The sequence below is a fragment of the Nitrospirota bacterium genome (assembly GCA_015233895.1).
Classification (GTDB): Bacteria; Nitrospirota; Thermodesulfovibrionia; order Thermodesulfovibrionales; family Magnetobacteriaceae; genus Magnetomonas.
Window position 1 is genome coordinate 1 of the sequence record JADFXG010000019.1, and the last position, 53,782, is coordinate 53,782.

Sequence of the window (53,782 nt, forward strand, 5' to 3'; positions counted from 1 at the left end):
AAAAATGGAGCCAGCCTTTAAGAAACTGGAGCCAAACTATTTCTCAACTTGCTTTATTTTTCGAGGGCAGGCTAATATTGGATATCACTGTGTGACGGAGTTTCAGACTTGACACAGTTTAATGAATATATCCTGTTTATCTGTGGTTTATTCGTTTTTTGTTAATCTACTTTTTTGACAGCTAATTGGTATAAGTGAATTCCATGATTTATAATGACGTGCCGTTAGCCTAATATGATTGTATCTTAATAACCTCATCAATCTAATTTTCTCAAAATTGCTCTTACTGGGGAGCCGTCGCTGTTAGCTATTTTTAGCGGAAGGCATACGAGGTCGTAGTTGCCCTCTGAGGCTTCTGATAAATCAAGGCTTTCGATTATCCATATATTTGCGCTAAGCAGCGTCTTGTGTACAATCTCGGATTTACCAAACTGTGCGATTGAATAATAATCAATTCCGACTAAAGTGATTTTGCGTGAAACGAGATAATCGGCTCCTTCTTCTGTCAGATAAACATAGTTTTCATAAAATTGCGGTCTCTTTAAATGTTCTGTCGAGTTAATCGTTTTAAACAGGATCCTTTGTCCCTCTTTTATATCTTGTTTTTTAAGCTCATCTGCCTTTATAGATTCTCTGTCCTTTATGCAGATTACTCTTGAGGGGCCTACTGTGGTTGTTATCGGCACCAGGTCTATTGACAGGCCGTCTTTGATGAAATGCAGCGGGCTGTCCATATGAGTGCCAACATGGACGCTCATGGTAACTTCTGAAAGATTCATATTGTCTTTTTCCATACTCATTTTTTTTCTAATGTAAAAAGGCGGATCCCCCCTCCACACCACCATATCAGTACTAAGGGTTAATGTTACATCAATCCATTGGTTTATCGGCACAGGTTACCTCCCTATTCTTTAAAACATTATTAAAATTAGGCAAAGACATCTAATGGCTTTTATATACGTCTCAACCATTTTCCAACTGCTACAAACTGGCTTTTTCCTCTTCATATATGCATCTTCTATTACATAGATAACAAAAAGCCATTTTATCACTAAAAATGTAAAACAGTAAATACATCCTTTTTATATAGTTTTTTGATGAGGTATTTCGATTTCTTGATTTATTTTCTGGTTCATGTTAGCATAACTAAACTATTATCAAAATTATTAAATACACATTTTGAATGTTAGGAGGATAATTATTATACAGCTGCAATCAGCAGACATATACAAATGTCCGATAACAGAGATGGAGTTTGTGCTTGTAAAAGGTGGGTGTTATAAGATGGGAGATACATCCGGCGATAAATATGAGGATGAAACACCAGTACACGAGGTTTGTGTTGATGATTTTTATATAGGGAAATATGAAGTAACTCAAGGGCAATGGACTAAAATAATGGAGTGCAATCCATCATACTTTAAAAGTGGAGATAACTATCCTATAGAGACTGTGAGTTGGACTGATGTAAAGGAATTTATTAATAAACTAAACGAAAGAACAGGTAAGAAATATCGTTTACCAACCGAGGCTAAGTGGGAGTATGCAGCCAGGAGTGGCGGCAAAAAAGAGAAATGGGCAGGGACTAATGATGATACTAAGTTATGTAATTATGCCTGGTATAATGGAAATTCAAACGGTGAAACACATCCTGTAGGGCAGAAATTGCCTAATGCGTTAGGGCTTTTTGATATGAGTGGCAATGTATGGGAGTGGTTGGAGGATGTATATGATGAAGATGCGTACACCAAACATTCTCTTGATAACCCTATATATACGGGAGGTAGCAGTAACCGTGTGATACGAGGCGGTAGTTGGAACCGCAACCCGCAATACGCACGTTGTTACAGCCGTCGTTTCAACAGCACCGACTACAGGAGCTATAACATAGGGTTCCGACTTGAGTATGTATGGCAAACTGAAATTAAGTAAACATTCAAAGGAGTGTCAGATATTTAACACATTAATGTAGTATAAGTGGATTGTTAATAAGTGCGTTACTTTTGGCAGACCTAACCGTGTTTTCAAGAAGTGTGGCGATGGTTACCGGGCCCACACCACCAGGAACAGGCGTTATCAAAGAGGCTTTTTTTGCAACAGAGTTAAAATCTATGTCTCCAATTATTTTTCCATTCTGCTGTACATTTATCCCGATGTCCACTACAATTGCGCCCTCTTTTATCATATCACCCGTAATTAGGCCTGGCATTCCGGTAGCAGAGCACACAATGTCAGCGTTTATTAAGTAATCTTTTAAATTTGCCGTACTTTTATGGCACACCGATACGGTTGCTTCTTTTGCTAAAAGCATCATAGAAAGTGGCTTTCCCACTGCTAAACTCTTCCCTATTACTACAGCGTTTTTACCGACAAGGTCAACTCCGTAGTACTCCAGCAGCCTGATTACTCCAAAAGGTGTGCAAGGCAAAAAACTCTGAGACGTACATATGCTAAAATCGGCAGTCTTTTGTACTATATGCTGGCTGCCAGAGAATTCCTTGCCAAAAAGCTGAAACATGGACTCCTCAGCACTTAAACGCCCTACAGAAACTGAACCTAAACCGTCCACATCCTTATCTGGCACTATTGCGTTGACCACCCTTCTGGGGTTTATTCTTTTAGGAAGTGGAAATAACACAAGAAGCCCGTTTATACGCTCATCTGCATTTATACTACTAACAATGTTTAAGATTTCATTCAGAGATACATTGGTTGGCAGCTTATACTCAAAAACATTTATGCCCACACTTTTAGATATCTTCACTGTAGCATTGAAATAAGAACAGGAGGCGCTATTATCTCCTGCAAGTAAAAGTGCTAGTCCTACCTCTATGCCTGTTTTAGCAAGATTTTGGACGTCACGGCGTACGTTTTCCCTGATTTCTACTGCAAGCTTTGTGCCGTCCATTAATTTAACCATCTTTTGTATCATACCTTTTTAATACTAACAAATGTGAATGGTATTAGAAAATAGGTTACCATCTATGGCCTTTATCCGTAAAAATATTTATTTTATCGTTACATGATACATACTTTAGCCTAAATGTGCTAAAGTATTATTAATAGTGTTTTACTGTTGCCACTTAGATGTCAGATATCGCTGTTATTAAAAAACCAGTATAAAAAATAAGGAGGAGATTATGAAAGTCAGACTTTACAGATTAATATTATTGCTTTTGCTTGCTATAGCGCTTATCCCTGCGGAAACGTTTGGAGAAAGCAAAGAGGATGCGTCCGGATTTTCGGATAATAAGAAAATCTACATCAAACTTGTCGAAAAAATTAACGGCAGCGTTGACACTGTTTCGTCTAAAGTATCTGAAGCATTGGCCCAAAATGGCTGGAAAGTGGTAGCGGCATTTTATCCGGCACTCCCTGACAACTGTAAATATAAAAGCAAAGTGCTGGTAATACATAACGAAAAGTACTGGAAAACAATATTCGCAGCCTCTCCCAATGCCAAGTTTGTTTATCCTTTAAGAGTAAATATATATAGTGACGAAAAAGGTACAAACATATCGTTGGTCAATCCGGTTGCTTTAAACCGTCTTATTTCACAGGAGCTTGATAATATGTCTTTAGAGGCACTAAAGTCCCTGACTACGGCTGTGCAGGGCGCAGGGGGCGGCCAAAACGTTTCGAAAGAAGAGGGAACCCTGCTTGATGGCAACAGAACTCACGGAATAGGCGGTGGTCTTTTAGAAGACAATATTGTAAAAATTCACACGGTAAGAAATAAAACTGAAAATGTAATAAACTCTATAATAAAAGACTTACAGTCCACTATAAAACGAAATAAAAACGGTTACTATCTTGTTTACTCAATCGATATGAGAGAAAATGGAATAATGCTGTTTGGTATTTCAAAAAAGGAGGTTGAAAAGGCCGCATTTACCATAACCGGTGAAAAAAGGGTAACAAAACTCAATGCCTGTCCAGGTATCGACCATGCCCCTGCATTCCCGTTGGAGATAACGGTTGACTCTACCGGCAAGAGTATAAAAGTGGAGACTCTCAGAGAGATGTACAGAATGAATGCTTATTTCGGGGATACCGGCGAAATGGCTTTCATGAAACATTATTTTATGCCGGGAAAAATAGAGGATGAGATAATCACCTCGACATATATGGAAGTGTTGCAATAATGACGTAAAACAGAGTAATACACAAGAGACTGAAATCAGCGCCAGAGGTTTAGAGGGAGTGTAGCGGATGAGGTGAGAACAATAATTCCTAATAATTTTCTGTAAACCCACTAAACCTTTAGCACATTCTTAGTGTCTAACCTGTTAACTAATGGTAAATAAAAACAGGAGTATGTTTGATGAAAAAAATGCAATTAATTAAATTGAAAATGAGCGGGCTTAATGTCGGTGTTATTTTGTTTCTGATGTTATTTTTCCCATTGTCCGGTTTTTCTGAGACAACACGTGAACTATCGCAATCTAATCAGGCAACCTCCTCAATTTCACAACCATTAATACGTGAGGGAAATCTTGCGGTTAAAATTGTACAGGAATTTTCTTTAAGTACAACCGCTAATGAAATCGAATCCGAAACAATCCTGGGGGAAATTGGGATTACTCCAAGAAACGGATGGGTTGCAGACTATCCGATAACGCCGGACATAGTTGGTGAGATACAAAAAACTATAATAAATTCCGTTGATATGAGAAAACTTAAAATGAGCAAAGACGAGGCAATAACCAAATACCAAAAAGTTATCTCTAACCTTGGCATGTATATTCAGGCATCTACAGAGCAGGACAAATACAAAGCTTCATCCACCTCAGCATTGTCGTCAGACAATAAGACCGTGATAAACAATTATTATATAAAAGAAGGACCTCCGGTAATCACCTATTATGCGCCACCCCCTGCATACACCTATATGTATGCCTGGGTGGATTATCCCTTCTGGTACTATGGTGGATGGTTTCCAGGCTACTATATTTTATATGATTTCCATAAAGTTGTAATTATTGGCGGGACAAGTGTGTTTATAACCAACCATTTCAGAGATACAGTTAGCCATCGGGTGCTGCGTATAGACCCTGTCGATAGATTCAGAGGACGAACTTTCGCGGGGATTGGTGCTCCCCATAACAGGATTGGTTTTCTTCAAAGTGGACATCCTGGAGGTGGAAGGAGAATTTTTAACAGACCTCATGAAGGCCACAACGAGAGGGGTCCGAGATAGTACATGTAAATGGTGTAAACTATTCGGTCACTTCTATTAGAACTCACCTCACTCATGTTATTTTTACAACTGTCTCAACCTGGTATTAGCTAATATCCGCCGCAAGTAACACAGGTATGGTCTTTGTGAGTCTTAAATGTCCTGAACTCGCAAGCACCTCCATCCCACACCAGTAGTTTTCCCTTTAGCAGTTTTCCCACTCCTGTCAGATATTTGACAGCTTCAAGTGCCTGAAGCGAACCGATAACTCCCGGCGTTGTGCCTAAAACAGGAAATGTCTCTTGTGGCGGAGGGTCAGGAAATAGACACATCAGACACGGTGTCTCAGGATAGTGTATAAAGGAAAGTCTGCCGTCCATGCCCCATATGCTGCCATAGACCAGTGGAATTTGTTTTCTTATCGCGCACTCATTTAGTATGTACCTCGTATCAAAATTATCCATACAGTCAACAATTATCGCTGAGTTTCCAACGAGTTCATCAACGTTATTATCGCTTATTCTGTCAGTAAAGGCAGTTACCTCTATGTCAGGATTTAGTTTATTAAGGGTAATTTTGGCCGACTCGGCTTTGTTTATGCCAATTCTTGTGTGGTCATGAAGAATCTGTCTGTTTAGGTTAGACCAATCGGGGGAGTCAAAGTCACAGATTCTGATGTGGCCAATCCCTGCCACAGCAAGATATATGGCAACCGGAGAGCCAAGCCCTCCCGCTCCTGCTACAAACACTACGGAGTTTTTAAGCTTTTCCTGAGTCTTTTCACCCCAGCCATCCATCATCATCTGTCTTTTATAACGGGCTAACTCTTGCTCTGAAAATCCCATTTTTAAACTCCCCACTTTTTAGTTGATATTATATAACTCAATTTGCAATTAAATCTACTTTTGAGTAATGCCTCACACTCAGTAATAATACTTAAACATGTTATAATTAAGTTAAGAAGAAATGTAATAAATTAAGAGGAGATAAAATGATACCTACATCTGTCACCTTACCTGAGAACCTGATAAACGAGTCAAAACAATATTCAGATAATTTTAGTCAATTTGTATCAAATGCCTTAGTTGAATATTTAAAAAAACAGAAAATAGAAAAAGCACTGGAGTCATTTGGGAAATGGCAAGACAGAGGTGTTGATAGCAGCGATATTGTAAACGAACTTAGAAAAGACAGGGATTTAAGACATTATCCGGATGGTAATGTCATTGTACCCTTTTAGGATGACTTTAGAACTATTGTAGTAATAATGGTGTTTTTTCACATTTTGAGGTTCTATCACTATAGGCTGTTTATTTAGCGATGCCTAAGAGCTTAGAAATAAGGTCTAATGCCCGTGGGTTAGACAGAATTATAAGCAAGGCAAGAATGACAATATAGAGCTTCATTTCAGACTTTGTTACCATATCTGTCCGGATGGCTTTGAGGTCGTCTTTATAATCAACTTTAGACTCTTTGGCAACATCCTCCATAGTCTCAACAAGGAATTTTGCCTCAGCATCACCAAGTTTATCTTTAAGCATCGTATATAGTTCAATTGTCTTTGCCATATATCTATCATACCACAAATATGAGTGAAAAATCAACATTGCGAACAGCCACGAAATCTAATAACAAAAATCGTGGTACCCAATAAGAGAGGTTATGTCTTTCTTTCAATAGATAAACCACTTTATTTTTTCACGTTAAAATCATCAACGACAAACTGATTAAAATATTTTTCTTGTGTTTCAGATATTTTTCCTAAAGAAATCCAATGTTTAATAGTGTCCATATTAAAACGTGGTTCTGATAGTTGAATCTGTCTAATCGTTTCTTTGATTAAATTCTGAGCAAAAGTATCATTTCTTGCAATGTACTCAATTATCTCAATATTCATAGAAGCACTGTGAACTTCCTTATATTTTTTTAAAATAAATTGAATTCCACCTGTAAGATTATTTACATTCTCATATATAATCCATGCCTCAGATCTATTGTAACTCTTTAGCTTTTTATATTCTCGTCCTTGATAAATTGCGTATATCAAACCCGCCAAACCTATTGTGTAACCAACTATGCTCTGTACGTCCATAAGTTCCTCCTCCTATACCTATGACACACTGTATACACTTTACAGTCTGCCATGTAATGGGAATCATTTTCCACAGGTTTTATATTACTGATTTTCTAATTATTTTGGAAGATTTTTTTAGTTGGGAATAATACCAGATTATGCGTAAAGCTATAATATTTATAAATCTCTTAATCTGCTCGTCTGTTCTGAGGGCGGAGCTCTCATTGAGACTTTTTAAGCGGCGGAACGCCGGTTAAAAAATTCTTTAATCTGGGCAGCCACAGGGGGCAGCCCCTACACATAATGAAAAATCGCTATCAAAAAACCGGGGGTCAAGGGGAATCATTCCCCTTGCGGATAGGGTCTAAGGGAAAGGCAGCGCCTTTCCCTTATTTATTCTCCCTTATACGGTATTAATCAGAACTTCGGCTATTTGAACGGCGTTTAGGGCGGCACCTTTTCTGAGGTTATCGGAGACTACCCACATGTTTATGCCGTTTTGAATGGACTCATCTTCTCGCACTCTGCCCACATACACGGCATCTTTTCCGACGCAGTCTATGGCCAGAGGATAAACGTTTTTAGACGGTGCGTCAAAGAGAATCACTCCCGGGGCATCAGATAGCAGTGCCCGTGCTTCATTAGCAGAGAGTTTCCGTTCCGTCTCTATGTTTATGCTTTCTGAGTGCCCTCTAAAAACCGGAACTCTAACCGTTGTTGCCGTTACTGCTATGGTGTCATCACCCATAATTTTTTTGGTTTCAAGTACCATCTTCATCTCTTCTTTTGTGTAACCATTGTCCAGAAATACGTCTATATGAGGAAGACAGTTAAACGCTATCTGGTGCGGATAGACGGAGATTTTTACATCCTTAAATTTAAGTAGATCGCTGGTTTGCTCAAGGAGCTCATCCATAGCCTTTTTGCCGGTGCCAGAGACTGCCTGATAGGTTGAGACCACGATTCTTTTAATTCTTACGGCATCGTGAATGGGTTTCAGTGCTACTACCATCTGAATGGTGGAGCAGTTGGGATTAGCGATGATTCCCTTGTGTTTTTTTAAATCATGGGGGTTTACCTCCGGTACTACAAGGGGCACCTCAGGGTCCATCCGCCATTGACTTGAATTATCAACGACAACACAGCCGGCAGCAGCCGCATCCGGAGCAAACTCCTTACTCCTTTCCGCTCCTGCCGAAAACAAGGCTATGTCTATTCCTTTAAAAACACCTGCCTTAAGACGTTCCACTGTTATGTCTTTGTCTTTAAACTTAAGTGTTCCGCCCTCAGAGCGTTCCGAGGCAAAGAGCCTTAGCGTGTCCACCGGAAAATTTCTCATCTGAAGCGTTTCTATCATTTCATTCCCAACAGCGCCTGTTGCACCTACTACTGCCACTACGTATTTGTCTTTTTTCCTGAGCATTTTTAAATCCACCTCTTATGTGATCATTTTATGATAAATCATATGTTAAATACGGTCAAATTCGCTTACAAAACATTGTAGAGTTTCAGCGTCATATATACAAAACTCCACAGAGTTAACACTGCCCCCTGCGTTATCATTAAGAAAGTTAAGACTCTCCGTTACAAGGATTTTTGCACACCGGTCTTTTGGAAAACCAAAAATGCCTGAGCTTATTGCAGGCATTGATACGCTGTGAAACCCTTTTTGAGAGGCCAGTTTTAAAGAGTTAAGGACGGCATTTTTGAGTTTATTGTCCTCATCACCCTCTCCCATTCTGGGCCCTACGGCATGAATAACGGCTTTACAGGGCAGCGCTCCGCCTGAAGTCATAGCTGCCCCTCCAACCGGCACATATCCAATAGCGTCACTTTCTGCTTGAATCACAACCCCGCCTTTTCGCACAATGGCCGCCGCCACCCCGCCTCCGTGTTGAAGATAGGAGTTAGCAGCGTTTACTATAGCGTCGGTGTCCCTTTGAGTTATATCACCCTTAATTAGCCTGAGCGTTCCGCCGGTTACAGCTTTTTCTATGATAATCTCTATTGGCTTAAACACCCTCACCCCTAAAAGTGTCGTACTCGGTATATTTATCGGCTTTGCCTTTGACAATATGTGCCGGATATTTTCTGCGGTTAAGTTGCAGTTTATCCTCTGCCTCTTTGATTAAATCAATTGAAAACTTATCAGAGAGGTTAATCAGATAAATAAACACATCGGCTATTTCCTGCCGCAGGTTGTTAAGTTTGCTATCAGAGAGTCTCCGGCTTTCATCCTCCGTAAGCCACTGAAAAATCTCAACAATCTCCGCCGCCTCGGCACTAAGTGCCATGCTTAGGTTTTTTGGGCTGTGAAACTTCTCCCAATCCCTCTCACGGACAAATTCCCGTAACGATTCCTTAAGATTTTCGAGTCTTTCCACTCTTAACTATCATTGCTCCCTCACACGTATTATGCCGTTTATGGTACTATATGGGAGCGGATATGTCAACAGAGGCAAAGACAAAAGACTCCGGGCAGCTTCAGGGTCAGGTGGAGCGGCTGACGTTTTACAGTGATGACAACGCCTATGCCATATTAAAGCTCAAGGTGTTAGGAGTACGGGAGTTGATAACAGTTTGCGGCACGATGCCGGGGGTTCTCCCAGGTGAGAGTATTCACGTAAACGGCTCATGGCAAACCCACCCAAAGTACGGACGGCAATTTAACGCAGCTTCATTTAAATCAATAATGCCTGCCACCGTGGATGGTATTGAAAAATATCTGGGCTCGGGCATGATTAAGGGTATTGGTCCCTCGTATGCCAAACGTTTGGTTGAAGCATTTGGTAAACATACGCTGGATATAATAGAAAACGATATAGAGAGTCTGCGGCGTATTGAAGGGATAGGGGATAAGCGGCTTGAGCAGATAAAAACCGCGTGGGATGAACAACGTGAAATACGGAGCGTGATGTTGTTCCTTCAAAGCTACGGAGTAAGCACAGCGTATGCCGCTAAAATTTACAAGCGCTACGGAAACGACTCTGTTCAGATTGTGTCTGAAAACCCATACCGTCTTGCAATGGAGATATGGGGTATAGGGTTTGTAATAGCTGACAAAATTGCCGCTAAACTGGGCGTGGAGAAAAACTCTCCAATACGGGCAGAAGCTGGAGTTTTGTTTGTTTTAAAGGAGTTGACTGATGCAGGCAATGTCTGCTTTCCTTTTGACTCCTTTATAGATGAATGTGTCAAGGTGCTTGAAATACCAAAAGAAAACGTGGCTCTTGCAGTGTCGGTTCAGGCAGACACCGATAGTCTGGTTGTAGAGGATTCCATTGAGGGTAAAACCGGGGTTAACTCATCTGTGGTGTATCTTAACAAATATTACACGGCTGAGCTTGGCATAACAAAAATGATAGCAAAACTAAAATCTGCTCCTGTGACACTGAATGATTTTGATGGAGTTGAGGCAATAGACTGGGTACAAAAGGAGCTTCACATAAAGCTGGCAAAGGCACAACAAGAGGCGGTTAAAAGCTCATTTGCCGAAAAGGTGTTGATAATAACCGGAGGCCCCGGCACCGGTAAAACCACAATAATCAATTCAATACTACGGGTGTATAAACGTCTTGGGCTTAAGATATCACTGTGTGCACCAACCGGACGCGCATCAAAACGGATGTCTGAGGTGACACGCTCAGAGGCTAAGACAATTCACAGAATGCTTGACTTTAGCCCTAAGGAGGGCGCTTTTAAGAGAAACGAGAAGAACCCGCTTATTGCCGATTTACTTGTTGTTGATGAGGCCTCTATGGTGGACACAATGCTGATGTATCAGCTTTTGCGGGCATTACCTGTGGGGATAACGCTCATTCTTGTAGGGGATGTGGATCAGTTGCCATCGGTAGGGGCAGGCACAGTGCTAAAGGATATTATAGAGTCCAAAATTGTACACACAGTGATGCTTAACGAAATATTCCGGCAGTCTCAGACAAGCCTCATAGTGACAAACGCCCATAAGATAAACAAAGGTGAGGGACCAATTCTGGTCAGAGACCTCGACAAAGCTGGCGGTTTCTATTTCCTTGAGGAAAAGGATCCGGAAAAAATACTTGCAATCATACTGCACCTGAATAAGACGATTTTACCAGAGCGTTTTGATCTCGATACTCACAATGATATACAGATACTGACGGCAATGAACAAAGGACTTCTGGGAACCACAAACCTTAATGCCGAACTTCAAAACGCACTAAATCCTGAGGCCGCTGAACTACAGCGCATGGGCAAGACCCTTAGAGTGGGTGATAAGGTGATGCAAATAGTGAATAACTACGACAAAGAGGTATTTAACGGAGACATTGGCAGAATTAACGATATAAACGAAGAGCTTCAGGAGTTGAAAATCAATTTCTATGGCCGCCTCGTTACGTATGACTATAAGGAACTGGATGAGGTGTATTTAGCTTATGCTATTTCAATTCATAAATCACAAGGGAGCGAGTATCCTGCAGTTATAATTCCCATACACACGCAGCATTACATAATGCTTCAGCGAAATCTGATATACACGGCAGTAACCAGAGGCAAGCGCGTGGTGGTTTTAGTGGGTACAAAACAGGCTCTTTATATGGCAGTAAATAACGACAAAGAAAGAAAGCGATATAGCCGCCTTAAACAACGCCTTGTACAAGTCTCATCGTTGGATATTCCGGAGGCGATGTTTTCATATAAGAAGCAGTAAGAGCCAAGCAAAAAGTTACAATGATTATTGCAAAAGTAAACAAAATATTGTTAGCATAATTAGTGTAGTGGCAGAATAACCGTTTAAGGTTATTTAAAAACATTTATTTACAGGGTAAGCATTTAGGAGGTAGATGTGATTGATGCAAGGGATGGAGAACTTAGCCTAAAAGAGGCTGGAATGTATGTAAACAGTGGTTATGCTTATGCAAGAAGATTCCAACATGATAAAGCACTCACAGAGTTTGCCAAAGCTCTGGAAATAGACCCTGAAAACATTGATGCACATTACAACACAGGAACCTCGCTCTCTGCAAAGGGAAATTATGATAAGGCACTCGCATATCTTAATAAAACCTTAGAGATGAACCCTGAGGATGCCGATGCGTACTTTAACCGTGGAGTTACGTATGGTAAAAAGGGAGATTATTTCCATGCTGCCGCAGATTTTACAAAAGCTATTGAGATAGACCCTAATGACGCCGATGCGTATTATGTGCGCGGATATTGCCACTTCAACATGGGAGACCGTCAAGGGGCTAAGGCAGACCAGGTAAAGGCAGCACAGCTTGGACTTAAACTTGCTCAGGATTATTTAAAAAGTATTGGAATGAAGTGGTAAAAACAGTACAGAGGAGGGATACAAAGACAGATGTCTGAGGAACAGGATATTCAAAACGTTGAGAGAGAGGTCGACAGCTATAAGTCTAATGTGTCAACAGTGTTTAAGGCCACGCTTAACTGGGACAGAGATTTCATATTTGTAGGACGCACTCAGCGCGGCTACGAAATAGAGTTTGATGCTAACGTTCAGTGGGGCGCTCAGCCATCTGAGCCGTTTATGATGAGCCTTGGAGCGTGTACTGCCACTGATTGCGTGATGTTTCTGCAGAAAATGAAGGTTGAAATTGTAGCATTTAAAGTTGACATAACAGGCGTTAAGGCTGAAACCCCGCCTCAGTATTTTAAAGGATTTGATATTATGTTAAACATTACGGCTAAAAACATATCTGAAAAGAAGGTGCAGCGAGCCATTAACCTCTCTGTTGATAAGTACTGTGGAATATATCATTCCCTTAGAAAAGATGTTAAGCTTGATATAAAGTATCAGATTAATAACGTGGAATAAGCTTCTTTTCAATAAGCTTCTTTTCAAGTCAGCTAATTTTATATGGGAGGGTGCTGCAATATTTAGACATATATACGAAAAAAACAAACAAAAACCAGCCGGATTTCTACGAAAGAAGCCCCGGCGTATTGATGTAAACCTTCCTCTGGGAATACGAATAAATGGTATGGTTCGATTCGATGAGTCAAAATTTGTAATAAACTCTGACGTTTTAAAAGCACAATCCCCCGGCGGTGGAATTCACACTGTGGCCGCAGGAGAGAAGTTTATGATTGGCAGTCTGAAAATATACCGTTTCTATCTTGAGGAAAATGAAACTAAACAGCAGTCTGTCTTGCAAATCCCCGTATCAAATGATGAGATGGAGGGAATGGTGCTCTTTAGAATCATAGAGGAAATATACCCGCAGGATGAGGAGGAATGGGATTTCTGGCTAAATGAGGAAACAGGTTGCATTGGCAACAAGGATTTTAGAATCAGGGAGGAGGATGGCTCTGACACGTTGTACTATAGAATATGGGGAGATGACGAGAGATACGTTAAACCGATATTTTTCAGAAGTGTTATATCAACCGATTCGTATGGGCTAACCGGTATGAAAACAGAAAACATTGGGATGATCTATGGCAGAGAAATAACTGAAACACTGCAGGAATATCTGTTTATAGTTTATGAAAAACTGCTCGATGATGACGGACACACCGAGGAGGCAAAAATCATTCTCATGGCAGGCATTGACATAGGGCTTGCTGAAATAGACGTGTTGGTATAATAATCGCTACATTCACACACTGTATTACGTAAAAATTGCGGTGTTATGGGTTAACATCTATACGGATTTCAGACTTTGGAATGAGTATTTTAACTGTAGTACCCGCTCCCTCCGCACTTTCAAACTTTAATTCCCAGTCGTGTGCACGGACAATGTGTTTGACTATGGCAAGGCCAAGCCCGGTTCCCCCAAGCTCTCTTGACCGTGAAGGATCAACGCGGTAAAACCTTTCCCCAATACGGGTAAGACTCTTTTTAGGGATTCCCACCCCAGTGTCTTTAACGTAAAGGCAAAACCTGAAGGTATCCTCGTTAACGCCTATTTCTATAGTGCCGCTTTGAGTAAACTTTATAGCGTTGTCTATGAGATTAATCAGAACCTGCACCACTTTGTCTCTGTCTGCCACAAGCGATATGTTGCTGCTGGTAAATGCTGTTTTTATATTCAGGGATTTCTCTAACCCCTTCGCCCTGAGAGTTTCCACCACGGTGTCAACAACCTCTATAAGGTTTATGGCTTGCTTGTTTATTCGTATAACGCCTAACTCTATACTTGAGATGGTAAGCAGGTCCTCAACCAGCCTGTTTAGGCGTTCACTGTGAAAAACAATCGAGTTTAAAAACCTGACGGCATTCTTTTTATCCGTTAATGCGCCCTCGATAAGTGTTTCGGCAAATCCCTTTATGGCAGTAACAGGAGTCCTTATCTCGTGGGATACGTTTGCCACAAAGTCTTTTCTCATTGTCTCAAGTTTCTTTAGCTCAGTAATATCATGGAAAAGAACAACCACACCGGAGAGATCATTTTTTTTGTAGAATGGCGACATCCTGACCATAAGGTATTTTTCCCCGGGATGCTCAAGGAATATTTCCCCTGATTCACTTTTGTCAAACCTCTTAACATTCTCAAGCATGACATTTAAGTTAAAACTTCTTATTATCTCTATAAGTGTGCGGGAAACCGGAGTGCTCTTGTAGTCAAACATCTCTCGTGCCCTGTCATTTAAATAAACTACACCGTCACGATTGTCTATAATCAACAGAGCATCCGGAATGCTTTCCAGGATAGCATCCAGTTGGGAGCGCTCCTCCTCGGTCTGTTCTGATTTTCTCTTCAGGTTTTTTGTTATATTGTTTATAAACTGATACACCTCCGCCAGATCAGGGTAGTCCTCAAAATAGACTCTGTCCTCAAAACTCCCATGATAGACAATTTCAGAAAATAACTTGATCTCTTCAAGAAAACGTTTCTTTTTCCGGTAGTCCCTGTAAATAAAAATTACCGTTATACATGCCCCTATAAGCGTAAAAGCTATAAATGCGTAAGTTAGAATATACACTTTGAAATTGCTGTCATAAAGAGGGTTTTTTATGACAAACGTGGCAATCAGGTCAAACAGGCCTGAGGATACAGCCATAATGGTACAGATGGTTAAAATGCGCAGAGAAAGCCTTTTACCGGCTGTCATTATACGCTCTCCTTCAAATAAGAGCTAACACCTGTGCGGGTTTTTACACCGGAAAAGTTGCTGGTGTTGTCCATTACGGCTATCATTCTTTTCAACGCATATCCCCCCCTCTTTGCTCTATTAATGTAACATATTTAATGTGACATTTGTGTTATTTTTTCATTTCAATACTCCTTGACTTTTTTGCCATATTCTTTCTATACTTTGTCACAGCTTAAGAAAAATAAAAGCACAGGAACTATAGAGAAAGATAAAAATCAAATACTAAGGAGAACTGGAAAATGAGGAGACCTTTTATATCGGCCAACTGGAAGATGTATAAGACATCGGATGAGACGAGGGATTTTATAAGTGCATTTTTACCTGCTGTTAAATCGGTATCGGATGTTGACATAGTGCTGGCGCCGGCTTTTACCTCGCTGGCTGCTGCCGGTGAGCTTCTTAAGGGCACAAACGTGGACCTTTCGGCCCAGAATATGTATTTTGAGGCAGAGGGCGCTTATACGGGAGAAATTTCTGCTAAGATGATTCTCGATCTCGGCTGTAAGTATGTAATCCTTGGCCATTCGGAAAGACGCCAGTATTTTGGCGAAACAGATGAGTTCTTAAATAAGAAAGTTAAGGCAGCAAGGGCGGCAGGGCTCAGCGTTATATTTTGTATCGGTGAGACACTTGATGAAAGAAATGGCGGTAAGATGTTTGACGTTATAAAACGGCAGGTTGTGGATGGTCTTAAAGACGTTAATACAGACGGCCTTGTTATAGCGTACGAGCCGATATGGGCAATTGGCACAGGGGTAACAGCCACTCCGGATCAGGCTCAGGAGGCTCACAAGTTTGTGCGTGACCAGTTGAGGAATGTTTATGGCGGAAAGGCTGATGAGCTTAGAATACTCTATGGCGGCAGCGTTAAACCTGATAACGTAAAGGAGCTTATGGCAAAGCCCGACGTTGACGGCGCACTTGTGGGAGGCGCCAGCCTTAAGCCGGATAGCTTTGAAAAAATAGTGAAGTTCAGGTAACATACAGATGCATATACTCTTATTGATAGTTCATGTACTGGTTTGTGTGTTTTTGATTTTCGTTGTGCTGGTTCAGAGCTCAAAGGGTTCCCAGATGGGTGCGGCCTTTGGCGGCTCAAGCCAGACTATTTTTGGAGCAAGGGGTGCTGCCACTTTTCTTGCTAAGGCTACAACGACTACTGCCGTAATCTTTATGGTAACTGCGCTGTTGCTTGCAGTGTATGAAACAAGGAAAACATCCATTGTCACCGTGCCGCAGGCTGCCACAAAAAGTGCTCCGGCAAACTCCAATTTGCCGTTAAGCGGCGCTGGGGTTGCACCTAAGGATGAGCAAAATAAAAACCAGAGTAAGCCACCTCAGGCAGCACCATCAGGCAATACCTCTAAGCCTTAACTCACTGCTGCTTTGTCTAAATGCTAACACAGGAGGGCTTCAAAGCCCTCCTTATAAATAGGTAATCTCAATTGTGGTCTTACTTGTTGACAAAGATAACGAACGGCTTGCAGCCACAAACATCACGCTTTCCAGCGCAGGATATACCGTTGTAACCGCATCTGATGTTGTTTCCGCTCTGAGCCGGGTTCAACAAGCATATCCTTCTGTGATTTTATTTGATGAGGCGCTCTTAGATTCCGGAGGGTTAGAGTTTATCGGTATCTTAAAGAAGCACTACGGAGGCCATGTGGCTTTTATAGTTTTAACCTCTGGCACTAATGATGCCGGTTTGAGTAAACTATCTGATTTTGGTATAAACTCTTTTCTTACTAAACCTATCTCATCACTTCAGTTACTTGGCCTTGTGAGGCTTAACTTAGACCTGATACAAAAAGACCGCCTCATACTTGCACTTGAGTCATCTGACACGGTACAAATCAAAGAGACGAAAGACTCGTTAAATGTTATACAAAAGGCTATAGATATAATTCAGGTGGGTGTTATGATTATAGATACCGACATGAGAATAAAGTATGTAAACCATACGCAATCCGCCATGTTGAGCACCAGCCCTGAGATGATGAAAGGCAAGTATTTGTATGATTTTATGCCTCTGCAGTACTGCGCATACACAGACGAAAAAGTACACAGAAGCGAACAGATAATCTTCAATAATGAGGGCGGCTTCATTCACATTCAACTTGTGTCAGATATGGTTTTGGATGACAGAGATAAACCTATCGCCTATGTCTATTGCTGTATGGATATTACTGAAATCAAGGAATTGGAAAAAGAACTGTTTGATTATAGCGAACAGCTACAAATTATGGTAAATGAGCGAACAGCAGAACTTCTGGCATCAAACAAAGCACTTAAGGCATCATTAGAGGAAAAAGAGATCCTCTTAAAAGAAGTTCATCACAGAGTCAGAAATAACCTTCAAATCATATCAAGCATGATAAATCTAAGCGTATCAAATGTAACCGACCCTCAATCCCTCTCTGTACTAAAGAGCAGCTACTCAAGAGTCAAGGCAATGACCCTTTTGCACGACAGACTCTCCGAGTCAGCAGACATGGCCTCAGTAGATGTTGCAAGCTACATCGATTCCCTAAGCGGTGAGCTTATTTCAACCTACGGAGTTTCTCAACCTGATTTGATAGTAAACACAGACATCGGCTCACTCAACATTAACATCATGATGCAGTGCGCACTGATTCTAAATGAGCTTATCTCTAACTCACTACGGCATGCTTTTTCTAAAGGCGACCGCGGCGAGATTGTAATTACCTTTAACAAACAAGAGGATGACAGTTATATCCTAATCGTAAGCGATAACGGCTGTGGTTTTAAAGCCACTCCATCAGAGAGTGATTCCTACTCAGGCCTTCAACTTGTTGGTGACATTGTAAAGATGAAACTAAAGGGTTTGATTACTGCTAACACATCACTGGGAACTAATTTTACAATAACGTTTAGAGATGTCGGGGGACGGTACCACAATAAGGTGTAATTAATAATTTTATTCAACGGTTACACTTTTTGCAAGGTTTCTCGGCTGATCCACATCGCAGCCCCTGATTACCGCTATATGATATGCAAGGAGCTGTAAGGGAGCTGTCATAAGCACCGGGTTTAAGTAGATGTTTGAAAACGGCACAGATATGAAATGATTAGCCATAGCTTTAACATAAACGTCATCGTGGTTAGAGACAACAATTGTTGTTCCGCCCCGGGATTTAACCTCCTCGATATTGCTTAGGACTTTTTCATATAGCACATCCTTTGACAAAAGGATAACCACAGGCAATCCGTCATCAATAAGAGCAATCGGCCCGTGTTTCATCTCACCTGCCGGGTAGCCCTCGGCATGAATGTAGGAAATCTCTTTGAGTTTTAGTGCGCCCTCAAGAGCAATTGGATACAGAATGCCCCGTCCAAGGAAAAGAAAGTCATTTGCCTTATGAAGTGTGCGGGCAAGTTTCTCTATTTCGCTATCCATCAGAAGAATGTGTTCAAACAGAGCGGGAAGGTGCAGCAAATCCTTTATAAGGTTTGGTGTTTCGCTGTGCTCTGAGGCAAGAGCAAGAGCAAAAAGGTACAATGAAACCAACTGCGTTACAAAAGCCTTAGTTGAGGCAACCCCAATTTCAGGGCCCGAATGAGTATAAAACACGTGAGCAGACTCACGGGATGCTGTACTGCCAACCACGTTACAAATAGTTAGAGTAGCTGCCCCGCACTTTTTAGCCTCTCTGAGAGCAGCAAGCGTATCTGCTGTTTCTCCAGACTGAGTTATGGAAATAAACAAATCCCCCTTACCTATTATCGGCTTTCGATACCTGAACTCCGAGGATATATCAACCTCTACAGGAACTCTGGCAAGGGATTCAATCATATACTTGCCGCAAAGGCCGGCATGCCACGATGTGCCGCAAGCGCTTATAAACACCTTCTTTATGTGTTTCAACTCCGAGGCAGTAAGCCCAAACTCGTACAGATTAACCTCGGCGCGTTCTGAGTTAACTCTGCCTGTGATGGTATCGGCTATGGCACGGGGCTGCTCAAATATCTCCTTAAGCATAAAATGTTTGTAGCCGCCTTTTTCAGCCATTGCCGAGCTCCATGTGATTTTTATCGGATCTCTGTGGATGGGGATGCCGTCAAAGCTTAAGATCTCAGCTCCGTCTTTGGTTAAAATAGCCAACTCGCCGTCCTCCATAAATACGACATCGCGAGTACTGGTTAAAAAAGCCGGCACATCAGAAGCTGAAAAGTACTCACCCTCACCCAGCCCTATAACAAGTGGGCTGTCTTTGCGGGCACAGACAATTTTTCCCGGCTCTCGTTCACTGAGCACATTTAGCGCATATGAGCCGTTTAACCGTTTCACGGACTGTCTTACGGCATCCTCAAGTGGCACACCCTCTTTGTAGTAATCGTTTATTATGTGGCAGATCACCTCTGTATCGGTGTCGGATTTAAACTCTTTCCCCTTTGAAAGGAGTTCCTGCTTAAGCTCTATGAAGTTTTCTATGATTCCGTTATGCACTATTGCAATAGGGCCAACTCTGTGGGGATGAGCATTGTGCTCGGTAGGGGAGCCATGTGTTGCCCATCTGGTATGCCCAATACCCGTAAAACTTTTAGGTTTTGACTGATTTACCTTATTAAGAAGCTCGTTTATTTTCCCCTTACACCGCACTATGTCCATCTTGTTATCGTTATTTATAAAGGCAATTCCGGCTGAGTCATATCCCCTGTATTCTAGCTTTTTAAGGCCATCCAGAATCAAACTGACAGCGTTATTTTTTCCAACATATCCTATTATTCCACACATTAGGTGTTACTCCTTTTTAGCCGGTTGTTTTCTTAAAGTCCAGTTGTCAATGTGTTGTTGTTTAGCACGAGCTACGGCAAGTGCATCCTCAGGGACATCCTTTGTAATAGTGGATCCAGCGGCAATAACGGCGTTTTTGTTTATTGTCACGGGGGCTACAAGCTGAGTGCCGCTCCCTACAAAAACCCCGTCTTTTATCACTGTCTTGTGCTTTTTTATGCCGTCGTAGTTGCAAGTTATCGTGCCTGCCCCTACGTTTATATCTTTGCCAAGCTCGGAATCCCCTATGTATGTCAGATGAGATGCTTTGGAGTTATAGCCAATAGTGGAGTTTTTAACCTCTACAAAATTTCCGATTTTACCCTTTGGGCCTATCGTTGAGCCAGGCCTTATATGGGCAAACGGCCCTATTGCAGAACCAGTCAGAATTTTTGAGTCTTCAATTAAAGTTGAATCTTTAATCACAACATCGTCTTCTAACACAACATCTATTAGTCTTGTACCGGGATAAATCGTGCAATTTGACCCTATATTGGTATTTCCCTCAAGCACCACGTTTGGGTAGATAAACGTGTCTTTACCTATGGTAACATCAGGCGATATAAACACAGAATCTGGATCCATAATGGTAACACCGTTGTTTAGCAAATACTCGGCAATATCTTTCTGAAGCACCCTCTGAGCGGCTAAAAGTTCCTGCCGTGAGTTGATTCCCCAAAATTCCTTTTCGTCTGCGGCCTTAAGGGCTTCTGTCTTAAACCCCTCCTTTATGGATAGCTCCACTATGTCAGTTAAATAGAATTCGCCGTTTTTTTCATTTCTCCTGATGTTTTCAATAAGCGGCAACACACTGGCACTTATCACGTAAAAACCGCTGTTTACCTCAGTGATTTTCTTAACCTCATTGGATGTATCGCTTAGCTCAACAATCCGGCTGATTTCATTATTAATCCGTAGTATTCGGCCATAAGCGCCCGGAACAGACGCATTAAATGTAACAACGGTAAGAGCGTTTTCGTTTTGTAAATGGAAATCAACAACATTTTCCAAAGTTTTACTTTTAATAAGAGGCGTATCTCCGGTAACTACTAAGATGAGATCATATGAGTCTTTTATCACGCTGAGAGCCGATTTCAGAGCATCTGCCGTACCAAGTGGTTTTTCCTGATAAGCGAACTCCACAGAATCTTTTTTTATAAAATCTTTCACTGTTTCTGTGAGGCGAGAAATGACAATCACTGTTTTTTCAATATCAGATATTTCAGAAAGACAATCCGCCGTATAACAAATCATGGGTTTACCCAAAATTCTGTGAAGAACTTTTGGCAGTGAGGAATGCATCCTCTTTCCAAGGCCAGCAGCCAAAATTACGCTGCATATTTTCTTATTTTCCATTACTTTCCTTAAAAGTGTATGTTTATTGTCTTGTTCTTGTCAGATTTCATTACGTTTTGCTTGACTCAGAATTATTTAGCGTAAGTTCAGATGATTTCAACTGCCGGAAAGCCTCGCTTGCATACTCCGTCTGCTGTGGGGAAATGCCTCGGCATCAAGTTCGGCCTTTGCCCACTGAGCGACGTCTGGTGTTAATTCAACTTTCACAACGACACATCCTTTCAAATGAGAATATACTATTTTATCATAAATAGTATAGCGAAACCAACACGTCGAATTGCCTCAATGCTTTTGGTATAAACCCTGCAGTTTCCAACGCCATTGTATTACTGTTTTAAGTTAAGACAGTAAAGTGTTTAAGCTCATTAATCACGTTCATCTGTGGTTTAATCCCTCTTATGGTGGAATATTTTTACCATCAACATCCAAAGTATTCACTTAACCACCACGGCTACTGCTTTGAAAGAATGTCCAACAATTCCTCAAAAGATTTCTTGTCTGAATAGTTCGCCCTTTTTATATCATATAGCAATTCAGGAATATCCTTCTCATCGCAATCCTCCAGCATTAAGATGAAAACTTTTTTGCCTGTTGGATTTTTAATATTTTTGCGTAGAGTTGCCCCATATTCTGCCTGAACCCAATTTGACTTTACAGAACTTTTACTCATACAAACCAGCATGTGTTTACTATTGCGCAAGCCATACTCTATATTATTTATTGTACGTTCACCATATATTATTTGCTCATGGTCAATCCAATAGGATATTCCTCTTTTTTTGAGATGATGCAGTAACTTCTTGCTAATAGAACTCTTATCTACTGATGAGTAACTTATAAAAACGTCATAACTAATATCTCTTATTTGTTCAAAAAGATTTTTTATTAGTACAGTTGTGACTGATTTTCTACATTCAACTATAGTTTTACCTTTATTCTCTGCCTTAATAAGGTAACTATAATCATAGGTCTCGGTACAGTTTTTCTCACAGTTACACGGTATTATTAATTTAGGATTTATCCCCTTTGTCTTTTCATGGATGCGATCAAAATGTTCCCTGATGACGCCGATAAGCTCGCGCTTGTTATCGCCGCTGACTGTTATTTCTACTTTTTGTGCAACTGGGTCGGCTTTTATATAAGCATTTGTTTTAAGGCCGTCAGAAATTTTCTCTAATATAGTTCCGTTACGCCAGCACAAATAATTGTTTTCATTATCTCGTTTAATTAATTTGTGTGCTCTTACAATGAACCTTGGGATGACGCTTTTTGGCAAAAACTCGTATTCATAAATAATTTTCGTGCCAATACTTAAATCATAGTCGGCATCAACGCTTTCCTTTGTTAAAGCGCTTGCTATTACATGATTTTTAGTATCATCCATCTGAAATGACAGTTCAAAATTTTTCATTAAACTAAGAAGCGTTGCATATTTTGACTGAGGATAAACATTTAAATCTTTCCATATTTCAGGCAAATCTTTTTCTTGTAAAATACCTTTTCGTTCCAGCACTGCTCTTGACGAGACAATCTTATACACCGCATTAGTTCCCCATGAAGGTTTAATAATTATCGTATTACGCAACGTTAAATCATCCTTGAAATGTAAAAATACGCCTAAATCATGAAGATATTCATCAAGCACCTTTTCGCCTCTTTCTTCAATCCCGTTATTTTTACAAACCGTTTGAAATTCCAAATAATCTATTTGTTTTCTTGAATCATTTTCAAATTGCTTTCTGATTTTTATCCAGGGCTCTGGCCACGGCGTACCCATGTGTGATAAATCGGCGGCTATTTCAGCTATATTGGCTTTTAGTTTATCGAAGCTATCGTAGCCCTTATCAGGCTCCTTACAACTTACACGATAAAATCCCTGAATTATATCAGGGAATTTATCTTTTAAATCTTTTAAATTAATATCACCTGCGTATTCATCGTATTTATTAAGAACCAAAATAACCGGACTACCCTCACCAAATACCTTAATGGTATTAAGCCAGTGTTCAATCCTGCCGAATTCGTCTTCTTGCCTTGCATCCCACACAAGCATATAAACAGAGCGCTTTGTCAGGAAAAACTGATGGGTTGCGTGATATATCTCCTGCCCGCCGAAATCCCATACGTTTAGCTTTATAACTATGTTATTTTGAGTTTTCAGAGTTAAAGGTTTTATTTCTATTCCTTCTGTGGATTCCTGGGTTTCCGAAAAAGTATCGTCAATTAATCGTTTTAAAATACTTGTCTTTCCAACGCCACCTTGACCGACAATTAATAGCTTTGCCTCGTATAGTTCTGTTATTTCTGGTTTTTGTTCTTTTGATTTTGTTTTTTTTGTTTCTTGTTCTTTTAATAAAGCAAAATACTCCTTTATCGCATCAATGCCCTTTGTTGCTATTTCTATAGGCGGGATTAGAAGGGGGTTTTTTTGGACATCAAAATATGTTACCTTTGTAAGGTTTGCTATTTCAGGCGGAAGGTGCGTTAGTTGGTTGTCACTAATAGCAAGTTCTTTCAACTTAGTGAGTTTTCCAATCTCAGATGGAAGCTGATTTAGTTGGTTGTTATGAATATGAAGTTTTTGTAAGTTAGTGAGTTTTTTTATCTCAGGTGGAAGGTGCGTTAGTTGGTTTATACGAATAAAAAGTGTTTGCAGTTTAGTAAGTTTTCCAATCTCAGGCGGGAGCTGAATTAGTTGGTTATTATGTATAAAAAGTGTTTGCAGTTTGGTAAGGTTTCCAATCTCAGGCGGGAGCAGCGTTAGTTGGTTATTATTTATAGCAAGCGATTGTAAGTTAGTGAGTTTTCCAATCTCAGGCGGGAGACTTTCAAGTCGGTTTCTACTAATAGCAAGTTCTTTCAACCCGGTGAGTTTTCCAATCTCAGATGGAAGGTGCGTTAGTTGGTTGTTAGAAATATCAAGTTTTTGTAAGTTAGTTAGTTTTCCAATCTCAGGCGGGAGGGTTGTGATTTCTTTGTATGGTAAGAGTAACGAGCTTAAATTGCATTGATGCGCTTTATTGATTTCTTTTAATAATTCTTCTTCATCCATTTTAAGCAAGCTCCTCGTGTATTGTTCTAATTAGTCCTGTTAATGTGCAGTCATAGCAAAACCAACACAGTCTGCCATGCTATGATTAATGTTTTCCACTGGTTTATTGTACAAAATATATGATTTTTTTACAATGATTCAAATTGAGAACAAATGCTTCTCCAACGGGAAGAACCTATTGTCTTAACTCGACACGCATCTTCACCTCTATGATTTTGTTGTCTCTGAGGAGCTTTATAGAAACGTAGTCGTTAGTTTTTTTCGCAGAAAGTATTTTCATTACGTCTTGCATGTAGGCTACCTTTACGCCATTAACCTCAAGTATGACATCGCCTCCAAGATAAATATCAGTACCGCTTACGCTTACAGGATTATTGCCGCCTCTGATACCAGCTTTAAACGCAGGGCTTCCGGTAACAACCTCAGAAACCAGTATTCCCCTGTTTACAGGTAATCCTATGGCTTTGGCAAGGTTTTCCCAAAGCGGCAGCCCAACTATACCCATCCACGGCTTTCGTGTCCTGCCGTACTTTATAAGGTCTGGGATAACGCTCTTGGCCGTGTTAATAGGGATTGCAAACCCTATGCCAATATTTCCCCCTGAGGGAGTAAATATAGCCGAGTTTATACCTATCATTTTCCCCTCTGTATCAAGAAGAGGGCCGCCGGAGTTTCCGGGATTTATTGGAGCATCTGTTTGAATAACATCCTCGATAACTCTGCCATGCTCTGTGGTCAGCGGCCTGCCTGTTGCGCTTATAATGCCTGCAGTCAGAGTGGAATTTAACCCAAATGGATTCCCTATAGCAAAGACCTTTTGTCCCACCTGAAGTCCTTCTGAGTTTCCAAATTCAAGAGCCTTAAAGGAACCGTGTTTTTCAGCTATAATTTTTATTATGGCAATGTCACTGTCTGGGTCAGCGCCGATAAACTTAGCCCTGAACTTCTTGCCGTCATTCATTACTATAGTTATTTCCGATGTATCCTCAACAACGTGGAAATTGGTAACTACGTAACCGTCCTGAGTTATTATTGAACCGGAACCGGAGCCCTTTTGTGGATAAACTGAAAAGAAATCCCTCATCAGTGTGGTTGTGGTTATGTTTACAACAGAGGGACTGGCATTTTTAAAGACAGAGATATTTATCTCCTCTTCAGGGGTCAGCTTTGCCCCTAAGGCAGCAGCAGAGGATAAAAGAACTAAAATAATAATCGGAATAATAAGCCTTTTCATTATTGAGCGTTAGTTACAGAGTTGCCTCATTTCAGGACGCATCCGTAAGAACAAAATCCTCCGGCACGTCAAAATTAGCGTAAACATTTTGTACGTCCTCAAGCTCATCGAGAGCATCCATTAGATTTAGCAGTTTCCCGGCTGTTGCGTTATCCACAGAAATATTGTTATCCGGAATCATGGTAATTTCAGACGATGAGACGGCAATACCGGAATTTATGAGAGCTGTTCTCACTGTCTCTAAGACGTCAGGGGCAGTTATTATTTCATAGTGTTCATCCTCGGGGTCATTTTTCAAATCCTCAGCCCCGGCATCAAGCACCACGGCCATGAGCTGATCCTCGGAGGCTGCCTTTTTATCAACCACTATGGTACCTTTTTTTGAAAACATCCAGGCCACACACCCTGACTCTCCCAGATTGCCGCCGCTTTTCGTAAGAAGTCTTCTGATTTCGGCTACCGTTCTGTTTCTGTTATCTGTCATAACCTCAATTAGGATAGCAACACCAGCAATTCCATATCCCTCATACATAATCTCCTCGTACATGGCTCCAGGCAGCTCTCCGGTTCCTTTTTGTATTGCTCTTTTTACGTTTTCGTAAGGCATATTGTATTCTTTTGCCTTTTCAATAGCAGTGCGCAGTCGGGCATTACCTTCAAGGTCGCCGCCTGCAGTCCTTGCCGCTACGGTTATCTCCTTTACGACTTTAGAAAAAACCTTTCCTCTTTTAGAATCAGTTGTTGCCTTTTTTCTTTTTATCTGAGACCATTTTGAATGACCTGACATGATACCCCCGATTTTAAAATATCAACGCATACAATATAATTATAATATATATTAAACGAATAATTCATTAATTTTTTATTGCGTTATAGTAATTCAGAACTTTTAAGCAGAAATTCAAGCAAGTGTTTAATGTCATTCTTAATTTCTGGTAATTCCTCTTTAACAGCAAGCCAGACCATATCCAGTTTGACGCCGAAGTACAGATGAACAACCTTATCCCTCATACCTGACATGTCCTTCCATGGGATAGTTCTAAATTTATTTCTTATCGGTTTTGGAATATGTTTTGCTGCCTCGCCAATAATTTCAATGCACTTTATAACAGCATAAATTGTGCGGTCATCCTCAACGAAACTCTCATAACTCATACTGCGAACAAACTCTTCGGCTTTCTCTATAGACTCCAGTATATCCTTTGCAAACAAAGATATATCACGATTCAAATATAAACTACCTCATTTATTATTCTTTCTTTAAGCTCAGCTCTGATACCTTCTTTCGATACAAGGTCAACTTTTACCTGTAAGAGGTCAGACAGCAGGTTTTCTATGTGTACAAATCTCAAGAGCCCCATTGGCTCCCCTATTTCAACAAGAATGTCCACATCGCTTCTTATCTTTTGCTCTCCTCGAACATAAGAGCCAAATATGCCTATCTTTGTTATTTTGTATTTTCCCCGTAACTCTTCTCTGTGACTGTTAAGAATTTCTTTTATTTCATCAAGCGATTTGTTCAACGTTTGAAGTCCCTCTTCAAGAACATATCATGGTTTGTTTGTATTCAGCAATACACACGGAATAAACATTTTCCTTATTAAAAGTTCGCCTTCAATTCTTGCTGCTACTTTTAAAATATCAACGCACACACGTAAATAAAGGAACAGGGGTGAAGCTCCCCAAGCGTAACGGAGCGCCCCTAACCCCCTAAGACATTCCCTTACTGTCTTATCACAAGCCTATTTAAGACCTAACTCAGCAGCCGCAGCCTTTAAGTCAGCTTCATTTGCCTTAGCAGCATTCATCATAGGACTTTTGGAATCCTTAGCAGCCTTAACAAAAGCATCAGCAGTTTTCAATTTCTCCACCAATTTTGCCTTATCAGGGGCTACTTTGCCATTGTGACAGCCCTGGCACTTCTCAAAACCTGCCATTGCAACTGTTGAAAATGCAAACACCAATACTACTACAAATACCACAACTTTCTTCATCAAACTATCCTCCACTTAAGTTTTTTAAAAACAATTCCTGCTCACTACATAGCTAAGCAAGAAAATCAAGCAACAATTCTGCCAAGCCTCTCTATGGCTCTATCACATACGTATAATTTTCAATAACGGTGTTAACCAACAGCCGTTCACACATATCCTTAACCTGTTCATGAGCGGCCTCAACTGAGGCACAATCCAAAGCAATCTCAACATACTTGCCGACACGAACATCGGTCAATCCTTTGAATCCCAGATTATTAAGACCCTGAAGCACGGCCTTACCCTGTGGGTCGAGAATCTCCTGTCTATGCTTTATGTAAACTTTTGCTTTCATCTGTTGCTTTTACCTTTTCCTTGTGGCGTTTCACCGGAGAAGTGTCATTTTCGAGCAATTTGTCTATTTCATCGGTTTCAATTTCAATTTTACTAAACAACGACCTTAACTTATAAAGCTCATCTGTTATACTTATTGATGCAAGGATTGATGCTTTAAGTGACTGAGTGCCGGGAGCCGCTGCCATTACCTCGCTAATTTTGGTATCAACGTAGGTGGCCAGACTTTTCATATACTCCTCAGACTCCTCACCCTTCAGTATATAGTTTTGGCCAAGTATCGTTACCTCTGCGCTGCCCATTCCCTTATATCTCTAAGTGGTCTAACTCACCAAGGATTGCCTCTATCTGTTCTGCAACAGAGGACTGTTCATTTGACATTTTCTCTACCTCGCCGCTCTTTGCTGCAAGCTGCGCCCTGAGTTTATCAGCCTCATCGTGTGTCTCTTTAAGCTCGGTCTCAAGAGTGCCGCATTTTGCTAACAGATTCTCTTTTTCTCTTAGCAGAGTATCATTTTCTGCCTTTAGTCCCTTAGCCTTTTCTATTACCGCCGATATCTTATCTTCCAGATTTTTAAGTTTATCCAAAACAAAACCCCCCCATACTTTATGTATTAAATGTCCGTACACATTGCCAGATAAATACGAACCCTCAATAGGATAACAAATACACTTAACTAATGTAAACTGCAATCAGCAACAAATTTTAAAGACTCCGCTGTTGGCTCTAACCGTCTTGCATACTGATAGTAAGTCTTGAGGACGCGCTTTACATAATTTCTTGTTTCATTATACGGGATATCCTCGATAAACTCATCAATTGATTTATAATCTCCGCTTGCAAGCCACCTCTTAACCACATCCTCACCTGCATTATAGGAGGCCAGCACAACAGGTACACAAGATGCCTCCCTGTATAGTGAACCAATATAGCAAGCGCCTATGGTTATATTCTTCTTTATATTAAAAATATCTTTTTCGTTGTCAATCTCCTCCTCTGCCAGCTTACCGTACCGGGAGGCAGTCTGAGGCATTAGCTGCATGAGCCCTATTGCCCCTGCCGGAGAGAAAGCATCATCCTGAAAACGGCTTTCCTCTCTCATTACAGAAAGAACCAGCAGCGGATTCGCTGTAAACCTTCCGGCAGCGCCAGCCACTATGTCCTGATAAGCATAAGGATATAAGAGACTGTGAAGATGGCTACTGTCTTTGAGTTTGCCTGCAATGTTTAGCGAGTGGTAGTAGGCTTGTGCCGCATTAAGCATCAGAGCGGCTCTTAGAGCGGCATCCCCTGTGAATTTCTTTGTGTTTTTTATTATGTAGAGGCTTTCCATTCTTATTGCATCGTCTATTTTAAGTTCAAGCAATATAGAGAGTCGCTTAAGCTGGGTGTCGCCGCCAAAGTCAGCGCTTTCCTCTGAGTGTTCATAATCGCTTGCTGAGCTTACTGAAAGAGGAGCTCTGCCCAGTCTGTAGAGGGCAAGAAGTGAATAGAAATCCCCAAGAGAGGTCAATCTGGCGTATAGCGCACGAGCAGGTTTTCCCATGTTTTCAGCAGAGCGTGCCATCCAGTAAAGGTACTGGCGGTTGCCAAAGGATTTGTGGAGTGATTCAAAGGTATCATATGCCCTTTGATAGTTGCCGATTAGGTAGTAAGTCCAGCCGATATGCCATCTGGCCTCCTCCTTATTAAAACGGTTTTCCTTAAGAGTGTTAAAAATAGAAAGTGCTTTCTCAATGTTTCCGGCTCTTCTGAAATAGAGCCCGCTGATAAGTATAAGCTCGGCGGCACGTTCACTTTTATCGGCATTCATGTGCTGCACTTTTTCGTGAAATTCGTCAAACTTACCGGCTCTGTAAAGTGCCCTTGCGCTGGTATAAATGTCTCCGGTACGTTCCAAATAGATGGCAGCCTCGTCGTATTTTTTTTGTCTGAAAAGAGCAGTGGCAAGGTTTGATGTAATAGTGCCATAAAGCGAGGGTGGGGCTTTTTCCCGGGCTTCTCTTAGCTCAGTTTCCGCCTCCTCATACTTATGCCGCTTCATCAGATTCCTTGCACGCTCCACTTTGGTTTCACTGCTTAGTTTATGAATGTCTATAAAAGCAGCAGCCTCTTTTGATACACTGCCGCCGTTTATGTATATTTTTGTAAATTCCTTGTACGCGTCCCATTCATAGGCTTGCGCTTTGAGAAGTTTAGCGTAAGATATTCTCATTGCATCATCCCCCGGGTAGCTGTTTAAGTATTTTGAGTAAAGAACAAGAGCCGTGCCGGGGTGCTCCTTTTCCTCGATTTTGATTTCAAGCAAGAGAGCGGCTTTAAGCACAGGTGAGTTTCTGTAATCAATCTTTATAGCACTGATGTCTTTAAGTGCCCTTTCATTTTCACCGAGAGCCGTTAATGCCCTTGCCCTCCACAGATAGCCGTAGTCGGAAAGCTGATTTGGGATATCCAAAAATTGGTCAAGGTTTTTTACACTTTTTTCATACTCTTTGTTATCCAAAGCAATGCGTCCGCTTTTGAGGTATTCATACACACTATCATACGCTGATACATCAGTGCTTGATAAAAATAAAAACACAGTTAGAAAAACAAAAAATTTCCTCATCTAAAGCAGCCCCCTGTTTTTAGCAAAATCTATAACTTTATCAAAGGCAGCCGCTCCATCAGCGCCTGTGTTTTCTGTGTAATTATTAACATAAAGTGCAATGTGGCCAGAAATAACCTTGTCATCCATCTCGGCGGCATGGGACCTAATGTAATTAAGGGTCTCAACAGGATGGGCTTTGGCATACAGAACTGACTGCAGTATAAACTGCTCAATCTTAGAGATTGTGCGCTCTCCGAGTGACTTCTTTGCAATGATACAGCCCAGAGGGACAGGCAGTGCGGTCTCTTTTTCCCACCACATACCCAGGTCAATAACCTCCGTAAGGCCATACGTGTGATACGTAAACCTGCACTCATGTATTATAACGCCGGCATCGGCTGTGCCATCTCTTACGGCTGCCATGATGTCATTAAAGGGCAGCACTATAATCTGGTCATCGCTTATTTCTGGTTCAAAGAGGCGGGTCAAAAGATACGCAGTGGTCAGCTTTCCCGGGACAGCGATTTTTTTTCCTTTAAGTTCATGGGGTGCAATGCTTTTTTTTGAAACAATTAAGGGGCCACAGGAGCGGCCCATTGCTCCTCCGGTTTTTAATAACGCATAGTGTTCTCTTACCTTTAAATAGGCATAGAAGGAGACCTTTGTAACGTCCAGAGATTCACTAAGTGCCATGGCGTTAAGTGTTTCGACATCATATATTTGTGCCTGAGCGAAGGAAATATCTCCAGTTTCAATAAGGCCGTGGGTAAGGGCGTAGAAAATGTACGTATCGTTTGGGCACGGTGAAAATCCTAATGAAAATTTAAGCATCTACTTTTGAAACAATCCTCATCCCGGAGGCCAGTGCATAGGACGGCCACCAAGCAGGTGCAGATGAATGTGAAAGACACTCTGTCCGGCATCTCTGTTACAGTTTATAACCATACGAAAGCCGTTTTGCGCTATTTTTTTGTCCTGGGCGATTTTATTAGCAACTGCAATCATGTGTCCGGTAAGGGCAGCGTCATCTGCCGTAAGTTCAAGAGTAGTAGCGATGTGTTTGTGAGGGATTATAAGAATGTGGACAGGAGCCTGCGGGTTTACGTCTTCAAAAGCTACGACCTGTTTGTCTTCATAGACGATTTTTGCCTGTATTTCTTTCCTTGCTATCTTACAAAACAAACAATCCATACACAATCCTCCTTCTTCTGAAAATATAACACAACCGGTTGGAGATTTGAAACAGAATTTTTATTCTAATTCACAGATGGTGTTGATTTATCGTTATGTACTGGCCCCCTAGTTCCACTATTTAATTTATTTAATTATCCTGAATTATTATTGGCATTAGTGGTATAATAAGAACCGGTTAGTTGCTGCAGCCTTAAGTAAGGAGTGAAAAAAAGGAGAAACATAACAATGTTGAGGGATATTTTTATTAGCATACTTCGTGTTGGTGCAGTTGTACTGATAGTTTTTCTTTTTTTTGACGGATATGAGAAATACCGTAACATTTCACTCTATATATCTCTGATATCATGGTTTTTGCTGTCGCTGGCTACTTTCACTTTAGGTTTTAAGTGGAAAAACATAGCATTTGTTTCTCTGATTTTACTGATGTTTTCTGCAATAATCTCATCCTCTTTATCAGGAAACACTCCAGCAGCTAAGTTGTTACTGCCTCTTTACACCATGTACCTGATGCCTGTTATTCTCTATGCAATAGTGGCCGCTGCCTTTAATGGAATGGATAAGGCGAAATTGCTTTGCACATTTTTAGCACTTCTTGGCGTAGTGCGCATGTTTTATACAGTGTTTGTCTCCGGCTCTGCAATTGGCGTCTCTACACCAATTGATAATGAAACTGCAAAAAACCTGTCCATTACTGCCACGTTTCTTATCCCGTTTATGTTTGCCCAGTATGCCGAGGGGAAGGGGATAAGAGGGGTTCTGTGGTTTATTATTGCTATCTTGTCCTTTGCCGGGTTACTGTTTGTTGGGGTAAGAGCGTCGTGGGTTGCTGTTTTTTTTGTAGGTTTTATATGGACAGTTTTTTTGAGAGAAAAGCGGTTTTTCTCTGTCAAACTAATCATTATATCTGCTATCGTTGTTCTTATTATGTTTAGGTTTTACCCTGCGCAATTTAATCACGTAAGAGAACATATTGTTGAAAAAACCACTATCTCCATGAGACTCTCTGCGTGGAAAACCACCGTGGATATTTCCAGAGACAGTCTGATTACAGGGCATGGACTTGACACTGCTCTGATGCGCGATAAATTTGTGAAGTTTGCCACAGCCACTGGTGTTTCACCACTTCTGCCAAAGCAGTGGCCTGATAATGTGTTTCTGTCAATTTTATATATGCAAGGTGCTGTCGGGCTATTCTTTTTTGCTGTTGCACTGTTTTATACGATAATTCACCTCCTTACAATTAAATCCGATGTTATCGGCACTCCAAACTTTACTGCCATTGCCATTCTGTCAGCTATTGTTGCCGAAATTGTAATGCGTGTTTTCTTTTTTGATGGAAACATCATAAATTTAAGCATACTTCTTGCCATGGCAGGCTCTGTCAGTAATAAAGCTTCAATATCGGAATGACAATTTTTTATCCTGTACCTGAAAGGCTAAACGGGACACAGGCAAGGTTCATACAAATTGTAAACACAGCTTATGCACTCTCAAAAAAGGGTGTTAATGTTAAACTTATAAGCGGTAAAATTCCCGGCCTCAACCAAGCCGATGTGTTAAGCAGCTTTGGTATAACCCCAACCGGCAGCTTAGAGCTTGTGTTTCTCCCAATTATAAGAAAATCGTGGTTTTTATCTATCTCCATATCGGCGCTATTTTATTTAACCCTGGCCTGCTACCTGTTAAGGCGTAAAGGGAGCAACCGGGTTATCGTAGTAAGACACCCAAAGTTAGCCGGGTTTTTATTGACTTTTAAGGGACTGTTTAAAATGCCTGTCGTTTTTGAAGCTCATGAGATTTTTCATCTGAGTACAGAAAAATTGTCCGCAAAAGCTGCTCTGAAACGTCTTGAGGCGAAAATATACAGTAAATCAGATGCGATCATTACAATATCAGACAAACTGAGGGATGATATTAACTCGATTTTTGACTTTACCGGCAACCCCTGCCACACTGTGCCCGATGCGGTAAGGGACGATTTCTTTTTGTCTGAAACGGATGCTGTGAGGCGTTCATTTCTTTTTTATTCCGGTTCTTTGTATAAATGGAAGGGGGTTGATCTGTTAATAGAGGCGTTGATGCACCTGCCTGATGAAACACTGGTTATAGCAGGAGGGGGCGGGCGTCTCGATGAGCTTAAGCGGTTTGTGAAACTTCTTGGATTGTCAGAGCGGGTGACTTTTACCGGCCATATACCGCATGTTAAAATCACAAAGCTTTTAAAGGATGCCAAACTGTCCTTTATTCCCAATGTTCAGAGTGAAATTTCAAAATACACCTCGCCTCTTAAGATGTTTGAGTACATGGCAGGAGGAGTACCTATAGTGGCTGCAGATCTGCCCGGGATAAGTGAGCTGCTGCGTCACAGACACAGTGCTATGCTGTTTACTCCAGGAGATTTACATGACCTTGTAAAAAAAACTCAAACCTTGTTAAATGATGAGGCACTTGCCTCTTTGCTTGCAGAAAATGCCAGAGAACTTGCCCGCAGCCATACGTATGAAAAAAGAGCAGGCAGAATTATTGATTTTATCACCCGTATATTTTATAATCATGATTCAATAGCGCATGATGAGTGATTCTTTTTGAAAAATGTATCTGTTACCATAATTACCAACAATGAGGAGCGAAATATTGAAGGGGCGCTGAGAAGTGCAGCGTGTGCCGGGGAAATCATAGTTATTGACAGCGGAAGCACAGACAGAACTCTTGAAATCTGCGGCACCTATAATGCCAGAGTTTATACTCACCAATGGCAAGGCTATGCCAGACAGAAACAAACTGCAATTGGATATGCTACACTGCCATGGGTGTTTGTTCTGGATTCAGATGAGAGGCTCACTGAGGAGCTGGTTTCAGAGATTGAGCTGGTAACACAAGGTAACAGCACAGTTAACGGCTACTACGTGTCAAGGAAAAATTTCTTTCTGGGCAAGTGGATTCGTCATGGCGGCTGGCACCCGGATAATGTATTAAGACTGTTTAGAAATGGGACGGGACAGTTTCAGGAGCGGGAGGTTCACGAAAAAATCATAGTTGACGGCACGCTGGGGTATTTGAAAAATCCGATAGAACATTACACGTATGAAACGGTTGGTGATTTTATAAAGAAGATGGATAACTACTCAACCCTTTCAGCCAGAGAGATTGTGAAATCAGGCAGATACACAGGTTTTTTCGCTTTAGCGCTAAAACCTCCGGCAACGTTTATAAAGATGTATATTTTTGCACTTGGATTTCTTGACGGCCTGCACGGGTTTATTTTGTCTTTGCTGTATGCAGTGAATACTTTTTTAAAATATCTGAAAGCATGGGAACACAGAGGAGTAAAGTTAACAGATGAGTACTATGAATCAAAAAACTGCCAAAACACTAAGCGTAGTCATCCCCTGTTATAACGAGGAGCTGGTGATATGGGAGGTTTACGGCAGGCTGACCTCTCTCCTTGACTCTTTTATGCAAAAGGAGCTGATAAAAGACTACGAAATAATATACGTTGACGACGGTTCATCGGATGCAACCCTGAGAGAGCTTAAACTTATAAGTGAAAAGGACCGCAAGGCGAAGGTAATTTCATTAAGCGGCAATTTTGGCCATCAACCTGCATTGACAGCAGGTCTTACGGCAGCAACCGGAGAGATGACAGTCTCACTTGATGCCGATCTTCAGGATCCCCCGGAGGCTATCGAGGAGATGATTTTAAAACATTACGAGGGATTTGATATTGTATATGGAGTTAGAAAAAGCAGAGAAGAGGATACATTTTTTAAACGATTTACGGCCAGATTTTTTTATATGTTTATGCGCCTTATGGGTGTTAACCTTATATACGATCATGCCGATTACCGGCTGATTTCACGGCTTGCTCTCAATGAATTTAAGCGCTACAAGGAGGTAAACCGCTTTTTGCGCGGCATTTTCCCCAACATGAGGTTTACTCCCGGAATTGTGCACTATAAGAGAGAAAAGCGTTTTGCCGGAGAGACCAAATATCCGTTGCGAAAGATGTTGTCTTTTGCTGTAGAGGGGATAACGTCATTTTCCAACTTTCCGCTTCGACTGGCTTTCATTTTAGGGTTTTTTAATTTTGTAGCCGCTCTTGGGCTTGTGTTTTGGACAATTTTTACAAAAATACAGGGTAACGCCATTCCCGGCTGGGCATCTATCGTGCTGCCTCTTTACATGTTTGGAGGTATTCAGCTTATGTTCATAGGCATACTCAGCGAGTACGTAGGTAAGATATATCTTGAGGTTAAAAGCCGCCCGGTGTATATTATCAAAGAGTCGTTTAATTTTGATAAACCTCTGTGAACATAAATAAAGAAAATTATCCCATCAATAATTCAGTATTAAATTTTGCTATATTTGCGATGGTTTATGTTAAAATAGCCGTGATATGATGGTGATGGTGGATGAAGAGACTTGTATAGGTTGCGGCAGGTGTGAGGAGTTATGTCCGGCGGTTTTTCATGTTCCCGATGAGACTGGCAAATCAGAGGTGATTGACCCTGATGGGTGTGATTATGCCAGCTGTTGCGAGTCTGCCGAGGAAAACTGTCCTGTGCACGCTATACACATTAAGTGACCGTGGGGGTGTGGTTTGTCTAAAGAAGTAAGGGTGAGATTTGCGCCAAGTCCTACAGGATACCTTCACATAGGGGGCGCAAGGACGGCTTTGTTTAACTATCTGTATGCGCGCAAACACAAAGGAACTTTTATTTTGCGCATAGAAGACACTGACAGGAGCCGCTCAACTGATGAGTTTATAGATGCAATAATTGACGGGATGAAATGGCTTAACTTAAGCCACGACGAGGGACCGTTTAGGCAAACCGACCGCACCGATATTTATAACAAGTACGCTATGGATATGCTTGAAGAGGGTAAGGCTTACTACTGCTACTGTGAACCGGATGAGCTTGAAATGCGCAGAAAGGAGGCCATTAAGCACGGTAAACCCCCTAAGTATGACGGCAGATGCAGAGATATTAAAACTCCACCTATCGGAATTAAACCCACAATTCGGTTTAAAATGCCAGAGCATGGGCAAACCGTAGTGGACGATCTTATAAAGGGCAGTGTTGATTTTGACAATTCTGTTCTCGATGATTTCATAATAATGCGCTCTGACGGCTCTCCCACTTATAACTTTGTTGTCGTTTGCGATGATATTGATATGAGGATAACGCACATCATAAGGGGTGATGACCACCTTAACAACACCCCTAAGCAGATGCAGATTTACAAGGCTTTTGGTAAGGCTGCTCCGGCATTTGCACATTTACCGATGATTTTAGGCTCTGATAAGACACGATTAAGTAAACGCCACGGAGCGACCTCTGTGTTAGCGTATAAGGATATGGGATATTTGCCGGATGCGCTGCTTAACTACCTTGTGCGGCTTGGCTGGTCTTTTGGTGACCAGGAGGTGTTTAGTATTGAAGAGTTAACAGAGAAATTCTCACTTGAATCGGTGGGAAAATCTTCAGCCGTGTTTAATCCTGAAAAACTTCTCTGGCTTAACAGCGAGTACATTAAAAACTCTGACCCTACAAGGCTTGTGTCTTATGTAAAACCGTTTCTGTTATCAATGAACATTGTTGATGAAACGTATGTGTTTGACGAGGGTTGGTTAACTCAGGCTATTGCTACTTTGCAGGAACGTTCAAGGACCCTTATTGAGCTCTCTAATTCCCTCAGATACTATATTGCTGACACTGTGGAAATTGATGAAAAGGCAGGTAAAAAGTTTATAAATCAGGAAACAAAACCATTTCTCACTGCCGTTGCCGATAAACTGAGCTGTTTAGAAAGCTTTTGTGTAAAGGAAATAGAAGGCGTGTTTCTGTCTCTTATGTCAGAGCATAACGTAGCGCTTGGAAAAATTGCCCAGCCAGTAAGGGTTGCCATAACAGGAAACACGGTAAGCCCTGGAATCTTTGAGGTTCTTGACATTGTCGGGAAAGAAAAGTCGCTGAAACGTCTAAAGAGAGCTATAGAATCAATTAGCAACACCCCTCAACCGTAATCCGTGTTTATCCGTGGCTTATTCCCACACGGTTTCCCGCGCGAGTTTACAGAACTCTTCAAGAGATATTCTCTCGCCTGAGGGGCTTACTGCAGAGTTTATCAGTTTTTCGGCACTTTTGCATTTTGTCAACTGTATTATGTGCTCTCCGCTGACAAAATTATCCTGTAGCAGTTGTTGTCCCTCTATAAGGTAATACCCGATAAGGCCAAGGAGAGCTACCGTGTTTTTTTCTATTGCCTGTTTAGAGCTTAAAACTTTTTCTGCTGCAGGAGTTTTTATAAAGTCAGGGTCTATAAAGGAGGGCTCTCCTTTGATTTTCTTTTTAAAAGCCCTCAGATAAATCCTGTCCATGTTGACTTTGGATATGCCGGTTGCCGCAAAATATACGTTACTGTCGCTTCTGAATATAAAAGACGGGTGGAGATTTGGCACAAACCAGCCCGGTTTGTTATTTAAGAGATACTCGGCAAGTAAAACCAATATTTCTCCGGCCTCTTTTACCGTAATACCCTCTGCCACAGCCTTCTTTAAAGACTTATACGGTAAAAACTGCTCCACTAAAACAGTCCATTGTTTATTGGCATGAACATTTATTACCCGTGCAAAAGCGCCGGGAAGAGCCTTAATTTCCGCGTCCAGACCTATGCTCAGTGCTTGGTACTTATTAGAAATACAACGCAAAACCACCTCAGTTCTTTTTAACCGGTTAAATGCCCTTATGGTTAAAAAAGCACCATGAACACGAGGCACATCTACTGGGGTGTAGTTTGACACAATTACCCGTGGCAGCGCTCCTCTGAGTAAAGACTCCTCACACATGGAATTAATTAGCAGAATAGTCTTGTTATTTAAGTTTTTTAAGCGGTAAAAAGACAACACTTTTAACTGGCCGGTAAGCCCCTTTACTCTGCTAAAAAAGTGCCTTCGGTAGTTTATAAGATAATTTTCAAGTTTTTTCTCCGGTATGAACTCAAGAAATCTTAACACATCGTTTACGGCCTCCGGCGTTTTCAAAATGGAGCTGTAATTAAGTATAAGTTTATGAAAATAATTGAAGGCTGGTTTATACTCGTTCATATTCATAAAGACTCTGGCAAGCTCATACTTAAGAATTGATATTTCAGTATCTCCTTTGTCCGGATAGTCGTAAAAATCCCGCCTGAGTGCATGTCTTATCTGAAAGATAAGCCAAAGAAAAGGCGAGCCTTTGTGAATTTTCTTATAAAAAAGCCTTTTATACAAATACGACAAGTAGCGGTAAAATGTCCATCTGTCCTGGTCCTTCAGGCTCCCTGAGGCAAGGACAGCCATTTCATAAGCCGTAAGAACCTCAAGCCAGAGGCAGTCCTTTTCCTTTAACAAAAGAGCAAGGAAAATCCTGAATCTGAAATCTGTCTTTTGGCTGGGAGGCCATTTGAAAAAATCCTCGGCTTCAAGATATTCATTTAATTCCTTAACACCATCCCGTTCTTTTATCAGCTTTTTGAAGAGCAGGGTTGTGCCCATACGGTCAAAAAGGTTTAAGTAGATTTTTATGAAAAATGAGTAGTTAAATATGACTAAAACAACAGTTGTAAGTATCAAAATGCCGATGGCTATCGGGAAAAAAGCCTTTAAAAAAGACTTAACATGTCCAAGGTCTTTGTAAAATCCGGCTATTCGTTCCTCTTCAAGAAACTCAGGGTCATGCTTTATAACGTAGTTAAGGTCAGTCTCTATGTTGTTGGTAAGCAGCCATTGCACAAGGACAAAATAATCATACTTTGAAGCACGTTTTCTTAACTTGTCTTTCATCTGCCCAAGTTTTGCGTATTTGACAGCCTCAGTCTTTATCCTTACTTTCAGAGCCTCCACTTTTTTATGAAAATCCTGATTGCCAGGATATAGTTGTGCCATTAACTTAAGCACTTCCTTCAGATGGCTTTCATTTCTTATGTCTATGAAATTATCTGTATCTTCAAACAGTGCGCCTGTTTCTTTTAAAGGATACACTCCCTGATTTAAATACCCCTGTTCGTTTGGTTCAAAAAGATTGGCTTTAAATGCGTTGCCGCTGTCACACCATATTGTGCCGTCCTCGTCAGTTCCTATAAGAGCAAACTCTCCGTCTTTGTCTTTGGACAGAGGAAACAGATAAATTTCATCAAGCTTAGGGATTTCTCCTGATACCGGAGCAAGTTTTATTTTTTTTCCGTTTTCATAAGCGTTAAGAGCTGCTCCTTCAATAAAAATTAAATTAGAGGACAGTGATTGTTCATTGTCACTTCTGAAATAGACAGGGATGTTGTTGTATTGAGGAATTATATCAGAGCTGTTGTCACTTTTGCCGCTTACAGGGTCAAGGAGGGTAAGGGTGGAGTTGTCAGCAGGTCTGACCATAAGGCGGCACTCTTTCCCTGTTTCACAAATAAGTGGAGTTTGATTTTTAGAATCAGTTTTAACTCCTGAGGAAACACGTTTGTTAAATTTGAGAGAGAGTTTTTCCGCTTCATGGCTCCATGACAGAGTGTAGGTGGAAATTGAACTGTCAGGGTGAGGGGCAATCAGAAGCCATGTCACTATGGCATCGTCTGAGGTTTTAATTATAGTTGGGGGAACTTTCATCTCACCATCAACCTGAAACGTAACTTTTTCATACCCGAATCCCTTACCGGTTGAGAGAAAAACGTCTATGAAATTATGGTTCTTACTCGAATACGGAATGAGGAAATCACTAATTCCGTCATCGTTAAAATCATCAACCACAGGGGATGTATAGCTGACTCCGGACATTGAATAGCTATGTATTTGAGGGCTTGCCATATTGGCCAGATATGCGCCGTCTATTAGATAAAGCCCGTGTCCGGAAACCAGGAAATCCACATTACCATCGTTATCAAAATCAGCCACTGCGGGCTTTGAAACCACACTTCCTTCTATTTTAATTTCAAGTTTCTTAGTGAAAGTTTTTCCGTCCACTATAACCATGAGGCTCTCTTTGGCGGGCTTATTGTATTCAGAAAGCCTTGAAAACACAACAATATCTGGATAAGTGTCTCTTTCTAAATTCAAAAGCAATGGCTGCACCTTTATAGAATCGCCCACTTTCAAAGACTTTGCTTTTTTCCCGTTTTGTTCAAGAGCAAACAGATAGCCTTTTTTAGTACCGAATATGATTTCATTTTTCCCGTCGCCTTTAATATCGCCAAACGTAAGCGGCGTGGATATGTCTCCGTAGAGAGATTCGTAATTAGACAAGTTCTCAGGAAAACGCCAAAAAGTACCGCCTGCCTCCGCATTTCCGTTTAGCAGTAACAACAGCAGTAACAGTATAGCTAAAATTCGTAATTTATTCAATGTTTCGCCACAAGCATTTTTTCAACCCATTTGACAACGCTATCTGCTATTCTTAAGGCTTCCTCATACATTTTCTCATCAATAGGCACATAATCACCAGGATATTGTGTTTCAACAGCATAATCTGTCAAGATAACAGAATCCTTAATTTCCTCCGGTATTTGAGTACCAGTACCCTCGATAATCTCCAATAATCTTGAGATTGAATGTGTCTTTGGGAAATCAATTTCCCGGCAAATCAGTAATGCTTTTAAAGATTTTTCGGCTGCCTGATGACAATCGAAACACAAATCTTCAAACATAATCCCACTACTGACTTTACCAGCTTTAGCTTTCTCAAGATTACTCTTTGCCCTTATAAGCCAATTATGGACTAAATTAGCTCCGTTCATATACAACTTTTCCGGTTGTTGCTATTTCTTTATAAACCATGTACGGATTGTCCTTTAGTTCATCAAACTTTGCAGGTGATTCAACAATTAAATCCACTCCGGCTCCTATTCCATATAGCGATCTGTATAAGGTCTGAGTAAGCTCTCTTTTATTTGTTATTTCTTTTTTTAGAACAAAAATATCATAATCACTCTCATCTGTAAAAACCTCTCTTGCTCGTGACCCAAAGAGGATTATTTTATCAGGATTTGCTACCCGAATAATTACCTGAATTGTTTTCTCTAATTGCTCATCCATCATATTCACCTTTATTACTCATTAGTTACCTACCATCCCCTGACAAGTTAGGGAGGCTGCCGGACAGTTGTTTCTCCTTACAGACCCACCATGCTATACTATCACACCAACCATTCGTTATTCAACAAGAAATGAATGGCCGTCAGGGTAACGTGAGCCGGTAGTAAGCAAAAAAAAGCCGCCTATTGTTAATTAGAATTATTTTTTGCTAAAATAGCGTTGTGGTGGGATGTTGGAGGTAAGGTTGCCTCTGCAAGTGGAACTCTGTAATAAAGTGAAAAAAAGGGGGATAAAAGTTTATGAAGAAACACTTTACAGTACTATTGATAGCACTGTTTTTAACCGCATTGGTAGTTGAGGAGGCTTGTGCCCGTGCCGGAGGCGGTGGCAGAAGCAGTGGTGGCAGCCGCAGTTCAGCATCGTCATCCTCAGGCAGTCGCGGCTCAAGGACATATAGCGCACCCAGGACATCACAACAAAATACTCAAGCGGTGCAAGCTCAGAGACCGGCGGCAGCCGCTCCTCAGTACGCAACACCTCAGCGCAGCGGTTTTTTTAGCTCCTCGTTTGGGCGGTCATTGGCAGGGGGCTTTATTGGCGGCGCTCTGGGCAGTATGCTGTTTCGTTCCCCGGGTTATGGCGGAGGCTACGGAGGTGGATATGGCGGAGGGTACGGTGGTGGCGGAGGGATCGGTCTTTTTGATATTATTTTCTTGCTGATTATTGGTTATATAATTTACAGAGTGATAAAGTCACGCCGCGGAAATGCTGATAACTACGAGACAACCTATATGACCGGTAACTACGAAAGCAACTACGAGGAGCCGCGCAATCAAATAGAGGCTATGGATTCAGTAACAGGGCTTCGCGACATAAAGCAATTTGACCCGAGGTTTGATGAGTACCAATTTATAGAAGCTGTGTCAAACTTCTTTTTTAAACTTCAGGACGCATGGTCAAAGCGTAACCTTGAACCCGTAAAAATCATGATGATGCCGGAGATTTATGTAACTTTTAACTCAGATGTACAGAAGATGAAAGCTGATGGCGAAATCAACAAAATTGAAAACATATCCCTTAAACAGGTTGTAATTACTGAGGCATGGCAGGAAAAAGGAAAGGATTTCGTAACTGTAGAGATATCTGCAAACTTGATTGATTACACAACGGATGAATCCGGCAAATTAATTGACGGCGACAATGTAAACCCTACCAGATTCACCGAGTACTGGACATTTGTCAGAGACACCAATACAAACGACTGGAAATTCACGGCTATTCAACAACAGCAGTAGTAAGATAGAATAATAAGGGAAAGGGCTTTGCCCTTTCCCTTAAACCCTCGGATTTTGGCAATGATAGTTGGGGTCACTTCAGAAATTCCATCAGATTTTCAAACGATTTACTGTAGTAAAATTCTGCCCTTCTGATGCTAGAGATTAAAATAGGAACTGAGGTATGATAGGAAAAAAGGACACCAAAGTCATGTAAAATAAGAAGACGGAGGTGTCAAAATGGAAGGAATACCCAAGTTAATCAGCAATTTGAGGCAACTGCCCCGAATCAGGTCTGGTTAAGCGATATTACTTACATCCCCACAGAAGAAGGCTGGCTGTATCTTGCAGGTCACAAGGATTTATTTAACGGCGAAATAGTAGGCTATGCGATGGGACCCTGGATAACAAGGACGCTGATAAGCCAGTCTCTATTCCATGCGGTTTCAGCAAAGCCCCAGGTAAAGGGGATAATCCATCACTCCGACCGTGGCAGTCAGTATTGTTCTCATGATTACAGGAAGCTTCTCTGATCAGTTCGGGATGAAAGCGTCCATGAGCAGGAAAGGAAACTGTTTTGACAATGCGCCAATGGAAAGTTTCTGGGGTACACTCAACAAGAGCTTGTGCATCATCGTAATTACAAAAGCAGACAAGAGGCTATTCAGGATATTACCGAATATATAGAGATATTTTACAACCTGCAACGCCGACAGAAAAAACTCGGCTTTCTTTCTCCTGTGGCCTATACAAAAAATTCTATGCCGAACAACTAACTGCATGAAATATTTGGTGTCCACTATTGACATCCTACTTCACGTATGGTGACTACTGATAAGAAAGACGCTTAAGCAAGTATTACGGGATTAAAAATAAATAAACTCGTAATCACCGCTATAGCCAAACTCGTTAAAGAGCCATATCCATTCGGACTCATCAAAGAACGACTCACACGTCAGTGCCCAACACTCTAAATTAAACAGCTCCTCTTCATTGCGGTAACTCTCCACAAGGATGTATTTATTTTTGCCGACACGTTCAATTTCCTGAAGGGCGCTCTTTAGTTCAAACACTTTGAGATTGTGAAGCGTGGTCAGAGATATTACAAGGTCAAACTCGTTAGCGGAAAATGGGTACGGCTCCTGTGCCTTATGGATAAATAGATTTTCCCTGATTTCAGGTTTAGCGTCATTAATCCCGTGAGCCGATATATCAAAACCGGTAACTGTGGCCCCGGGCAGCAGCTTTTTCAACTCGTATAACAGAAACGCCTTGCCGCAACCGACATCCAAAATGCGGGCATCTTGTTTGAGATCGTATGTCTCAATCAGAGCTTTAGCGACAACAGCCCACCTTCCGTCATATTTATAACCGCCGTAACCGTATTTCCTGTCGCCGTCCCAATAGTCGGCATCATAACGCTTTGCAACCAGCATGCAGTGGACTTTTTCGTTACACATCCGCCCGATGTAGTCCCGTTTGGTAGCCTTATGAAGCGGCGTCACTATGTTTAGCAATTTTCCCATTATTTTTCCTCAGGTGAATCCCCTTTAGAGGATGGGTTTTTTCCCAAATATCTTCGTCTTTGGAGGATTAATGATTTCGCTGTTATCCCATACTATCAGTTTCATCGCTTCTGTGAAAATACTGTCTTTATCGAGGCGGTTAAGCTTTCTCATCTCATCGTATGTGCCGTAGCCCACAGAGAAGGAGTCATCCAGTCCCATGCGTTTGAATTTAACATTATAGCCGGACTCTGCGATTATCTCGGCAATGGTACTGCCCAGGCCGCCGGTTATGGAGTGTTCCTCCACGGAAAGCAAAGCACCGGTTTCAATCATAGCTTTCAGAATAATTTCCGTGTCAAATGGTTTTATGGTGTGAATATTGATAAGCCTTACGCTCATGCCAAATTTTTTAAGTTTATCTACGGCTTTCAGAGTTTCATAGACGATAGAGCCTGTGGCAATTATAGTAATGTCGCTGCCCTCTGTAAGTGTAACACCGCACCCTGGGATAAACTCATACGGGGCGTCATAAACTTTAGGGGTGCCACCGGTTGTGATTCTCATATAGACTGGGCCCTCAATTTTAGCAGCCGCCATGGTTGCATTATATGTCTCAAGGGGGTCGGATGGGGAAAATATTGTAAGCCCCGGAAGCACCCTCATCACAGTGATATCCTCGGTGTTGTGGTGGGTGGGCCCAAGGTTACTGTAGGCAAACCCGACGCCGATACCAATGAGTTTGACATTCATGTTTTGCAGACAGACGTCGTTTCGCACCTGTTCGTATGCCCGGAATGTGATAAAATTTGAGATTGTATAGGCAAACGGAATGAGCCCGGTTGAAGCCATCCCTGCGGCCATTCCAATCATGTTAGCCTCGGCAATGCCCGCGTTAATCAGCCGCTCAGGGAATGCCTCCCGGTACTTGTCAAAGACAATGGCCCCGTTATCGGCAATCAGTGAGATTATCCGGCTGTCACTTTCCGATAGCTCATAGAGCGCTTTTATGTATGCGTTTCTCATAGTGTAACTCTCAATGGAATATCCAAACAGCACCACCGCAAAGTATCGTAGCAACAATACTGGCAGCAACACCAAATAGAAATTCTTTAGTTTTTACTATTGCTGTCCAACTATTTATCTTTGCAACTTTCAAAACATCTACTTTTTCAAATAATTCTACTCCTATCCTGGTAGCTCTCTGATAGTATTCAACGCATGATATAGGGTTATTGCCAATATTTTGCATTTCAAATTTTCGTGCTTCCCTTCCCCTATCGAAAAATTGTTTAAACCCATTTAAAACATCCTCCTCGGGAAGATTAAAGGATAAACGCTTTGTTGGTTGTGCAATGATAAGTTGATCAAGCTTCGATCTTAAAGATGCCCAGACAAGTTTGTTTAAATCTATGACAGCACGAATTAAATGGTTTTCCGACTTTATTAGATTGTCATTTCGGGTATCCTCATCAAGAGTATCATTATAGAATTGACATAAGTGGGATAGAAAATTAGACTCCTCTATTAAAATCTGCATTGGCTTTACACCTTGAAGAGCTATAAGATCTGCATATATTGGAAGGAACTGTTCTCTGTATAGAATGAATACTTTTTCGACAGATTTTCCTGAGTTATCTAAGGGCATTGTCTATTATTTTATTGACATCCATCTCTTTTACAGGAAATACGCTTCCTCTTACCGAAACGATATCAGGATATAGAAATTCTACCTTTAACTTAAGGCCTTTCTTCTTTTCAATAAAAGAATCAATCTCTTCAACAGTATTAAATTTCTTCGGATCCTCGCCAAAAAGCTGCTGAAAATAACTTATAAACATCGCATTCTCCTTTATAAGACTCTGTACTTGCGCTCTCTATGATAAATTATAACGAATACTTTCTGGAAAGTCAACAAAACACCTGTTCAGGCCAACTCTGTAAAAGTCCCTTTTGCATAGCGAAATTTACCGTTGAGTTCGCCCATTTTATCCCTAATATCTTTACGGGCTATAGCATCAACATCAGGAACATTTGCTCCTAACTCTGACACCACAATATAAGAGTTTACCACATTGGCTTCTTTAAAAAATCGTTTGTTTTCATATAAGTAAATGAGTGTAAGAATTTGCTGTATTCCACGTCTAAAATTTGTGCCTTTAAGTTCAATAATATAGAGAATTTTATCATCGTTATTTATAATGAGAAAATCCGGTTTTTTATTATGGTCAGCAATTACACATTTGTCTATTTTTACTTTACAAATATCTTTTCCCGATACGTTTTTAATTATAAAGCTGGACTTTTTCTCTGAAGCGATAAACTCTGGGTCTGTTCCGCTCTGTTCTACGCACTTATATTCAACCTCGCATTCCTGTACAAACATCTCACAAATATTCATATTTTAATCAATCATCCAGGTCATAAAGCTTATCAAATCTTTCATTTAGCATATCGGACACTTTATCAATTTCAGCGGCATCTATGATATTATGTTTTTCGCTGATTATGTCCCGGGTTTTACCCTCGTCAATAAAATGGACTCCCGTTTTATTAATATCAACCCATAACGTTTTGTCTATTATTTCTGAAACTTTTGCAGCCTTATTTTTATCTTTACCGATATTTCCGGCATATATCAGGTTATTAAACGCAGTCAGAATGTAGGGGCTGTGTGTTGTGATAAGCACCTGGCTGCCGGTGTGGTTCATAACAAACGCTATTAGTTCCACAAGGTCTTTTTGTGCCACAGGATAAAGGTGTGCCTCCGGCTCCTCTATTACCAAAAAAACTTTTTGTTTTTTTAATACTATCAGAAAGAGAATATTTAATATCCACAAAGTCTCCTGCTGCCCTGATGATGCGTACTGAAGCGGTATATATTTTCTTCCCTCTTCAAAGTATATCCGCTCCCCGGAATTTGTATATCTATACTCACCCTTTAAGATTTTATACATTTGCTTTATGACATAATCAATTTCTGCTCTGTATGCTTTTTCACCAGTAAGAGATTCTTGAAATGTTACTACTTTATCAGGGGAGTTTGTAAATAAACTTTTATTAACGGTTATTCTGCCAATGTGTTCACTCATAAGATAATCAAGTGCATCAAGTGATATTTTTAGTATTTGCTCCGCAGCTACCGTCACAAAGCTTCTGCCTGCAGGAATATAAATCGGGATAGTATGGTCGTCAAATAACTCCTCAACCTCTTTCTCTAATTGGTTTAAGTACTGCTGTCTTTCCTCTCTTAAACTGCTGATTTCAACTGAGGATAATTCAGTCTTTAACCTACCATCTATTTCCGCAAAATCTTTGCCTATGGCTTCCCTTTTTCTTATTATTTCATTAAGACTGTAAACCATGTTTTTACTGAAACCTGCTGCACCATGCACAAAGTCTATAAACATATCAGACTTATAAGTGTACCTCGCTAAATAATCTTCAGCATCAAGAATTATTGGTCCAAATGATTTGATTACACTGGATACAAACCTCCTTGCCATATTGCTCCGGGTTTCCTCCACTGAAACAACATCTTTTCTAAGCTGCTTAGCGACAATATCCTTGAAAGATTTAAAAAGATAAATCCACTTACTAATCGTGCTTTTGCCGCTTGCCTGCGGGCCGATAAAGAGCATCAGGTCTTTTACCGGCAGTGTTACGTCTTTAAGCGGCCCGAACTCTTTTATTTCTATCTCGTGCACGATGGCTCATCATATCATTTATGCGGGGTTGTTGTCTAACTTAAGCGGGGAGAGAAGTTATTATCTGCGTTCATGTCGTAAATAACACAAAAAATACATATTATTTGTGTATAAATTATTATTTAAAGCGTAATAAAAGCGTTGACAATGCTCTTAATCTATGTTAAAGTTAAGTATGATTTGTAAATGCCTTTCAATGGAAAACACAACAGGAGGTTAATATGGGCAGAGGATTATTCATGAAAGCCGGTAGCCCGGCAATTAATACGGCAGGAAAGATGGTGGCAGCACAAAAAGACGTTTTGTTTGAAGCAGAGATTACTGATGACTCGGTACAAAGATGCAGTTTGGTTTTACCAACCGGTTTATACAAACAAATAAGGGAAATAGCAAAGAAGAGAAACACAAGTTTTACGGAAATTGTGAGGCGTTTTATTGCAGTTGGTCTTATTGTTGACAGTGTACAGGACGATGAAAACAGTCAAATTATATTTCGTGAGGAGACCGACAAAGGAGTAAGAGAACGGGAGCTTATCCTTATTTGAAAATCCTCAGCGAGCTCTTCTCTTTATACTTAATCGTTTGTATATTAAGTGAAAGGATATGTCGTGAAAGATGATTCAGATGTAAAGAACAGAGGTGTGGAAAAAATCGATTCTTTGCAACTTGCTGAACAGAGGCGTGGTATAGCTGTACGCATAAATCTGGAAAGGATTGATGTAAAAGTCCCTGTTGTAGTCAGTGTAAAAATTGCCAAGGTACAAGTCGAAATAACCCAAAAGGCACTCTTTTGGATCGTCCTTCTTGTCCTGTCAGTTATTGCTATTTTTGTCTTTTCAAGGGCATACTTATAGTTTTAGGCCTATTTGGTATTCACCATGTTCTTTAACATGTTATAAATCTCGTTGTCATTGCATTTTCCGATAAGAGATATTTTTAAGGTGTCTGCTTCTGTCCGGTAGATGATTCGATACTCCCCGACATCCACTCTCTTAAATGGATAACCTTTTAATGCTGCGGAATCGGTTTGCTCCGGATTTTCCATCAGTGACAGCACTTTTCTTGTTACCTGTCTGAATTGCTTTGGGTCAAGATCATATAAAAAGTCACTTGCTTGCCTTGTAATCTGAAGTTTTAACATTATTCATTTTTTAAGCACAACTGAAAGCGATTCCTGTGGGTCCAAAAACCCTGACTTCTCTGCTTCAAGTGCCCTCTGTGCCCAATAACTATCCTCTAAAGCCGATAACCGCTCATAGTCTGCCATAGAAATCATAACTGCAACCGCTCTGCCTGTCTTTTCTATCACTACCGGCTCACTAAGCGATGTCTCCAGATACTGGCCAAAACGGTTCTTTACCTCAGTTGCGTTTACTGTTTTCATGCAAATTCTCTCCTTGTAGCCATTATAGCTAATTCAGGCGTTTTAGTCAAGACAACACTTTATGTAGAATTTATCGCAGAGCTCGCCTCCCCCTTATTTCATTAAATAATCCCAAGCTCCATCTTAGCAGTTTTCATCTCCGTCTCGTTGGGCATTCTGAAGTGCCAAATCGGTACGTTTTCCATGAAAGAGACCCCTTTGCCTTTTGTCGTGTGGGCAATTATCACGGTGGGTTTGCCGGTAACTTTTGGCGTTGAATTAAAGATCTCAATCAGCTTTTCCATATCGTGGCCATCAGCTTCTGTTACAGTCCAGTTAAACGCTTTCCACTTATCCACAAAAGGCTCAAGCGGTATGATGTTATCCAGAAAATCCATAGCCTGCATTTTATTGTAATCAACTATAACAACAAGATTATCCAGTTTAAACTGAGGGGCACTCATTGCGGCCTCCCAGATGGAACCCTCCTGACATTCGCCATCCCCAAGCAACACAAACACTTTGTAGCTGGCACGATTGAGTTTAGCGGCCATTGCCACCCCTATCCCAAATGGCAGGCCATGCCCAAGGGCGCCGGTTGAGGCCTCAATCCCGGGCACTTTGCACATATCCGGGTGTCCGCCCAAAATACTGCTGCATTTGCCAAATCTCTGTAGCTCCTCCGGGTCAAAAAAACCCTTCATAGCAAGTGCCGCATAGAGAGATACACAGGCATGTCCCTTGCTGAGAATAAACCGGTCACGGGCGGGGTCAGACGGATTCTTAGGGTCAACATTTAGACAGCCGCCATAGTAGAGCGCCGTTAATATCTCAACAATTGACAGCGAGGCTGGAATGTGCCCCCCGCCACCGTTACAGATGGTTTCAAATGTTTGCTGCCGAATCCTGTGCGCTATGTCTTTTAAATTATCCACTGATCTCTCCATAGTTTATCATGTTTTGTTTCCTTGCAATTTCTGCAGCCAGCTCATGGCGGCAGACTGTTTCCAGAGCAGGCAGATATTCCCTCACCACGCTCCACAACACATCGTGAGCAACTCTTCAGAACACCAGAATCGCTGACGCTTCAATTTCCTCACGCAGTGTTTTGTGGAGGCTGCGCCGCGTCATGATGTCTGTTTTACAGCCAAGGATTTGAGCTGCAAACTCCTTATATCCATCAAATCAAAAAGCCCTATGGAACCCTCCGGGTGATCAAAAAACAGATCCACATCGGAATTGTCATTAGCCTCATTGCGCGCAGTTGAACCAAACATGTAAAGATGCTCTATGCCAAGCCGTTTGAGGTCGGCCTCATGCTGCATTAATCGGCTGATGGCCTCACTGCGTTCCATTATCACATTATACCACAAGAGCAGACATCAAACAATTACCCCACGGGAAATATACTTTAGACGCCCTGCCCCGAAACCCTGCGCTCTTTAAGACACACATGTACGCCTATACGGCTAAAGCCGCACCCAGCTTATTTTATGGCTATCTGTGGGATTCTCAACTTAGAATCTACGTCTAAACCAGCCTCTTCTTTTTTAACAAACACCTCAAAGGGATATACATTATTAGTTTTATACCAAGGTAGCTGCCAAAAAGGTAATATAATGGTGGAGAAAAAGGACTGGCTCCCACCTCCCCTCAAGCAACCGTGATGTCAAGTAAAATTTTTGAAATATTAAATATTATGGACATGACCATAATTGTCTTTTTTTAACTATGCTATTCATTATAATAAGCAATTTATGCATACAGGCGACTATCGCTACTTTAGGTTGTTTACCGGCTTTACGGAGTCTGTCATAAAATTCTTTGATAACTGGATTATAACTGATTGCTGAAATTGTACACATATACAATATTTCTCTTACTTGTGCTCTGCCTCCCCAGATAAACCTGTTACCACGATGTTTACCACTATCCTTGTTAAGTGGCGCTACACCTACAAGAGCTGATATCTCTTTTTGATTTAATTTCCCGATTTCTGTCAGCTCTGTTATTATTGTAAATGTCATAACAGGACCAACACCTGGAATCGAACTTATCAGTACACTGAGTTCATTCCATTCAGAGTTTTCTTTTATCTTTTCTGATAAAAGAGTCTCTATCTCCTTTTGTTTGTCAGTTAACCACTTGATATGCTCCGTTATATCTCTTTTCATTTCCGTTGAGGCTATTTGTAAACGATTTCTTTCGTCTCTGAGCATAGAGGCTATTTGTCTTCTGCGAGTAAGTAATTCATCGAGTTTTTTATTTCTGTTGTCCTGAAATAAACGTATTTCCATCTTTTCACCAAAAAGTGCTATCACTTGTGAATCAATTTTGTCTGTTTTTGCCAATATCCCACTTGCTCTTGCAAAGTCTCTTACTTTCTTTGGGCTTATAATCCCTACCTTTATCCCGTTATCTGCAAAGGTAAGAGCCAATTCTTTTTCATAACCCGATGTTGCCTCCATTACTACTGTTACTTCCCCTATCTTTTTTATCTGACTTACCAAATTAGTTAAACCCTCTTCATCATTTGAAACTATAAAGTGCTTACCATTAGAACCTACTGATACATCCAACTTAAGTTTACTAATATCAATCCCTAAAATAGTTGCTTCCATAATCTGACTACCCATCCTTGTAATATCCGGGTTAAGCGACCCTACCAACCGTTCGGGTTAATTTCAGATAGATGTAACGACCCTTGCTTCAGGACGAGTTCATATACCCACGGGGACTCACGGCCTGTTGCACCCCTATGACATATTGCACATACGTGCATCATATCATCTCTATTAATATTATACTTTTTTACTCTTTTTATACTTACTCACTCTCTATTGAAACATACAAGGGGATTCCCCTGCAAGTGCGGGATGACAAAGGAGGTGGGGTTCCTATCCTGTCATTCCTGCGGACAGACTGTGTCATAATAAGAAAGACAATGGAAAGCAACCTGTTTTTAACTTGTAAAACCCCTTGTCAAGACCAGGGGGAATAACAATTTAAATGCTATAATAGAGATAAAAAGTAGAAGTTATAATAATGATTATGATGTATTAAAAGAGGGGATAGTCGTAGTGGTACCAGGTCAGAGGCAAGCGCTACATGAGGATATATTCAATAAACTGTGTCAAGTGTAAAATCACCTTAAACGGTAATATCCAATTTAAACCTACCCTCAAAAAATAAAGCAAGTTGAGAAATAGTCTGCCTCCAGTTTCTTAAAGGCTGGTTCCATTTTTCTGAGCAGGGGTATCCCCCCTGGGGAGGTTTTGAACTGCCATATAAAGCAGCTTTAAAAGGGCGGTTTCACATGAAAAAGCCCCTTTGGTTTTTGTAACCTTGCGTATCTGTCGGTGAAACCCCTCAATGGCGTTTGTCGTATAGATAAGATTGCGGATTTCCTGAAGATACTTAAAATAGTTGGAGAGATTATTTGTACTGAACAATCTTGCCTTTAATCAAAAAAATCATAGTTCAGATAATATTTGAACTCTGTTTGAGCAATCTGCAAGGTTGCTGCGCAAAACAAGATATAACGAGTAGTCTGTTATACCAGGTGGCAATCTAATAAGTATTATGCTATACTATCACTAAAAATAAAACATGGGGGTAGTGATGATGAAAAAGACGAAAGTGTTGGAACATCTGACAGAAGCAGAGATAAAAGAGAAGCTACGGGAGACCACAGGCTTTTGGCGCGTACAGAAATGGTTAGTAATCCTGAATGCACTGATAGCACCGAGGTCAGCCAAAGAGATAGCTCTTCATATTGGACTGGCAGAACAGACAGTACGCAATCTGACATCCCAATATAATCGTTTAGGGCCTAAAATACTTGATGGACCAGGGAAAGGAGGGAGGCGTAACAGCTGTTTGACAACAGATAGAGAAAAAGCACTTCTTGAGCCATTTATGGAGAGAGCTCTTACTGGTAAGATCGCTACTGCTAAAGAAATTAAGCAAGTTTT

Annotated in this window: 58 protein-coding genes and 2 pseudogenes; 22 read left to right on the forward strand and 38 right to left on the reverse strand. The window is 41.0% G+C overall.

Annotated elements, in window-relative coordinates:
• Nucleotides 1-257 precede the first annotated feature (257 nt).
• On the reverse strand, nt 258-893 hold the full coding sequence (locus HQK88_11900) for a cyclase family protein (GenBank protein MBF0617504.1): 636 nt from the start codon (nt 891-893) through the stop codon (nt 258-260).
• Between the two features lie 355 nt (nt 894-1,248).
• Here HQK88_11900 and HQK88_11905 point away from each other — a divergent pair, with 355 nt between their 5' ends.
• Nucleotides 1,249-1,932: a formylglycine-generating enzyme family protein gene (locus tag HQK88_11905; GenBank protein ID MBF0617505.1), complete on the forward strand. Its 684-nt coding sequence runs from the start codon at nt 1,249-1,251 to the stop codon at nt 1,930-1,932.
• Between the two features lie 31 nt (nt 1,933-1,963).
• Here HQK88_11905 and HQK88_11910 read toward each other — a convergent pair whose 3' ends face one another.
• On the reverse strand, nt 1,964-2,932 hold the full coding sequence (locus HQK88_11910; GenBank protein MBF0617506.1) for a bifunctional 5,10-methylenetetrahydrofolate dehydrogenase/5,10-methenyltetrahydrofolate cyclohydrolase: 969 nt from the start codon (nt 2,930-2,932) through the stop codon (nt 1,964-1,966).
• Between the two features lie 208 nt (nt 2,933-3,140).
• Between HQK88_11910 and HQK88_11915 the strand changes: the two genes are divergently transcribed.
• Both HQK88_11915 and HQK88_11920 read left to right on the forward strand, forming a co-directional pair.
• On the forward strand, nt 3,141-4,145 hold the full coding sequence (locus tag HQK88_11915; protein ID MBF0617507.1) for a hypothetical protein: 1,005 nt from the start codon (nt 3,141-3,143) through the stop codon (nt 4,143-4,145).
• A gap of 179 nt (nt 4,146-4,324) precedes the next feature.
• Complete coding sequence (locus HQK88_11920) at nt 4,325-5,200, forward strand: hypothetical protein (protein ID MBF0617508.1); 876 nt, start codon at nt 4,325-4,327, stop codon at nt 5,198-5,200.
• Nucleotides 5,201-5,289: 89 nt separating this feature from the next.
• Here HQK88_11920 and HQK88_11925 read toward each other — a convergent pair whose 3' ends face one another.
• Entirely contained in the window at nt 5,290-6,024 is a 735-nt protein-coding gene (locus tag HQK88_11925; GenBank protein ID MBF0617509.1) for a HesA/MoeB/ThiF family protein, read from the reverse strand.
• Between the two features lie 146 nt (nt 6,025-6,170).
• On the opposite strand from HQK88_11925, the gene HQK88_11930 reads away from it, so the two are divergent.
• Nucleotides 6,171-6,419 (forward strand): type II toxin-antitoxin system CcdA family antitoxin, encoded by a 249-nt coding sequence (locus HQK88_11930; GenBank protein ID MBF0617510.1) that lies wholly within the window; start codon nt 6,171-6,173, stop codon nt 6,417-6,419.
• Nucleotides 6,420-6,489: 70 nt separating this feature from the next.
• On the opposite strand, the gene HQK88_11935 is transcribed toward HQK88_11930, so the two are convergent.
• The 5 genes from HQK88_11935 to HQK88_11955 all read right to left on the reverse strand — a co-directional run bounded on the left by HQK88_11935 (nt 6,490) and on the right by HQK88_11955 (nt 9,547).
• Nucleotides 6,490-6,747: a hypothetical protein gene (locus HQK88_11935; GenBank protein ID MBF0617511.1), complete on the reverse strand. Its 258-nt coding sequence runs from the start codon at nt 6,745-6,747 to the stop codon at nt 6,490-6,492.
• Between the two features lie 122 nt (nt 6,748-6,869).
• Nucleotides 6,870-7,271, reverse strand: coding sequence for a hypothetical protein (locus tag HQK88_11940; GenBank protein MBF0617512.1), 402 nt, complete (start codon nt 7,269-7,271; stop codon nt 6,870-6,872).
• Between the two features lie 385 nt (nt 7,272-7,656).
• Nucleotides 7,657-8,676 (reverse strand): aspartate-semialdehyde dehydrogenase, encoded by a 1,020-nt coding sequence (locus HQK88_11945; protein ID MBF0617513.1) that lies wholly within the window; start codon nt 8,674-8,676, stop codon nt 7,657-7,659.
• A gap of 45 nt (nt 8,677-8,721) precedes the next feature.
• Nucleotides 8,722-9,249, reverse strand: a complete 528-nt coding sequence (locus HQK88_11950) for a macro domain-containing protein (GenBank protein ID MBF0617514.1) — start codon at nt 9,247-9,249, stop codon at nt 8,722-8,724.
• 16 nt (nt 9,250-9,265) lie between these two features.
• Nucleotides 9,266-9,547: a nucleotide pyrophosphohydrolase gene (locus HQK88_11955; protein MBF0617515.1), complete on the reverse strand. Its 282-nt coding sequence runs from the start codon at nt 9,545-9,547 to the stop codon at nt 9,266-9,268.
• A 152-nt stretch (nt 9,548-9,699) separates the two neighbouring features.
• On the opposite strand from HQK88_11955, the gene HQK88_11960 reads away from it, so the two are divergent.
• From HQK88_11960 to HQK88_11975, 4 genes are all read left to right on the forward strand, one after another.
• The gene (locus HQK88_11960) at nt 9,700-11,943 is read left to right on the forward strand and encodes an ATP-dependent RecD-like DNA helicase (protein ID MBF0617516.1); all 2,244 of its coding nucleotides are present in this window, start codon (nt 9,700-9,702) and stop codon (nt 11,941-11,943) included.
• 135 nt (nt 11,944-12,078) lie between these two features.
• Entirely contained in the window at nt 12,079-12,564 is a 486-nt protein-coding gene (locus tag HQK88_11965; GenBank protein MBF0617517.1) for a tetratricopeptide repeat protein, read from the forward strand.
• Between the two features lie 30 nt (nt 12,565-12,594).
• On the forward strand, nt 12,595-13,071 hold the full coding sequence (locus tag HQK88_11970; GenBank protein ID MBF0617518.1) for an OsmC family protein: 477 nt from the start codon (nt 12,595-12,597) through the stop codon (nt 13,069-13,071).
• Nucleotides 13,049-13,843: a DUF2491 family protein gene (locus tag HQK88_11975; GenBank protein ID MBF0617519.1), complete on the forward strand. Its 795-nt coding sequence runs from the start codon at nt 13,049-13,051 to the stop codon at nt 13,841-13,843. Before HQK88_11970 ends, HQK88_11975 begins: the two co-directional genes overlap by 23 nt.
• Nucleotides 13,844-13,886: 43 nt before the next feature.
• On the opposite strand, the gene HQK88_11980 is transcribed toward HQK88_11975, so the two are convergent.
• Nucleotides 13,887-15,311, reverse strand: a complete 1,425-nt coding sequence (locus HQK88_11980; GenBank protein MBF0617520.1) for a PAS domain-containing protein — start codon at nt 15,309-15,311, stop codon at nt 13,887-13,889.
• Nucleotides 15,312-15,592: 281 nt separating this feature from the next.
• Between HQK88_11980 and HQK88_11985 the strand changes: the two genes are divergently transcribed.
• The 3 genes from HQK88_11985 to HQK88_11995 all read left to right on the forward strand — a co-directional run bounded on the left by HQK88_11985 (nt 15,593) and on the right by HQK88_11995 (nt 18,282).
• Nucleotides 15,593-16,333: a triose-phosphate isomerase gene (locus tag HQK88_11985; protein ID MBF0617521.1), complete on the forward strand. Its 741-nt coding sequence runs from the start codon at nt 15,593-15,595 to the stop codon at nt 16,331-16,333.
• A 7-nt stretch (nt 16,334-16,340) separates the two neighbouring features.
• Entirely contained in the window at nt 16,341-16,727 is a 387-nt protein-coding gene (gene secG, locus HQK88_11990; GenBank protein MBF0617522.1) for a preprotein translocase subunit SecG, read from the forward strand.
• A 73-nt stretch (nt 16,728-16,800) separates the two neighbouring features.
• Nucleotides 16,801-18,282 (forward strand): response regulator, encoded by a 1,482-nt coding sequence (locus HQK88_11995; GenBank protein ID MBF0617523.1) that lies wholly within the window; start codon nt 16,801-16,803, stop codon nt 18,280-18,282.
• A 9-nt stretch (nt 18,283-18,291) separates the two neighbouring features.
• Here HQK88_11995 and glmS read toward each other — a convergent pair whose 3' ends face one another.
• The 14 genes from glmS to HQK88_12065 form a co-directional block, all read right to left on the reverse strand.
• A complete protein-coding gene (glmS, locus tag HQK88_12000) occupies nt 18,292-20,109 on the reverse strand; it encodes a glutamine--fructose-6-phosphate transaminase (isomerizing) (GenBank protein MBF0617524.1) in 1,818 nt (605 codons plus the stop codon).
• Nucleotides 20,110-20,115: 6 nt separating this feature from the next.
• Nucleotides 20,116-21,504: a bifunctional UDP-N-acetylglucosamine diphosphorylase/glucosamine-1-phosphate N-acetyltransferase GlmU gene (glmU, locus tag HQK88_12005; protein ID MBF0617525.1), complete on the reverse strand. Its 1,389-nt coding sequence runs from the start codon at nt 21,502-21,504 to the stop codon at nt 20,116-20,118.
• A gap of 451 nt (nt 21,505-21,955) precedes the next feature.
• The gene (locus HQK88_12010; GenBank protein ID MBF0617526.1) at nt 21,956-24,556 is read right to left on the reverse strand and encodes a TIR domain-containing protein; all 2,601 of its coding nucleotides are present in this window, start codon (nt 24,554-24,556) and stop codon (nt 21,956-21,958) included.
• 175 nt (nt 24,557-24,731) lie between these two features.
• Nucleotides 24,732-25,790: a trypsin-like peptidase domain-containing protein gene (locus HQK88_12015; GenBank protein ID MBF0617527.1), complete on the reverse strand. Its 1,059-nt coding sequence runs from the start codon at nt 25,788-25,790 to the stop codon at nt 24,732-24,734.
• A gap of 31 nt (nt 25,791-25,821) precedes the next feature.
• Entirely contained in the window at nt 25,822-26,577 is a 756-nt protein-coding gene (locus HQK88_12020; protein MBF0617528.1) for a YebC/PmpR family DNA-binding transcriptional regulator, read from the reverse strand.
• Between the two features lie 83 nt (nt 26,578-26,660).
• Nucleotides 26,661-27,020: a DUF86 domain-containing protein gene (locus HQK88_12025; GenBank protein ID MBF0617529.1), complete on the reverse strand. Its 360-nt coding sequence runs from the start codon at nt 27,018-27,020 to the stop codon at nt 26,661-26,663.
• A complete protein-coding gene (locus tag HQK88_12030; GenBank protein ID MBF0617530.1) occupies nt 27,017-27,313 on the reverse strand; it encodes a nucleotidyltransferase family protein in 297 nt (98 codons plus the stop codon). Before HQK88_12030 ends, HQK88_12025 begins: the two co-directional genes overlap by 4 nt.
• 219 nt (nt 27,314-27,532) lie before the next feature.
• On the reverse strand, nt 27,533-27,784 hold the full coding sequence (locus HQK88_12035; protein ID MBF0617531.1) for a hypothetical protein: 252 nt from the start codon (nt 27,782-27,784) through the stop codon (nt 27,533-27,535).
• 91 nt (nt 27,785-27,875) lie between these two features.
• Nucleotides 27,876-28,118, reverse strand: coding sequence for a phosphoribosylformylglycinamidine synthase subunit PurS (purS, locus tag HQK88_12040; protein ID MBF0617532.1), 243 nt, complete (start codon nt 28,116-28,118; stop codon nt 27,876-27,878).
• Nucleotides 28,090-28,419, reverse strand: coding sequence for a cell division protein ZapA (locus tag HQK88_12045; GenBank protein MBF0617533.1), 330 nt, complete (start codon nt 28,417-28,419; stop codon nt 28,090-28,092). Before HQK88_12045 ends, purS begins: the two co-directional genes overlap by 29 nt.
• Nucleotides 28,420-28,423: 4 nt before the next feature.
• Nucleotides 28,424-28,705 (reverse strand): hypothetical protein, encoded by a 282-nt coding sequence (locus HQK88_12050; protein ID MBF0617534.1) that lies wholly within the window; start codon nt 28,703-28,705, stop codon nt 28,424-28,426.
• A gap of 89 nt (nt 28,706-28,794) precedes the next feature.
• Nucleotides 28,795-30,726, reverse strand: coding sequence for a transglycosylase SLT domain-containing protein (locus HQK88_12055; protein MBF0617535.1), 1,932 nt, complete (start codon nt 30,724-30,726; stop codon nt 28,795-28,797).
• On the reverse strand, nt 30,727-31,539 hold the full coding sequence (locus HQK88_12060) for a 1,4-dihydroxy-6-naphthoate synthase (protein ID MBF0617536.1): 813 nt from the start codon (nt 31,537-31,539) through the stop codon (nt 30,727-30,729).
• Nucleotides 31,540-31,557: 18 nt separating this feature from the next.
• Entirely contained in the window at nt 31,558-31,899 is a 342-nt protein-coding gene (locus HQK88_12065; protein MBF0617537.1) for a histidine triad nucleotide-binding protein, read from the reverse strand.
• A 228-nt stretch (nt 31,900-32,127) separates the two neighbouring features.
• Here HQK88_12065 and HQK88_12070 point away from each other — a divergent pair, with 228 nt between their 5' ends.
• From HQK88_12070 to gltX, 6 genes are all read left to right on the forward strand, one after another.
• Entirely contained in the window at nt 32,128-33,312 is a 1,185-nt protein-coding gene (locus HQK88_12070) for an O-antigen ligase family protein (protein ID MBF0617538.1), read from the forward strand.
• Nucleotides 33,309-34,481, forward strand: a complete 1,173-nt coding sequence (locus tag HQK88_12075; GenBank protein ID MBF0617539.1) for a glycosyltransferase family 4 protein — start codon at nt 33,309-33,311, stop codon at nt 34,479-34,481. The genes HQK88_12070 and HQK88_12075 overlap by 4 nt, the downstream gene beginning before the upstream one ends.
• A gap of 6 nt (nt 34,482-34,487) precedes the next feature.
• On the forward strand, nt 34,488-35,300 hold the full coding sequence (locus HQK88_12080; GenBank protein MBF0617540.1) for a glycosyltransferase family 2 protein: 813 nt from the start codon (nt 34,488-34,490) through the stop codon (nt 35,298-35,300).
• A complete protein-coding gene (locus HQK88_12085; GenBank protein MBF0617541.1) occupies nt 35,242-36,213 on the forward strand; it encodes a glycosyltransferase family 2 protein in 972 nt (323 codons plus the stop codon). The genes HQK88_12080 and HQK88_12085 overlap by 59 nt, the downstream gene beginning before the upstream one ends.
• A gap of 85 nt (nt 36,214-36,298) precedes the next feature.
• Complete coding sequence (locus HQK88_12090) at nt 36,299-36,487, forward strand: ferredoxin (protein MBF0617542.1); 189 nt, start codon at nt 36,299-36,301, stop codon at nt 36,485-36,487.
• 15 nt (nt 36,488-36,502) lie between these two features.
• Nucleotides 36,503-37,930: a glutamate--tRNA ligase gene (gene gltX / locus HQK88_12095; GenBank protein MBF0617543.1), complete on the forward strand. Its 1,428-nt coding sequence runs from the start codon at nt 36,503-36,505 to the stop codon at nt 37,928-37,930.
• Between the two features lie 18 nt (nt 37,931-37,948).
• On the opposite strand, the gene HQK88_12100 is transcribed toward gltX, so the two are convergent.
• From HQK88_12100 to HQK88_12110, 3 genes are read right to left on the reverse strand one after another with little or no spacing between them, the layout of a single operon-like run.
• On the reverse strand, nt 37,949-41,269 hold the full coding sequence (locus HQK88_12100; GenBank protein MBF0617544.1) for a VCBS repeat-containing protein: 3,321 nt from the start codon (nt 41,267-41,269) through the stop codon (nt 37,949-37,951).
• On the reverse strand, nt 41,266-41,661 hold the full coding sequence (locus HQK88_12105) for a HEPN domain-containing protein (GenBank protein MBF0617545.1): 396 nt from the start codon (nt 41,659-41,661) through the stop codon (nt 41,266-41,268). Before HQK88_12105 ends, HQK88_12100 begins: the two co-directional genes overlap by 4 nt.
• On the reverse strand, nt 41,648-41,959 hold the full coding sequence (locus HQK88_12110) for a nucleotidyltransferase domain-containing protein (protein ID MBF0617546.1): 312 nt from the start codon (nt 41,957-41,959) through the stop codon (nt 41,648-41,650). The genes HQK88_12105 and HQK88_12110 overlap by 14 nt, the downstream gene beginning before the upstream one ends.
• Before the next feature lie 299 nt (nt 41,960-42,258).
• Between HQK88_12110 and HQK88_12115 the strand changes: the two genes are divergently transcribed.
• Entirely contained in the window at nt 42,259-43,254 is a 996-nt protein-coding gene (locus tag HQK88_12115) for a Tim44 domain-containing protein (GenBank protein MBF0617547.1), read from the forward strand.
• Nucleotides 43,255-43,496: 242 nt separating this feature from the next.
• Nucleotides 43,497-44,017, forward strand: a pseudogene (locus HQK88_12120) (IS3 family transposase).
• Nucleotides 44,018-44,099: 82 nt separating this feature from the next.
• Here the strand turns inward: HQK88_12120 and HQK88_12125 are convergent.
• The 6 genes from HQK88_12125 to HQK88_12150 all read right to left on the reverse strand — a co-directional run bounded on the left by HQK88_12125 (nt 44,100) and on the right by HQK88_12150 (nt 48,445).
• Nucleotides 44,100-44,759 carry a class I SAM-dependent methyltransferase gene (locus HQK88_12125; protein ID MBF0617548.1) on the reverse strand — a complete coding sequence of 220 codons (660 nt, stop codon included), beginning with the start codon at nt 44,757-44,759 and terminating at the stop codon, nt 44,100-44,102.
• A 24-nt stretch (nt 44,760-44,783) separates the two neighbouring features.
• Nucleotides 44,784-45,764, reverse strand: coding sequence for a transketolase (locus HQK88_12130; protein ID MBF0617549.1), 981 nt, complete (start codon nt 45,762-45,764; stop codon nt 44,784-44,786).
• Between the two features lie 10 nt (nt 45,765-45,774).
• The gene (locus tag HQK88_12135; protein MBF0617550.1) at nt 45,775-46,386 is read right to left on the reverse strand and encodes a hypothetical protein; all 612 of its coding nucleotides are present in this window, start codon (nt 46,384-46,386) and stop codon (nt 45,775-45,777) included.
• Nucleotides 46,373-46,579 (reverse strand): hypothetical protein, encoded by a 207-nt coding sequence (locus tag HQK88_12140; GenBank protein ID MBF0617551.1) that lies wholly within the window; start codon nt 46,577-46,579, stop codon nt 46,373-46,375. Before HQK88_12140 ends, HQK88_12135 begins: the two co-directional genes overlap by 14 nt.
• An 86-nt stretch (nt 46,580-46,665) precedes the next feature.
• On the reverse strand, nt 46,666-47,139 hold the full coding sequence (locus HQK88_12145; protein ID MBF0617552.1) for a hypothetical protein: 474 nt from the start codon (nt 47,137-47,139) through the stop codon (nt 46,666-46,668).
• Nucleotides 47,140-47,146: 7 nt separating this feature from the next.
• Nucleotides 47,147-48,445 (reverse strand): AAA family ATPase, encoded by a 1,299-nt coding sequence (locus tag HQK88_12150; GenBank protein MBF0617553.1) that lies wholly within the window; start codon nt 48,443-48,445, stop codon nt 47,147-47,149.
• A 221-nt stretch (nt 48,446-48,666) separates the two neighbouring features.
• Here HQK88_12150 and HQK88_12155 point away from each other — a divergent pair, with 221 nt between their 5' ends.
• Together HQK88_12155 and HQK88_12160 are read left to right on the forward strand one after the other, a co-directional pair.
• Nucleotides 48,667-48,990 (forward strand): hypothetical protein, encoded by a 324-nt coding sequence (locus HQK88_12155; GenBank protein MBF0617554.1) that lies wholly within the window; start codon nt 48,667-48,669, stop codon nt 48,988-48,990.
• A 63-nt stretch (nt 48,991-49,053) separates the two neighbouring features.
• Complete coding sequence (locus HQK88_12160) at nt 49,054-49,299, forward strand: hypothetical protein (protein ID MBF0617555.1); 246 nt, start codon at nt 49,054-49,056, stop codon at nt 49,297-49,299.
• Nucleotides 49,300-49,307: 8 nt separating this feature from the next.
• Here HQK88_12160 and HQK88_12165 read toward each other — a convergent pair whose 3' ends face one another.
• From HQK88_12165 to HQK88_12190, 6 genes and pseudogenes are all read right to left on the reverse strand, one after another.
• Entirely contained in the window at nt 49,308-49,586 is a 279-nt protein-coding gene (locus HQK88_12165) for a type II toxin-antitoxin system RelE/ParE family toxin (protein ID MBF0617556.1), read from the reverse strand.
• Between the two features lie 3 nt (nt 49,587-49,589).
• Nucleotides 49,590-49,829, reverse strand: a complete 240-nt coding sequence (locus HQK88_12170) for a type II toxin-antitoxin system Phd/YefM family antitoxin (protein ID MBF0617557.1) — start codon at nt 49,827-49,829, stop codon at nt 49,590-49,592.
• A gap of 101 nt (nt 49,830-49,930) precedes the next feature.
• Nucleotides 49,931-50,755, reverse strand: a complete 825-nt coding sequence (locus tag HQK88_12175) for a transketolase (GenBank protein MBF0617558.1) — start codon at nt 50,753-50,755, stop codon at nt 49,931-49,933.
• 115 nt (nt 50,756-50,870) lie between these two features.
• A pseudogene (locus HQK88_12180) lies at nt 50,871-51,163 on the reverse strand (nucleotidyltransferase domain-containing protein).
• Nucleotides 51,164-51,505: 342 nt separating this feature from the next.
• A complete protein-coding gene (locus HQK88_12185) occupies nt 51,506-52,429 on the reverse strand; it encodes an IS110 family transposase (GenBank protein ID MBF0617559.1) in 924 nt (307 codons plus the stop codon).
• 603 nt (nt 52,430-53,032) lie between these two features.
• Entirely contained in the window at nt 53,033-53,260 is a 228-nt protein-coding gene (locus HQK88_12190; protein ID MBF0617560.1) for a transposase, read from the reverse strand.
• A gap of 169 nt (nt 53,261-53,429) precedes the next feature.
• On the opposite strand from HQK88_12190, the gene HQK88_12195 reads away from it, so the two are divergent.
• Nucleotides 53,430-53,782 (forward strand): helix-turn-helix domain-containing protein (locus HQK88_12195; GenBank protein MBF0617561.1); only part of this gene is annotated, 353 nt, incomplete at its 3' end.

What these genes read in the sequence shown, in the direction of transcription:
- HQK88_12175 (MBF0617558.1), bottom strand. Translation starts at nt 50,755, where the DNA reads ATGGAGAGATCAGTGGATAATTTAAAAGACATAGCGCACAGGATTCGG.
- HQK88_11955 (MBF0617515.1), bottom strand. Translation starts at nt 9,547, where the DNA reads ATGGCACTTAGTGCCGAGGCGGCGGAGATTGTTGAGATTTTTCAGTGG.
- HQK88_11930 (MBF0617510.1), top strand. Translation starts at nt 6,171, where the DNA reads ATGATACCTACATCTGTCACCTTACCTGAGAACCTGATAAACGAGTCA.
- HQK88_12075 (MBF0617539.1), top strand. Translation starts at nt 33,309, where the DNA reads ATGACAATTTTTTATCCTGTACCTGAAAGGCTAAACGGGACACAGGCA.
- HQK88_11970 (MBF0617518.1), top strand. Translation starts at nt 12,595, where the DNA reads ATGTCTGAGGAACAGGATATTCAAAACGTTGAGAGAGAGGTCGACAGC.
- HQK88_11920 (MBF0617508.1), top strand. Translation starts at nt 4,325, where the DNA reads ATGAAAAAAATGCAATTAATTAAATTGAAAATGAGCGGGCTTAATGTC.
- HQK88_11910 (MBF0617506.1), bottom strand. Translation starts at nt 2,932, where the DNA reads ATGATACAAAAGATGGTTAAATTAATGGACGGCACAAAGCTTGCAGTA.
- HQK88_11980 (MBF0617520.1), bottom strand. Translation starts at nt 15,311, where the DNA reads ATGACAGCCGGTAAAAGGCTTTCTCTGCGCATTTTAACCATCTGTACC.
- HQK88_12135 (MBF0617550.1), bottom strand. Translation starts at nt 46,386, where the DNA reads ATGCCCTTAGATAACTCAGGAAAATCTGTCGAAAAAGTATTCATTCTA.
- HQK88_11940 (MBF0617512.1), bottom strand. Translation starts at nt 7,271, where the DNA reads ATGGACGTACAGAGCATAGTTGGTTACACAATAGGTTTGGCGGGTTTG.
- HQK88_12085 (MBF0617541.1), top strand. Translation starts at nt 35,242, where the DNA reads ATGAGTACTATGAATCAAAAAACTGCCAAAACACTAAGCGTAGTCATC.
- HQK88_12060 (MBF0617536.1), bottom strand. Translation starts at nt 31,539, where the DNA reads ATGCTTAAATTTTCATTAGGATTTTCACCGTGCCCAAACGATACGTAC.
- HQK88_12130 (MBF0617549.1), bottom strand. Translation starts at nt 45,764, where the DNA reads ATGAGAAACGCATACATAAAAGCGCTCTATGAGCTATCGGAAAGTGAC.
- HQK88_12105 (MBF0617545.1), bottom strand. Translation starts at nt 41,661, where the DNA reads ATGAACGGAGCTAATTTAGTCCATAATTGGCTTATAAGGGCAAAGAGT.
- HQK88_12055 (MBF0617535.1), bottom strand. Translation starts at nt 30,726, where the DNA reads ATGAGGAAATTTTTTGTTTTTCTAACTGTGTTTTTATTTTTATCAAGC.
- purS (MBF0617532.1), bottom strand. Translation starts at nt 28,118, where the DNA reads ATGAAAGCAAAAGTTTACATAAAGCATAGACAGGAGATTCTCGACCCA.
- HQK88_12090 (MBF0617542.1), top strand. Translation starts at nt 36,299, where the DNA reads ATGATGGTGATGGTGGATGAAGAGACTTGTATAGGTTGCGGCAGGTGT.
- HQK88_12165 (MBF0617556.1), bottom strand. Translation starts at nt 49,586, where the DNA reads ATGTTAAAACTTCAGATTACAAGGCAAGCAAGTGACTTTTTATATGAT.
- HQK88_11985 (MBF0617521.1), top strand. Translation starts at nt 15,593, where the DNA reads ATGAGGAGACCTTTTATATCGGCCAACTGGAAGATGTATAAGACATCG.
- HQK88_11925 (MBF0617509.1), bottom strand. Translation starts at nt 6,024, where the DNA reads ATGGGATTTTCAGAGCAAGAGTTAGCCCGTTATAAAAGACAGATGATG.
- HQK88_11945 (MBF0617513.1), bottom strand. Translation starts at nt 8,676, where the DNA reads ATGCTCAGGAAAAAAGACAAATACGTAGTGGCAGTAGTAGGTGCAACA.
- HQK88_12020 (MBF0617528.1), bottom strand. Translation starts at nt 26,577, where the DNA reads ATGTCAGGTCATTCAAAATGGTCTCAGATAAAAAGAAAAAAGGCAACA.
- HQK88_12110 (MBF0617546.1), bottom strand. Translation starts at nt 41,959, where the DNA reads ATGGATGAGCAATTAGAGAAAACAATTCAGGTAATTATTCGGGTAGCA.
- glmU (MBF0617525.1), bottom strand. Translation starts at nt 21,504, where the DNA reads ATGGAAAATAAGAAAATATGCAGCGTAATTTTGGCTGCTGGCCTTGGA.
- HQK88_12065 (MBF0617537.1), bottom strand. Translation starts at nt 31,899, where the DNA reads ATGGATTGTTTGTTTTGTAAGATAGCAAGGAAAGAAATACAGGCAAAA.
- HQK88_12010 (MBF0617526.1), bottom strand. Translation starts at nt 24,556, where the DNA reads ATGGATGAAGAAGAATTATTAAAAGAAATCAATAAAGCGCATCAATGC.
- HQK88_12045 (MBF0617533.1), bottom strand. Translation starts at nt 28,419, where the DNA reads ATGGGCAGCGCAGAGGTAACGATACTTGGCCAAAACTATATACTGAAG.
- HQK88_12140 (MBF0617551.1), bottom strand. Translation starts at nt 46,579, where the DNA reads ATGTTTATAAGTTATTTTCAGCAGCTTTTTGGCGAGGATCCGAAGAAA.
- HQK88_12145 (MBF0617552.1), bottom strand. Translation starts at nt 47,139, where the DNA reads ATGAATATTTGTGAGATGTTTGTACAGGAATGCGAGGTTGAATATAAG.
- HQK88_11905 (MBF0617505.1), top strand. Translation starts at nt 1,249, where the DNA reads ATGGAGTTTGTGCTTGTAAAAGGTGGGTGTTATAAGATGGGAGATACA.
- glmS (MBF0617524.1), bottom strand. Translation starts at nt 20,109, where the DNA reads ATGTGTGGAATAATAGGATATGTTGGAAAAAATAACGCTGTCAGTTTG.
- HQK88_12170 (MBF0617557.1), bottom strand. Translation starts at nt 49,829, where the DNA reads ATGAAAACAGTAAACGCAACTGAGGTAAAGAACCGTTTTGGCCAGTAT.
- HQK88_12185 (MBF0617559.1), bottom strand. Translation starts at nt 52,429, where the DNA reads ATGGAAGCAACTATTTTAGGGATTGATATTAGTAAACTTAAGTTGGAT.
- HQK88_11935 (MBF0617511.1), bottom strand. Translation starts at nt 6,747, where the DNA reads ATGGCAAAGACAATTGAACTATATACGATGCTTAAAGATAAACTTGGT.
- HQK88_12035 (MBF0617531.1), bottom strand. Translation starts at nt 27,784, where the DNA reads ATGAAGAAAGTTGTGGTATTTGTAGTAGTATTGGTGTTTGCATTTTCA.
- HQK88_12155 (MBF0617554.1), top strand. Translation starts at nt 48,667, where the DNA reads ATGGGCAGAGGATTATTCATGAAAGCCGGTAGCCCGGCAATTAATACG.
- HQK88_12125 (MBF0617548.1), bottom strand. Translation starts at nt 44,759, where the DNA reads ATGGGAAAATTGCTAAACATAGTGACGCCGCTTCATAAGGCTACCAAA.
- HQK88_12015 (MBF0617527.1), bottom strand. Translation starts at nt 25,790, where the DNA reads ATGAAAAGGCTTATTATTCCGATTATTATTTTAGTTCTTTTATCCTCT.
- HQK88_12070 (MBF0617538.1), top strand. Translation starts at nt 32,128, where the DNA reads ATGTTGAGGGATATTTTTATTAGCATACTTCGTGTTGGTGCAGTTGTA.
- HQK88_11915 (MBF0617507.1), top strand. Translation starts at nt 3,141, where the DNA reads ATGAAAGTCAGACTTTACAGATTAATATTATTGCTTTTGCTTGCTATA.
- HQK88_12115 (MBF0617547.1), top strand. Translation starts at nt 42,259, where the DNA reads ATGAAGAAACACTTTACAGTACTATTGATAGCACTGTTTTTAACCGCA.
- HQK88_11960 (MBF0617516.1), top strand. Translation starts at nt 9,700, where the DNA reads ATGTCAACAGAGGCAAAGACAAAAGACTCCGGGCAGCTTCAGGGTCAG.
- secG (MBF0617522.1), top strand. Translation starts at nt 16,341, where the DNA reads ATGCATATACTCTTATTGATAGTTCATGTACTGGTTTGTGTGTTTTTG.